The sequence below is a fragment of the Leptothoe sp. LEGE 181152 genome, from assembly GCF_032906605.1.
Classification (GTDB): domain Bacteria; phylum Cyanobacteriota; class Cyanobacteriia; order Phormidesmidales; family Phormidesmidaceae; genus Leptothoe; species Leptothoe turfae.
Map to the genome: position 1 here is coordinate 57,672 of NZ_JASATU010000001.1, position 57,181 is coordinate 114,852.

At 49.0% G+C, this 57,181-nt stretch carries 56 protein-coding genes and 1 pseudogene (2 of these 57 only partly in view); 21 read left to right on the forward strand and 36 right to left on the reverse strand.

Annotated elements, in window-relative coordinates; translation table 11 throughout:
• On the reverse strand, positions 1–8,637 hold the 5' portion of the coding sequence (locus tag QGP82_RS00260; RefSeq protein ID WP_499056586.1) for a LamG-like jellyroll fold domain-containing protein. The gene continues 2,424 nt to the left of window position 1, outside the view; only the first 8,637 of its 11,061 coding nucleotides appear in the window; the start codon lies at positions 8,635–8,637; its stop codon lies off the left edge, out of view.
• 384 nt (positions 8,638–9,021) lie between these two features.
• Between QGP82_RS00260 and QGP82_RS00265 the strand changes: the two genes are divergently transcribed.
• On the forward strand, positions 9,022–10,170 hold the full coding sequence (locus QGP82_RS00265; protein WP_499056587.1) for an MSMEG_0565 family glycosyltransferase: 1,149 nt from the start codon (positions 9,022–9,024) through the stop codon (positions 10,168–10,170).
• On the opposite strand, the gene QGP82_RS00270 is transcribed toward QGP82_RS00265, so the two are convergent.
• A complete protein-coding gene (locus QGP82_RS00270; protein WP_499056588.1) occupies positions 10,131–11,378 on the reverse strand; it encodes an amidohydrolase family protein in 1,248 nt (415 codons plus the stop codon). The two genes, QGP82_RS00265 and QGP82_RS00270, sit on opposite strands and share 40 nt — an antisense overlap.
• A gap of 136 nt (positions 11,379–11,514) precedes the next feature.
• Here QGP82_RS00270 and QGP82_RS00275 point away from each other — a divergent pair, with 136 nt between their 5' ends.
• The gene (locus tag QGP82_RS00275) at positions 11,515–11,799 is read left to right on the forward strand and encodes an MSMEG_0570 family nitrogen starvation response protein (protein ID WP_499056590.1); all 285 of its coding nucleotides are present in this window, start codon (positions 11,515–11,517) and stop codon (positions 11,797–11,799) included.
• 19 nt (positions 11,800–11,818) lie between these two features.
• On the opposite strand, the gene QGP82_RS00280 is transcribed toward QGP82_RS00275, so the two are convergent.
• The 4 genes from QGP82_RS00280 to QGP82_RS00295 form a co-directional block, all read right to left on the reverse strand.
• Complete coding sequence (locus QGP82_RS00280) at positions 11,819–12,142, reverse strand: ArsR/SmtB family transcription factor (protein WP_006514521.1); 324 nt, start codon at positions 12,140–12,142, stop codon at positions 11,819–11,821.
• 251 nt (positions 12,143–12,393) lie between these two features.
• The gene (locus tag QGP82_RS00285; protein ID WP_163663137.1) at positions 12,394–12,744 is read right to left on the reverse strand and encodes a DUF1257 domain-containing protein; all 351 of its coding nucleotides are present in this window, start codon (positions 12,742–12,744) and stop codon (positions 12,394–12,396) included.
• A 158-nt stretch (positions 12,745–12,902) separates the two neighbouring features.
• A complete protein-coding gene (ycf46, locus tag QGP82_RS00290; RefSeq protein WP_163663140.1) occupies positions 12,903–14,411 on the reverse strand; it encodes a stress-responsive protein Ycf46 in 1,509 nt (502 codons plus the stop codon).
• Between the two features lie 102 nt (positions 14,412–14,513).
• Positions 14,514–14,846 carry a slr0373 family blue light stress response protein gene (locus QGP82_RS00295; protein ID WP_163663144.1) on the reverse strand — a complete coding sequence of 111 codons (333 nt, stop codon included), beginning with the start codon at positions 14,844–14,846 and terminating at the stop codon, positions 14,514–14,516.
• Positions 14,847–15,232: 386 nt separating this feature from the next.
• On the opposite strand from QGP82_RS00295, the gene recQ reads away from it, so the two are divergent.
• The 4 genes and pseudogenes from recQ (at position 15,233) to QGP82_RS00315 (ending at position 19,794) form a co-directional block, all read left to right on the forward strand.
• On the forward strand, positions 15,233–17,443 hold the full coding sequence (gene recQ / locus QGP82_RS00300; RefSeq protein WP_499056592.1) for a DNA helicase RecQ: 2,211 nt from the start codon (positions 15,233–15,235) through the stop codon (positions 17,441–17,443).
• Between the two features lie 142 nt (positions 17,444–17,585).
• Positions 17,586–18,725 (forward strand): THUMP domain-containing class I SAM-dependent RNA methyltransferase, encoded by a 1,140-nt coding sequence (locus tag QGP82_RS00305; protein WP_499056593.1) that lies wholly within the window; start codon positions 17,586–17,588, stop codon positions 18,723–18,725.
• Positions 18,726–18,737: 12 nt separating this feature from the next.
• Positions 18,738–19,098 (forward strand): annotated as a pseudogene (locus QGP82_RS00310) (restriction endonuclease); the annotation flags it as partial.
• A 114-nt stretch (positions 19,099–19,212) separates the two neighbouring features.
• On the forward strand, positions 19,213–19,794 hold the full coding sequence (locus QGP82_RS00315) for a Uma2 family endonuclease (RefSeq protein ID WP_499056594.1): 582 nt from the start codon (positions 19,213–19,215) through the stop codon (positions 19,792–19,794).
• 293 nt (positions 19,795–20,087) lie between these two features.
• Here the strand turns inward: QGP82_RS00315 and QGP82_RS00320 are convergent, their stop codons facing one another.
• On the reverse strand, positions 20,088–20,960 hold the full coding sequence (locus tag QGP82_RS00320; protein ID WP_499056595.1) for a hypothetical protein: 873 nt from the start codon (positions 20,958–20,960) through the stop codon (positions 20,088–20,090).
• 269 nt (positions 20,961–21,229) lie between these two features.
• Here QGP82_RS00320 and QGP82_RS00325 point away from each other — a divergent pair, with 269 nt between their 5' ends.
• From QGP82_RS00325 to QGP82_RS00335, 3 genes are all read left to right on the forward strand, one after another.
• Entirely contained in the window at positions 21,230–22,099 is an 870-nt protein-coding gene (locus QGP82_RS00325; protein ID WP_163697176.1) for an alpha/beta fold hydrolase, read from the forward strand.
• Between the two features lie 531 nt (positions 22,100–22,630).
• Complete coding sequence (locus QGP82_RS00330) at positions 22,631–22,951, forward strand: DUF1830 domain-containing protein (protein WP_163663168.1); 321 nt, start codon at positions 22,631–22,633, stop codon at positions 22,949–22,951.
• Positions 22,948–23,166, forward strand: coding sequence for a DUF2949 domain-containing protein (locus QGP82_RS00335; RefSeq protein ID WP_163663170.1), 219 nt, complete (start codon positions 22,948–22,950; stop codon positions 23,164–23,166). The genes QGP82_RS00330 and QGP82_RS00335 overlap by 4 nt, the downstream gene beginning before the upstream one ends.
• A gap of 167 nt (positions 23,167–23,333) precedes the next feature.
• Here the strand turns inward: QGP82_RS00335 and QGP82_RS00340 are convergent, their stop codons facing one another.
• The 4 genes from QGP82_RS00340 to modA form a co-directional block, all read right to left on the reverse strand.
• Positions 23,334–24,713 (reverse strand): MATE family efflux transporter, encoded by a 1,380-nt coding sequence (locus QGP82_RS00340; RefSeq protein ID WP_499056597.1) that lies wholly within the window; start codon positions 24,711–24,713, stop codon positions 23,334–23,336.
• A 99-nt stretch (positions 24,714–24,812) separates the two neighbouring features.
• Positions 24,813–25,733, reverse strand: coding sequence for a helix-turn-helix domain-containing protein (locus tag QGP82_RS00345; RefSeq protein ID WP_499056598.1), 921 nt, complete (start codon positions 25,731–25,733; stop codon positions 24,813–24,815).
• Between the two features lie 311 nt (positions 25,734–26,044).
• Positions 26,045–27,934, reverse strand: a complete 1,890-nt coding sequence (gene modB, locus QGP82_RS00350; protein ID WP_499056599.1) for a molybdate ABC transporter permease subunit — start codon at positions 27,932–27,934, stop codon at positions 26,045–26,047.
• Positions 27,935–27,941: 7 nt separating this feature from the next.
• A complete protein-coding gene (modA, locus tag QGP82_RS00355) occupies positions 27,942–28,742 on the reverse strand; it encodes a molybdate ABC transporter substrate-binding protein (RefSeq protein WP_499056601.1) in 801 nt (266 codons plus the stop codon).
• Positions 28,743–28,923: 181 nt separating this feature from the next.
• Here modA and QGP82_RS00360 point away from each other — a divergent pair, with 181 nt between their 5' ends.
• Positions 28,924–29,085 (forward strand): hypothetical protein, encoded by a 162-nt coding sequence (locus QGP82_RS00360; protein WP_499056602.1) that lies wholly within the window; start codon positions 28,924–28,926, stop codon positions 29,083–29,085.
• 226 nt (positions 29,086–29,311) lie between these two features.
• On the opposite strand, the gene QGP82_RS00365 is transcribed toward QGP82_RS00360, so the two are convergent.
• The 16 genes from QGP82_RS00365 to QGP82_RS00440 all read right to left on the reverse strand — a co-directional run bounded on the left by QGP82_RS00365 (position 29,312) and on the right by QGP82_RS00440 (position 39,155).
• Positions 29,312–29,581, reverse strand: a complete 270-nt coding sequence (locus tag QGP82_RS00365) for a hypothetical protein (protein ID WP_458789485.1) — start codon at positions 29,579–29,581, stop codon at positions 29,312–29,314.
• Positions 29,582–29,593: 12 nt separating this feature from the next.
• Positions 29,594–30,598: a cysteine synthase A gene (cysK, locus tag QGP82_RS00370; protein WP_499056603.1), complete on the reverse strand. Its 1,005-nt coding sequence runs from the start codon at positions 30,596–30,598 to the stop codon at positions 29,594–29,596.
• Between the two features lie 106 nt (positions 30,599–30,704).
• Entirely contained in the window at positions 30,705–31,376 is a 672-nt protein-coding gene (locus tag QGP82_RS00375; RefSeq protein ID WP_250564636.1) for a class I SAM-dependent methyltransferase, read from the reverse strand.
• Between the two features lie 23 nt (positions 31,377–31,399).
• Positions 31,400–31,930, reverse strand: coding sequence for a flavodoxin (locus QGP82_RS00380; protein ID WP_006514499.1), 531 nt, complete (start codon positions 31,928–31,930; stop codon positions 31,400–31,402).
• Between the two features lie 66 nt (positions 31,931–31,996).
• Positions 31,997–32,248, reverse strand: a complete 252-nt coding sequence (locus QGP82_RS00385) for a ferrous iron transport protein A (protein WP_163697186.1) — start codon at positions 32,246–32,248, stop codon at positions 31,997–31,999.
• A 47-nt stretch (positions 32,249–32,295) separates the two neighbouring features.
• On the reverse strand, positions 32,296–32,595 hold the full coding sequence (locus QGP82_RS00390) for a 2Fe-2S iron-sulfur cluster-binding protein (protein WP_006514497.1): 300 nt from the start codon (positions 32,593–32,595) through the stop codon (positions 32,296–32,298).
• Between the two features lie 85 nt (positions 32,596–32,680).
• A complete protein-coding gene (locus QGP82_RS00395; RefSeq protein WP_006514496.1) occupies positions 32,681–33,046 on the reverse strand; it encodes a HesB/IscA family protein in 366 nt (121 codons plus the stop codon).
• A gap of 28 nt (positions 33,047–33,074) precedes the next feature.
• Positions 33,075–33,293 (reverse strand): hypothetical protein, encoded by a 219-nt coding sequence (locus QGP82_RS00400; RefSeq protein WP_163659261.1) that lies wholly within the window; start codon positions 33,291–33,293, stop codon positions 33,075–33,077.
• A gap of 17 nt (positions 33,294–33,310) precedes the next feature.
• Entirely contained in the window at positions 33,311–34,102 is a 792-nt protein-coding gene (locus QGP82_RS00405; RefSeq protein ID WP_163659260.1) for a HesA/MoeB/ThiF family protein, read from the reverse strand.
• Positions 34,103–34,149: 47 nt separating this feature from the next.
• On the reverse strand, positions 34,150–34,467 hold the full coding sequence (nifW, locus tag QGP82_RS00410) for a nitrogenase-stabilizing/protective protein NifW (protein ID WP_163659259.1): 318 nt from the start codon (positions 34,465–34,467) through the stop codon (positions 34,150–34,152).
• Complete coding sequence (locus tag QGP82_RS00415; protein WP_163700763.1) at positions 34,464–34,685, reverse strand: CCE_0567 family metalloprotein; 222 nt, start codon at positions 34,683–34,685, stop codon at positions 34,464–34,466. The genes nifW and QGP82_RS00415 overlap by 4 nt, the downstream gene beginning before the upstream one ends.
• Positions 34,686–34,747: 62 nt before the next feature.
• Positions 34,748–35,239, reverse strand: coding sequence for a NifX-associated nitrogen fixation protein (locus QGP82_RS00420; RefSeq protein ID WP_499056606.1), 492 nt, complete (start codon positions 35,237–35,239; stop codon positions 34,748–34,750).
• Positions 35,236–35,664 (reverse strand): nitrogen fixation protein NifX, encoded by a 429-nt coding sequence (nifX, locus tag QGP82_RS00425; RefSeq protein WP_163659257.1) that lies wholly within the window; start codon positions 35,662–35,664, stop codon positions 35,236–35,238. Before nifX ends, QGP82_RS00420 begins: the two co-directional genes overlap by 4 nt.
• Before the next feature lie 22 nt (positions 35,665–35,686).
• Positions 35,687–38,494, reverse strand: a complete 2,808-nt coding sequence (locus QGP82_RS00430) for a bifunctional nitrogenase iron-molybdenum cofactor biosynthesis protein NifEN (protein WP_499056608.1) — start codon at positions 38,492–38,494, stop codon at positions 35,687–35,689.
• A gap of 40 nt (positions 38,495–38,534) precedes the next feature.
• A complete protein-coding gene (locus tag QGP82_RS00435; protein ID WP_499056609.1) occupies positions 38,535–38,855 on the reverse strand; it encodes a Mo-dependent nitrogenase C-terminal domain-containing protein in 321 nt (106 codons plus the stop codon).
• A 6-nt stretch (positions 38,856–38,861) separates the two neighbouring features.
• Positions 38,862–39,155: a nitrogen fixation protein NifZ gene (locus tag QGP82_RS00440; protein WP_006514487.1), complete on the reverse strand. Its 294-nt coding sequence runs from the start codon at positions 39,153–39,155 to the stop codon at positions 38,862–38,864.
• 33 nt (positions 39,156–39,188) lie between these two features.
• Here QGP82_RS00440 and QGP82_RS00445 point away from each other — a divergent pair, with 33 nt between their 5' ends.
• The gene (locus tag QGP82_RS00445) at positions 39,189–39,347 is read left to right on the forward strand and encodes a hypothetical protein (RefSeq protein WP_499056610.1); all 159 of its coding nucleotides are present in this window, start codon (positions 39,189–39,191) and stop codon (positions 39,345–39,347) included.
• Positions 39,348–39,409: 62 nt separating this feature from the next.
• Here the strand turns inward: QGP82_RS00445 and nifK are convergent, their stop codons facing one another.
• The 7 genes from nifK to nifB form a co-directional block, all read right to left on the reverse strand.
• Complete coding sequence (gene nifK / locus QGP82_RS00450) at positions 39,410–40,981, reverse strand: nitrogenase molybdenum-iron protein subunit beta (protein ID WP_499056611.1); 1,572 nt, start codon at positions 40,979–40,981, stop codon at positions 39,410–39,412.
• A gap of 146 nt (positions 40,982–41,127) precedes the next feature.
• Positions 41,128–42,573: a nitrogenase molybdenum-iron protein alpha chain gene (gene nifD / locus QGP82_RS00455; RefSeq protein ID WP_499056612.1), complete on the reverse strand. Its 1,446-nt coding sequence runs from the start codon at positions 42,571–42,573 to the stop codon at positions 41,128–41,130.
• Positions 42,574–42,673: 100 nt separating this feature from the next.
• On the reverse strand, positions 42,674–43,552 hold the full coding sequence (gene nifH, locus QGP82_RS00460) for a nitrogenase iron protein (protein WP_163659252.1): 879 nt from the start codon (positions 43,550–43,552) through the stop codon (positions 42,674–42,676).
• 197 nt (positions 43,553–43,749) lie between these two features.
• Positions 43,750–44,622, reverse strand: a complete 873-nt coding sequence (gene nifU, locus QGP82_RS00465) for a Fe-S cluster assembly protein NifU (protein ID WP_163659251.1) — start codon at positions 44,620–44,622, stop codon at positions 43,750–43,752.
• Positions 44,623–44,684: 62 nt separating this feature from the next.
• Positions 44,685–45,878 carry a cysteine desulfurase NifS gene (gene nifS, locus QGP82_RS00470; protein WP_499056614.1) on the reverse strand — a complete coding sequence of 398 codons (1,194 nt, stop codon included), beginning with the start codon at positions 45,876–45,878 and terminating at the stop codon, positions 44,685–44,687.
• 58 nt (positions 45,879–45,936) lie between these two features.
• A complete protein-coding gene (locus QGP82_RS00475) occupies positions 45,937–46,329 on the reverse strand; it encodes a 4Fe-4S dicluster domain-containing protein (protein WP_163659249.1) in 393 nt (130 codons plus the stop codon).
• A 106-nt stretch (positions 46,330–46,435) separates the two neighbouring features.
• The gene (gene nifB, locus QGP82_RS00480) at positions 46,436–47,908 is read right to left on the reverse strand and encodes a nitrogenase cofactor biosynthesis protein NifB (RefSeq protein ID WP_163659248.1); all 1,473 of its coding nucleotides are present in this window, start codon (positions 47,906–47,908) and stop codon (positions 46,436–46,438) included.
• A gap of 1,306 nt (positions 47,909–49,214) precedes the next feature.
• Here nifB and cysE point away from each other — a divergent pair.
• The 8 genes from cysE (at position 49,215) to QGP82_RS00520 (ending at position 53,618) form a co-directional block, all read left to right on the forward strand.
• Complete coding sequence (gene cysE / locus QGP82_RS00485; protein ID WP_490796041.1) at positions 49,215–49,943, forward strand: serine O-acetyltransferase; 729 nt, start codon at positions 49,215–49,217, stop codon at positions 49,941–49,943.
• Complete coding sequence (locus QGP82_RS00490) at positions 49,936–50,205, forward strand: Asr1405/Asl0597 family protein (RefSeq protein ID WP_006514478.1); 270 nt, start codon at positions 49,936–49,938, stop codon at positions 50,203–50,205. Before cysE ends, QGP82_RS00490 begins: the two co-directional genes overlap by 8 nt.
• Before the next feature lie 44 nt (positions 50,206–50,249).
• Positions 50,250–50,789, forward strand: a complete 540-nt coding sequence (dpsA, locus tag QGP82_RS00495; RefSeq protein ID WP_006514477.1) for a DNA starvation/stress protection protein DpsA — start codon at positions 50,250–50,252, stop codon at positions 50,787–50,789.
• Between the two features lie 54 nt (positions 50,790–50,843).
• Positions 50,844–50,987 (forward strand): hypothetical protein, encoded by a 144-nt coding sequence (locus tag QGP82_RS00500; RefSeq protein ID WP_163659246.1) that lies wholly within the window; start codon positions 50,844–50,846, stop codon positions 50,985–50,987.
• Between the two features lie 170 nt (positions 50,988–51,157).
• Complete coding sequence (gene nifV / locus QGP82_RS00505; protein ID WP_163698939.1) at positions 51,158–52,300, forward strand: homocitrate synthase; 1,143 nt, start codon at positions 51,158–51,160, stop codon at positions 52,298–52,300.
• A gap of 100 nt (positions 52,301–52,400) precedes the next feature.
• Positions 52,401–52,604, forward strand: coding sequence for a putative nitrogen fixation protein NifT (nifT, locus tag QGP82_RS00510; RefSeq protein WP_006514474.1), 204 nt, complete (start codon positions 52,401–52,403; stop codon positions 52,602–52,604).
• Positions 52,605–52,809: 205 nt separating this feature from the next.
• On the forward strand, positions 52,810–53,457 hold the full coding sequence (locus QGP82_RS00515; RefSeq protein ID WP_163698941.1) for a (2Fe-2S) ferredoxin domain-containing protein: 648 nt from the start codon (positions 52,810–52,812) through the stop codon (positions 53,455–53,457).
• A gap of 2 nt (positions 53,458–53,459) precedes the next feature.
• A complete protein-coding gene (locus QGP82_RS00520) occupies positions 53,460–53,618 on the forward strand; it encodes a hypothetical protein (RefSeq protein ID WP_163659243.1) in 159 nt (52 codons plus the stop codon).
• A 27-nt stretch (positions 53,619–53,645) separates the two neighbouring features.
• Here the strand turns inward: QGP82_RS00520 and QGP82_RS00525 are convergent, their stop codons facing one another.
• Positions 53,646–53,993: a hypothetical protein gene (locus QGP82_RS00525; protein ID WP_163659242.1), complete on the reverse strand. Its 348-nt coding sequence runs from the start codon at positions 53,991–53,993 to the stop codon at positions 53,646–53,648.
• Positions 53,994–54,032: 39 nt separating this feature from the next.
• Positions 54,033–54,350, reverse strand: a complete 318-nt coding sequence (locus tag QGP82_RS00530) for a hypothetical protein (RefSeq protein WP_163659241.1) — start codon at positions 54,348–54,350, stop codon at positions 54,033–54,035.
• A gap of 816 nt (positions 54,351–55,166) precedes the next feature.
• Here QGP82_RS00530 and QGP82_RS00535 point away from each other — a divergent pair.
• Both QGP82_RS00535 and QGP82_RS00540 read left to right on the forward strand, forming a co-directional pair.
• Complete coding sequence (locus tag QGP82_RS00535; RefSeq protein ID WP_163659240.1) at positions 55,167–56,762, forward strand: helix-turn-helix domain-containing protein; 1,596 nt, start codon at positions 55,167–55,169, stop codon at positions 56,760–56,762.
• 100 nt (positions 56,763–56,862) lie between these two features.
• Positions 56,863–57,181: the start of a dinitrogenase iron-molybdenum cofactor biosynthesis protein gene (locus QGP82_RS00540; RefSeq protein ID WP_163659239.1), read on the forward strand. It continues 416 nt past the right edge of the window; the window shows 319 of its 735 coding nt (coding positions 1–319); it begins with the start codon at positions 56,863–56,865; the stop codon falls past the right edge of the window.

The following is a 57,181-nucleotide window of genomic DNA, read 5'->3' on the forward strand; positions in this document are numbered from 1 at the left end:
CAGGGCCTTATCGCTAGCGTTGGCATTGGTGGTACTGGTGCGTATGCCAACATGGATGCGATTGCCGGTTTGTCCCAGGATAACGTTGCGTTCAGTGGCTCCGTTGGACAGGGTGAATATGCGAGCGAGACCGATATGGTTTTCCACAGCAGGGGTAATCCAGGCTTCTAGGGTGAGGGCCTGACTGGCTTGCATAGCGGCTACTAAACGACGGGTATTAGTTGCCTGAAGCTGGCTGGGGGCCTGTAGCTGCAGTGAACCGGTACCCCAAGTGACCGCGGTGGGGGTGGCAATGGTGAGATTGAGGGGGTCAGCCTCGATTTGAACATCTCTTACCTGGGTACCTACACCTTCATCAAAGGTGTAAAGCACCTGCAGCTGTTGCGACACTCTCTCCGCCACTGAAACTGTAATGTCAGCACTGGAGAAAAGGGAACTGTTATCGGCGGTCAGCCGGAGCATATAGCTGCCGCTGCGCTCAAAGCTGGCGGTGGTGCGTAGTGCTTGGGGGTTGCTGAAGGTGACTGGCCCCGGTCCATTTTCCAGGGTCCACTGGACGCGGACTTCCCCTTGTGCTGGATCGCCCAGACCATCGCTAAGGAGTTCGCCCAGCAGCTCCACCGAACCGCCGGGGCCAACCTCCAGATCATCGCCGACGTTTAGCACGGGCGCTTCATTTACCAAAACGGTGAGATCGTCACTGGAGGTCAGTAGACCGTCGCTGGCGGTTAAGCGCAGTCGATAGAAACCACGCTGGCTAAATTGGGCAGTGGTATTAATGGCGTGGATATCGTCAAATTGAACGTTGCCAGGGCCATCAATCTGGGTCCAGGTGACAAAAAGGGCACTGTTGTCTAAACGATCATCTGCGATCGCACCCCGCAATTCCACCGTCTCACTTAGGGCAATCACCTGATTTACCCCAGCATCCACCACCGGAGCCCGGTTTGGAACCCGACCATCCGGCAACTCGGGCAGCTCACCACTGGGGATAATGCTGTCCTCCTCGGTGATGCCGTAGTAAAGCTGCATAAACTGCACAATGGCATCGGTATGGGGTTGCAGGTCTGGGAAGTAGGTGGCCACCGCCGTGCGCACAGCCCGTATAAAGGCCGGGAAGTTGTTAATCTGGTCGATTACATAGGGCTCTAACCGGCGGATCAGCTCATAGTTACTGTCAATGTTGAGGGCGGGCAGAGTCTGCTCCAGCGGTGGCATATTGGGGTCGCTAAAGCGGGGCAAAATGCGGCTGACATAGGTAATGCGGTGCATCATCCGCCAACAGGGGGGCTGTTCGGTTTGTTGGCTGGCCTGTCGCAGGGCCGCCGCATTGGCATCATTGCTTTGCTCTAGCCAAATGGGGTCTACCACCTGGTTAAAGAAGGTGTCAAAGTTGTTGCTGCTGGGTTCCAGGTAAAACGACAAGAAGCGATAGGCATCCACTTTACCAGCCTGCCGCACCGGGCGATTGGGATTAAAGGGGGCATTATTTTCGGTAATAATTCGGCCCGTTTCATCCCGCAAGAACAGATCGCCCTCCACACCGTCCAGATTAACATCCAGGGCAAAGGTGGATTCCGTTTCTTGGGATTTGGTAACCGTGAGATTTAGATGTCCACCAAATAGAGCCTGGAGGGTAAATCGAGTGGCTACTTTACTGATGGCAAACGCTGCTGAAACATCGACACCGGCCAGCCCCCGGAAAGAATAGTCTCCTCCTGTGGTTTCTTGAACAATGTCTAAAGTCTCCTGGGATTCAACAAAGGTGCCACCATCAGCGGTCCAGACATAGTTATTGACGATATTACGTTTTTGCACGCGCGGCAGTTGTTCTACTGTGCGTCCGGTGGCCAGGTCACCACTGGTAAAGTTGAGGGCATTTTGACGACGACCAATAGCTCCGGCATCATACTGTTGATAAAATGCCGCGATTTGTTCTTCTTCTCGCTGGATGCGATCGCGCAGATTATAGGCCTCAATTGGTTTGAAATAGCTGCTGTCTGAGCTATAGGTGAGGGCATTAGGATAGTGGGTGTCGGCCTCTAACCCGACTTTTCCATCCAAGGTTCCCTGCTTAGTGTAAGTAGGGTTAATCGGGAAGGTGATAATGTTGCGATCCGGTGGAATATCGGGATTGGGACGCATCTGGAGAGAGACCAGGGCGTTGTTATGCTGCAGCCGCAGGGCAAACACATCCGCAGTTTCTGACTGAACCAGGGCAAACCCTACATTCTCTGGCACAAACCGACGACCGATACTATGGGCCACCTCATCCACATTTTCCACCCGACCCCGTAGCTCTAAACGACTGATGCGACCGGTGGTACGACCACTGCCCGTGGTTGCACTTTCCAGCCAGCTTAGGGAGTTTTCAAACTTGGCCCGCACCCCCACTAAAACCCGCGTATTCTCAACACTAGAGAGGAAAAAGGGTGTACCCGCCTGCGACTGGGAGATAGAACCAAAGGATGCGGAGGTTTCAATTTCTGTATCAAAGCCCCGATCCTTAGAGGCTGCATAGGTGAAGATTGTGCTATCCACATCCGTAATCTCAACGGCGGTGGCGCTGTTATAGTCGGCAAACTCTCCTAAAACGGTGCCAGTACTGGTCAGGTTCTCACTGGGAACAGGAGGAGCCCCCTCAATATAGCCAATCAGCTGGGGATCAAACTGCACCTGGCCAATCCATTCCGTAATCAGATCACCCACAGCAAAGCCAGTAATTAGCTGCCATTCATGATTGCGAATGGTGGTGTAGCATCGCTTGAAAACACCAATCTGATTGTTGTCGGAGTCGTACTGCAGATCACCATATTCGGCAATACCGGGCTGACTTTGAATGATGCCATGGAAGGTGGTGCGAATACCTGCTAAAGCACTGCGTACCTGGGGCGTTTCATCGCTGATGGGGGCGGTTGACAGCACATAGGTACTGTTGCTAACCGCTAACGTGTTGGCCTGTAGCGATCGGTCCGACAGCTGTAGCGATTGGGCCGTTTCACCCCGCTCAGGGTCAAAGGTATAGTAAGCCACCAGCCGTTCGCGATCGCCCTGTAGTCGACGGAACAGATTATCCTGAATCTGTTCAACCGTTCTCACCTGTCGCCAGATTCGCACTTCTTCCATCTCTCCTTGGAAGAAGTCTCTTAGGCCACTGCGACGCATTGCCCCCAGGTTAAATTGAGTTTCTGGGCTCACCCAGTTAGATTGGTCAACAGGGGTTGTCTCTACACTCACACCATCACGGTAGACAGTTAAGGTAGAGCCCTGAGGATCGGGGTTGGCAACCCATTCAATTTGTCCCCGTAGCTGAGCGTGGTTGTTGCTTCTGGAGTCAAATGCTACGTTGCCATCGTTTTCTTCTAAACGCCACCAGGAAACCAAACCCGATTCATTACCCTGAATAGTAACACCCACGTTATCCCCAGCGCGGGCGACATTCCAAATTCGTATCTCACTGATGCGACCGGCCATGGGAAATACAGAAAACCCGGTCGCAGCTAGCTGTCGTATCCGCTGAATACTACCAGCATTGGGATTAGTAGGAATGTTATCGGGAAGACCGAGCAACCGTGCTGCACGCCTTAATTTATCACGCTCTTCCAACAGCAAGGTATCGTTATCATCGTCCGGCAGCCCTGGCTCATTGTCGGAGTTGACGGTCAGCTGGCGAAATCGATTGGTATCAAAGAAATATCCGGAGCCAATTTCTGTTGACTGGCTGTTGGAACCAATGTCACGGGGCTGACTGCTGCCACTGCGATAGCTGTGACTGCCCACAACTCGACCATCAATGTAAAAGGTGACATCGTATTGAGTATTAACATCCACAGTCGGCAAGCCAGCGTCATCTTCTCCTTCCTCTGTTGTCGTCTGTCGTTGGCGAGTGACCGCTAACCGATAAAACTGGTTTGCCCTGACCGTTTCGTTTGAGAAAAACGCATGTTTGATTTGCCCAGAATCCTCAAATACAAAGATCAGTCGGCCCTGAGTATTCACATAAAACGTATAGGGAACCGCCTCATCTTCAGTTACACCATCGAGCCTGCCCTTAGTGATCAGGCTGTAGGGCTGGTTCAGGTTATCTAGCTGTACAAATGTCTCTAAGGTTAAATCTTGGGTCAGGTCTAACGTGGAATTGTTGCCACAGTCTAGAAAAGAGTCGGAATTACCGCTAAATTCCAGACCGTAGGACTGATTGTAGACTGTGGCCCAATGGGTCCAGTTACCGCCAGGGACGACCTGATTAACCTGGACCACCTGATTCCCAGTGCCGGTAACCAGGCGATACCCTGGAATTGGTGACGATGTTTGAGCAGGCTCACCCAGAATAGTGCCGTGATTTTCATGGCGAGAGAAGTCAATGGCAGCAGCGCCATCAAAGTGCCAGTAGCCAGCTAACCCGCGCTCTTGTCCCCCAAGCCGACGGTTCATATCCTGCCGAATATCGGCTGCCGTCCGCACTCGCTGCCAGATGCGTACTTCATCAATATCGCCGTCAAACTGTCGTTGATTGTTAGTAGGATGTCCACCAATGGCCCAGTCGGCATTGACTGGAATCGCACCGACTTCTTCTTCTGTGCTGCCGATTTCTTCCCCGTTGCGATAGAGACGCCAGGTGGTGCCATCATACACTCCCGCTAAATGCACCCAGGTGAGGCCATTGGCATCTCCCTCAGGAATATCAGCCGCCGTAAAGTGATCAGTACCATCAAATGAACCCACCTGATATTGGCCCTGGTTAATCCGTAGATAGACCTCAGCATTGGCGCTAATGCCATGGACCACTAGATTACGAATGCCGTTGGTGGCGTTGGCACTGGTCCTTACCCAGGCTTCCAACGTAATCTCTCCAACAAAATTTAGATGATCTTGGTTGGGAATTCTAACTTTGTCGTTGGTGCCATCAAGATTTAACGCAGATTGCAATTCAGCCGATTCTAGGCCCATCAGATAGCGGCTGTTGGTCGACCGGTGATGGATCACGTGGGCCCGCTCATCCACCTGATTGGGCTGAATCCAGGCTTCCAGGGTTAAATCTCCTTCTACGGCAAACTGTTCGGGTTGGGCCGAAGTAGCCACGCTGGTGCTGCCGTTAAAGGCCAGGGTACGTCCCGGTGCTGCGGCAACCCAGCGAGACGAGAGGGTGGGAGCGGGTTGCACTGACTGACTAACCCGCAGCCTATCTCCATCGTCGGTATTGACAGCGGCCAATAGTAACGATCCGTCTAGCAAACTGGCACTTTCCTGGGTGGTGCTGGCGTTAACTTCGTAATCGTAGGGCAGATAGAAAACAGGACGATTCTCCTGGGGGGGATTGATTACATTGCTGTCGATCAGCAGCTCAATTGTTTCGGAAGGGACGGCTGTCCTCAGGGTGACTCGAATGTCCCCCACAATCAGGGTGGCACCCTCCGGCAGAGACTGTTGAATACCGCCCTCCACAATCAAACTGTCGGCACGTCCGGCTGTTACCTGAAGCGAACCTGAACCCACGAAGATTCTGTCGCCAGCAAACCCATTGAGCACATCGGCAAACTGTTGTGGCTGACGGGGGACGGATCGCCAGGTTTCCACCGGCTGTAGTTCTTCCACACCTGTATTCTCGTTAAGCACCATAAAGCCAATTTCAACGGTGCAGGTGTCAGGGGTAGATTCTTCGCTGAGATGAATGGCCAAACGGTCAAATTCTGCTTCTACCGACCGACTGGCACAGATAACCGTAGTGATGGCTTGATCGTCGCTGAGCTCAAACCGGGGGCGCTGGGTCAGGGTATCGTAGTAGGTAACAAAAAACTGGTCATCTGCACCGCGAAAATAGAGGGCCAACCGACCTACGGCACTGTCGTACAGTAGCGGTGTATCGACAGTCCAGGCAAACCCTAAAATGCCACCAGACACCGACAGCCCAGTGCGGTCTGTGTGGAGCAACGGCATCGGTACAGAAACACCGTTATCTAGCAGATCGCGAATGCTGTTTTGTTCTTGTTGGAGACTGGCCAGCGCCTGCTGTGCCTCGTTATGACGCTGCTGGCGCTGATTGCGGGTGCCCAGTAAAGCCTGACGGATAGTATTAAGGTCAAATTCAAGATTTGCGATCGCATCCTGCAATTCACTAATCTGCTGCTCAATTTCCTGGAGTCGAATTGTAAAAGCAGAGCTGGTCTGCACCAGTATGTTAGAAATCCGGTCGTTCCAATCTCTACCAACATTGGAGACACTGCTGGCAATCAATCGAGAGCGGCCACCCCGATTAACATGCTCATAAACAATTACCTGAAGCGGTGATGGTTCTCCCGGTAGGGCAGACGGTAGGCTAATGGCGGTAATTTCGTCATGCAACCCCCTGGAATTTAGGTCATTGTAGCCAACGTCACCCAGGCCAAAGCTGGCCCGTCTGCCCCGAAACCCGCTGTGTTGATATACGGTGATGCGGGCGGAGTTGCGATTGTTGATCAGAACTGATTGGGTTTGCTGTAAGTCGCTGAGGGTGTTGCGATCGCTAATCAGCTGCTCAAACGCCTCCAGCAGTGTCAGGTTGCTGTGGGGGCTGCGCAAATTGGCACTTAGATCCTGCAGGCGCGCCTGGTCCAGGTTCTCATTCCCTGCTGGAATCGGGAAAGTACTTCGATTCTGGGGGCTAACTACGCGCTGAATGCTGTTAGCCGCTTGATTGAGTTCATCAATGGAGTCTCCCAGATTGGTAATCTCCTCCTGCAGACCAATGATTCGCTGTTCGCGATCGCTAATCAGATCCAGCTGTTCATTAACAGATAGCTCGCCTTCCTCGGTGGCATTGATGACGGGCAAGCGCAGATTGTCGGGTATCTGGCTAAGCATCCCGCTGGCAGAGATACCAAAGTCCAGGGTGGCAATCTCATTACGAGTTGGGTCATCTCCCTGGGTGGCCACAGCCAGCATTACTCGGGCGCTCTGCTGGAGAGGTTTCTCTTCCTGGTCATAGCCAGTAGCCGCATTCTCCTGATAGTAGTAAAGCAGGGCTGATAGACCCGACTGCACCGTACGCTGAATAAATTGTTCTTCTGGGCCATTATCGGTCGTAACAACCCGCCGTTCTTCTAGCTGGAAGCTGCTGCGATTAATGCTGGAGTTGTTGCCGATGGGGGCCGTGGAAATCACCCAGTCAGGACCGCTGATGCTGCCAGGCTGGGCATTGCCAGTTTGGTCATAGACCCGATCGCCTGAGCCCTCATCCAAACGCCAATAGTGCAGCAAATCAGACTCTTGCCCTGTGAGCCGCTGGTGCATATCCCGCTCAATTTCAATGATGGTGCGGGCTCGATTCCACAGACGCACCTCGTCAATGAGACCGTGGAAGGCAGCCGTGGGAGACCCAATAAAGCTGAGGGGGGTAGCACTTGGATTAGCGCCGCTAAAGGTATCGGCAGTGGTGCGGAACCGCAGCTGCCCGTTGACATACACCCGATAGACCACACCATCAAAGGAGACGGCCAGATGATTCCAGCGTTGGGGAATCAAAATACCGCCGGTAACGACAGTGTGAAATGCTTGCCCGTCACCAAAGCCCGCACGGACGCGGGTATTGCCCTGAATCCATACGGAGGGCGGCGCGTTGACAGCATCGGGCTCACTGCCGCTGAGTAGAGCCTGACCCAGCTGATTATCAGGGGCAGAAACCGTTTCCTGGGGAAAGATCCAGGCTTCTTGGGTGAAGGTGGGGGTTTGGATAATGCTGGCGGGCAGGGCGATGCGATCGCTATTTTGGTCAAACCGCAGCGCCGACTCCGCAAAGCCTGAATCGGTGCCTGCCTGGGTACCACGGGTGTTAAACAACCCTTCTGCGGAGCGCTCCACATTATAAGCATCGATTTGCCCAGTGCGACCGTTATAGGCAAAAATCTGCCACCGCTCCACACGCACCACCTGGGTCGGCAACAACAATACCGAGAAGCGCCCTGCCTGCAGATGCCGAACAAAGGTCAGTTCCTGGGTGGGTTCTATAAAGGGCCGTTCTTCCATATCCACTGCCCCTAGAGTGTCTTTATTACTCTGGGGTCGGGTGCGGCTGCGGCTGCGGCGAAACCGTACCTCTCTCCGGGGCTGGAGTTGATTGCCAGCTAGCACAAATCGATCTAACAACAGAGTGTTATCAACAATGGGAACTGGTTCGCCCTCTAAATCCGTGACCAGATTCCCCTCTTGATCCAGACGATTAACACTATCAGGATGCTTGGCGGCCACGGCCTGTCTAAATACGTAAACATGACGCCCATCTGAAAGCACCTGAAATGGAGCCTCTGCCGTTAAACGAGCCGTTGATGATAAAAATGTATCGACTTCCTCAGGGGGCACTCGCACCTCAGGGGGCACTGGCGTCCGATTCCCCTGTTGAACCGTGGGTAGCGCATACTGATCCGCGATCCCAAACCCAACTTTAGAAATTTCAGTGGGGAATCTCAGCTCCACTGGGTTTTCTGACCAGAACTCCACATCTAAGGTGCTATCAATCTCGGAATTCTCTAAATCTAGGACTGAGTAATAGATACGACGCTCCGCATCCATTGCAAAAGCAATCACGTTACCCTCGTGCCGCAACATCGTAGTGTGAAGGTAGGTGCGGTTGGCGTTATAGGTTCTGATAAAGGTATCTAACATAGTGAGAAAAGAGAGAATAGAATTTATGAATTCGGAATAAGCTTAGACATTGAGCCAGCTCAGTCAAGCCACCAGCAGTAACCGACCCGAACGTGATTCTTTAGCAGCATTGAAGCGTTGGTTATGGGAGTCTATGCAGGCTACAGAGCGCCAGATGAAGATTCCCTAAAACAAGCTTTGGGCCTTAGCTAAGAAAATCCTGAGAAGAGAATGAGAGTTTTCTAAAACCCTGCCCTAGTAAAAGTTTTAAGCGTAAACGAATAACGTCCAACAGTCTCTTGCAACGCTGAGTTCAAATAACATGGTAAAAAATGTAAAGAAATATCTAAAGATACCTAACCGTGTCTAATGGCCGGTCCTAACATCATCGGGTGAACAAAAACTATGGCTCTCCGCATTGCACTCCTCACCTACTCCACCAAGCCCCGTGGCAGCGTCATTCACACCTTAGAGCTGGCTCAGGCATTGGCTGACCTCGGTCACCATCCCTGCGTTTTTGCCCTGGACAAAGATGGACAAGGGTTCCATCGGCCAACCGCATTCCCAACCTGCTCTGTACCGGCTGCCCCCTGTGATGCTGGTATCGATCAGCTGATCCAACAACGCATTGATGAGTTCGTAACATTTTTCCAAAGCCATCCCCAGCAATATGACATCTACCATGCCCAAGACTGCCTCAGCGCCAATGCCCTAGCCATCCTTCAACAACAGGCTCGTATTCCCCATTTTGTCCGCACCGTTCACCACATCGAAGACTTCCAAAGTCCCTACTTACAAAATTGTCAGGAGAAATCCATCCATCAGCCCGCCCGCTGTCTGTGTGTCAGCGATGTGTGGCAGCAGGTGCTTGCAGAAGACTACAATATCCAGGCCCATCGAGTGATTAACGGTGTGAGTAGGCGGTTCTCGGCGAATCCTGATGGGTCTGAAACGGCCTTGGCTAATAGCTATGGCATCCGCAGTGGCCCCGTATACCTGACGGTGGGGGGCATTGAACCTCGCAAAAACTCAATTAATTTACTTAAAGCATTTCATCAGGTGAGGCAGGTGCAACCCCAGGCACAGCTGGTTATTGCTGGTGGGGCAACGCTGTTTGACTATCAGGCCTACCGACAGGCGTTTATGGCTCTGGTGGAGGCCTATGACCTGGCCGATGGCCTGGTGCTGCCCGGAGTAGTGCCTGACAAGGACTTACCAACGCTCTATCGTTTAGCCAATGTTTTTGTATTTCCCTCTGTGCAGGAAGGCTGGGGCCTGGTGGTGCTAGAGGCGATCGCATCTGGATTGCCGGTACTCACCTCTAATCAAGCGCCGTTTACTGAGTTTTTGTCACCCCAGGAGGCCAGGCTAGTAGCGCCCGAAGAGGTGGGTGCGATCGCAACAGCCATGCTTAATCTTCTTAACCCTACTATTGCCCAACCACTCATCCACCACAGCCAGCCTATTATCAGCCATTACAGCTGGCAGCAGTCCGCTAAAATGCATCTGGAACTTTACAACGAGTTGGTCTCAGGGCCTAACAATATACGCTGAGTATGGGTCTCAGCAACAATCTTCCCGCGTTTAATCACACGACGTTCTATGGGGGCAGTGCCAATGACCTCAGAAGCGGAATTTGCACCGATTAATACCAGGTCTGCCATATTCCCAGGAGCAATACCGTAGTTACTAACACCAATGGCCTTAGCCGCAGAAGTCGTCGCCATCTCTAAACATTGGATATGACTCTCAGCCGTGCCCAGCTGCAGCGTTTGGGCCAGCAGGGTGCAAATCTTTAACACATCCCCATCCCCAAAAGGAGTAAACAGATTTTGGATATTGTTAGTGGCGATCCCGACGGTCACCCCATCATTCATCAGCTGATCAATAGGGGCCACGCCACGCCGCACATTATGACTATCTTTTCGCCCCATCATATAAAGATCAGTGGCAGGCAGGGCCAAAACCGAGATACCCGCATCTCGTAACATCGCAGCCATTTCTCGCAAAATCTCGGGTGTGAGTCCGGCTAGCTTTGTCATATGCCCTAAACACACCCGACCTTGCCAACCACGCCTTAGGGTTTCTTCAACAACTGTGGGCAACAACAACGGCGAGTCATCATCCAAAAAGTCCAGGTGAAAATCAACATCACAGTCAAACTCCTGGGCCAGATCAAAAATGATGCGAATATTTTGCTCTGGATCTGGATCAACATAAGGGGCCGAACCAATCACGTCCCCCCCCATGGTCATGGCCTGTCGCAATAAATCCACCGTGCCCGGCTGATGGGTAATGCCCTCCTGGGCAAATACAGCCAGCTGCAGCGTCAGTCCCCAGGCATACTCCTGCTTCAACGGGAGCAATGCCTCCATCGCCGTTAGCTGTAGTATTGGATCAACCTCGACATGACTGCGCATGAGGGTTGTGCCAAAGTTAATCTCGCGTTTGATCACATCGCGAGCCCGCGATTGGATATCCTCAATGGTGAAACGCTGTTTAAGATTCCCCGTTTCCGCCAACGCTTCTTGAAATGTGCCAGTTTGGGCAGGGCGTTGAGTCAGCAACAGAGCCTTATCCAAATGTAAATGTCCGTCCACCAAACCTGGGATTACTAACCTACCCTTAGCCTTTAAGGTGAGCTGGGCATAGGTATCGATCCGAGGTGCAACCTCAGTTATGACACACCCTTGCATGGCGATTGACCAGCGCCCCTCTCGTCCCGGCAATGTGGCATCGACAATTTTTAGCGTTATGACCATCTGCTATCCCCTGCCTGAGCACAACTCAAATGTCTGTTACAGATGATAGAAAACAGTTCCCGTTATCGTGGTTATATGAATATATATGCCAATTTAGGCAGTTCTATACTCTACTCCCCCATCTGTTATAAGCATCATGCCTGAGATCCGATTTCATATCCAGTGGCCAGACGGTCAGCAGGAAAGCTGTTATTCTCCTTCACTGGTAGTACAAGAATACTTTCAAGTAGGTAAATCTTATACCATCACTGAATTTCTACAGCGCTCTCGAGACTCTCTTCAGACTGCTAGCGATCGAGTTAAGGCTAAATATGGTTTCCCCTGTGGCCTAGCCATGGGACAGTTACAAAAAATTGAAGACACTGCTCAGCGGTACTTAGAACAGCCTGACAGTAAAGTCACCGTTCTCAAGTTTCAATAATGATTTATTCAACCATGGTTTAACTTGGACAATTGCGTGCAGGAAGAATTGGACTCAAGCGTCGAAACTCTGATACATACTGCTCCAGTACCACAAACTGGGGTAAGTTTAATCGATAGTAAATCCAACGTCCTTCCTGCCGACCCTGGATTAGACCTGCTTCGCGCAGCGTTTTGAGGTGAAACGAGAGCTTAGAGGCGCTAATACCTAAATGATTCGCGATATCGCAGGCACATAGTTCGCGTTCGCGCAATAACTCAATTACTTGTAAACGGTAGGGTTCTGAAAATGCTTGAAAAAGTGGCAGAACGTCATTAGAAATAGTCGCGGCAGTCGTCTTCATGATCCTTTGTATATCTATTTGAAATCATAGCGCTTAAGAGAGAAAGCAAGAACTTAAAACTATTGAATTTTGCCATCAAATTGATAAGCATGAGAGACTTCTCATTAGCTGATATCTCACAGTATTTTATTCTCTAATAATTCTCATTATTTTTTCACTCATCACCACACCAACAAAAAAGCTGACTCTCAATGAGCCAGCTTAACACTGCGCGGGAACGCGTATAGGAAGCAGCAGTAGTAGTAGTCTTGCTACTGAAGTACTAGCTTCACGTTCGCATTCTGCAACCCAGGGCGCTTAACCTCAGCTAAAGTGCGGTTAACGGCATACTTCTGGTTAATGGAGTTGATTAGCTCAGTTTGATTATGCTTCTTAGCAACACCCCAAAGGTCAGCAATTAGATCAAAGGAGCCGTCAGTATTGCGGGACCAGCCTAGATCATACTCACCTTCTAGAACAGCTACGATGTCGGCACGTACGCGCTGACCGTTGTAGCCACGAACATCCGCATCAGTCTTAACAGAGATGCCGAGGTCCTTCAGAGAAGACGTGAGAATTTCAGCTTCAGTGATCTTAGTGCGTAGAGTACTAAAATGAGACATTGGTGTTTCCTCCAGTAGGAAAATGAGAGATACAGAACTAAAAACGCAAAGCCAATAGATTAACAAATTAAAGATGGTTATTTGCTAAGCCATTGCTTCAAAAACTGCTAACCCTTAAGGTTAGCCCTTTGCCAGGGGGAACCCCTAACAAAAGCCTGTTAAAACTCCATCCGCTGATATTCAGCGACGGATGAAGCTGCGGGGCGAGCACGTTGTCGTGCCCAATCGCGAAGCGCCGTTACCTGTTCATTCATGGTCTTAGATAACGGTAAGGTCGCCCGAATAGCGGCAATAATATCGAGTTGATTAAACTCACGACCTTGGGCAAACGCTTCATACATTGCAGAGATTAAACCCTGTTCAATCTCCGCCCCCGAAAAACCTTCACATACCTTAGTAAGCTGATCGAAATCAAATCGTTCGATATCGCGGCGGCGCTTACTGAGGTGAATTCTAAATATTTCCTTACGTTCTTCTTCATTGGGTAGATCTACAAAGAAGATTTCGTCAAAACGACCTTTACGCAAGAACTCACTGGGTAACCGTTCTACCCGGTTAGCCGTTGCCATGACAAACACTGGCGAATTCTTTTCTTGCATCCAGGTCAGAAAGCTACCAAAAATACGGCTAGAGGTACCACCGTCAGAATCAGCAGAACCGGCACCACCGGCAAAGGCTTTATCGATCTCATCAATAAAGAGAATTGCTGGCGAAATTGATTCAGCTGTACGTAACGCACTGCGCAAGTTGGCCTCAGAACGACCCACCATGGAACCGTCATACACTCGGCCAATATCTAACCGCAACAGGGGCAGGCCCCACAGGCGAGCCGTTGTCTTGGCAATTAGAGACTTACCACAGCCGGGAACACCCAGAATCAACATTCCTTTTGGCTGGGGCAAACCATACTCACGCGCCCGCTCAGTAAATGCATTGGAACGTTGCCTCAACCAGCGCTTCAGCTCTTCTAAACCACCGACCGAATCAAGGGTCTCATCCTCTTCTATATATTCCAGGATACCGTTGCGACGAATCAGCTGCTTTTTCTCAGACAAAACAATGTCTACCTCTGATTCAGTCAGCTTTCCTGAAACGACTCGGGATTTACGAAATACTTTCTCCGCTTCATCTTCCGTCAGGCCTAGGGCTGCTTTCAACAGCTTTTCCCGTACGTCAGTTGTAATGTTGGCACTGTGGGCCTTAGTCAATTCCGCAGTCAGTACCTGATTCAATTCACCCATGGTGGGCATAGAAAAGTCCAGGACTACCACTTCTTTTTCTAGCTCTACCGGAATCTCCTGCACTGGAGACATCAGCATAATTGTCTTATTGGTGCCTTTGAAACTTGCGATCGCATCCCTCAAACATCGCGTCACCGCTGGCGAGTCCATAAATGGGTGCAGATCTTTAAATATATAAATACCCGGATCTTTCTGACGGATCACCCAATCAATGGCAGCCTCAGGAGAAACGGTGTTGCCATTTTGAGACCCCCGAGTTTGACCGTATTCAACAATACCGTGGGTCACTGTCCACGTATACATACGCCTCTGGGGCTGCTGCTTAGTAATCGCCGCAATTGTCCGCTCCGCTCTTTCTTCCTCGAACGTGAGCAAGTAAATCAGAGGATACTGAGCCTTAATTAGGACCTGGAGCTCTTCTTTCATAATTTTTATCCTCTCAACGCCGACCGATACCAACAGACTAACTAAACCCAATAGAAATACGGTTACAACTTAAAACCGCAACTCAAGGGCTACAGATTTCACTTAACAGGGCACCAACTCCCCTTCGTCAGAACGCACCGAGCTAGGCACAACGTCAGGCACCTCAGTCAAAGATTCTGCATGCAAGTCGGCGTGAGCATCAACCGCCATCAGGTCACCATCTCTCAGCACCACAGAAGTCGTACAAGCGGGGCATTCGTACACCAAGTGGGCGGAACCCTGAACCCCTTCGACAACATCGGAGTGATTCAGATAAAACCCAATTGCCCGCTCAGCCAAGGTAGACATGGGTTCTCCATCTACCGCAGCGCGAATCTTGAGCTGACGGTGCAGGTCATCGTGCATATAAAGAGTGACCTTCTGCTTACCTTGCATATCAACCTTAATAAATAGAAGTTAATTCGTGGGGCATCTTACCCATGGAGTAAACATACCGACCTTATTTGATGCCGTCAAGCCGTCAAGCCGTTTTGACGTCAAAACGTTCACATTACTTTACAAAGTAATGGCAAAAATGAAGGGTAAATATAGGGAAATCCCTTAGATATCAAGGTATTTTGCTGGAAATGTAGGGAGCAGGGGGTAGGTAATGGGGAATGGGGAGTGGGAGAAATCCCTTAGATATCGACTCACTTCGGCAAAAGCACTGACTTTTAGAATGCAGACGTGAACCAGTATCAAGTTCTAATTTTAGTCAACATCCCCCGTTGGCATTTACCCCACGGCGACTAAAATAAATAGCCGATGAATTCTATGCATCTATGGCTAGCGCACCGACCATCGCATCGTTTCCGTCTTTAGAGGCTGCTCTTAAACACTTCTTTGGCTATGACGACTTTCGCCATTACCAACGCGTCATCATTGAGCAAGTCCTAAAAAATCAGGATGTGTTGGTAATTATGCCCACAGGTGGAGGTAAGTCTCTGTGTTATCAGCTACCGGCCCTACTGCGTTTAGGGGTAACGATTGTGGTCTCTCCCCTGATTGCCTTGATGCAGGATCAGGTGCGTAGCCTGGCGGACAATGGCATTGCCGCTACGTTTCTCAACAGTAGTTTGACCTTCAACGAGGTGCGCGATCGCGAGCAGGCGCTACTCAGGGGCGACATCAAGCTGCTTTACCTTGCCCCTGAGCGCCTGATGAATCCCAGTTTTTGGCCATTGTTGGAACAAATACAGCAAACCGTTGGCCTCAGTGCTTTTGCCATTGATGAAGCCCACTGTGTTTCGGAATGGGGGCACGATTTTCGACCGGAGTATCGCCAGCTTTTTCAGCTGAAGCAGCAGTTCCCCCAAGTGCCTGTCATGGCATTAACAGCCACCGCCACTGAGCGCGTTCGGCAAGACATTATTCAACAGCTACGCCTCAACGACCCTCAGGTATTTGTCTCAGGGTTTAACCGACAAAATCTGTATTACGAGGTAACGCCAAAGACAAAACAGAGTTATGACCATTTATTGAAGCTGGCCAAACAGCAGTCGGGGGCCGGTATCATCTATTGCCTGAGCCGAAAACGGGTTAATGAAATTGCGTTTCGTCTGAAGCAAGATGGGATCTCTGCCCTGCCATATCACGCTGGTCTGAGTGCGAAGGAACGCCAGGGAAATCAAGAGCAGTTTATTCGAGATGATGTGCGCATTATTGTGGCCACCATTGCCTTTGGCATGGGCATTAACAAACCCGATGTGCGATTTGTCATTCACTACGACCTGCCACGTACCATTGAAAGCTACTACCAAGAATCGGGGCGAGCCGGGCGTGATGGCGATCCGGCCAACTGTACCGTTTTCTTTAGCTACGCTGATGTGGCTACCGTTGAGTATCTAATTAGTCAAAAGCCTGATGAGCAAGAACAGCGGATTGCTCGTCAGCAGTTGCGCCATGTGATTAACTATGCTGAGAGTGCGGTCTGCCGCCGTAAAATTCAGCTCAGCTACTTTGGTGAGAGTTTTCCTGGAGACTGCCAGAACTGTGACAACTGCCTGAATCCTGTACCGCTAGAAGATTGGACCATTGAAGCCCAGAAGTTTCTCTCCTGTGTCGCTCGCTGCCAAGAGAGATTTGGCATGAATCACATTATCGATGTGCTGCGCGGTTCTCGCAAAAAGAGATTGGTGGAGCTGGGGCACGATCGGCTTTCTACCTATGGCATTGGTCAAGACCATAGTGTGGATGACTGGCGACAGCTATGTCGGTCTCTTTTACACCAGGAACTAGTATCAGAAACAACCGATGGCTATTCTGTTCTTAAGCTGAACTCAGGTAGCTGGCAAGTATTAAAAAAAGAGATCCCGGTCAATATTCACGTCTTTAAACGAGCTGAATCTACCAAGGCCACTAAGGCCACCGACGAAGTCCAGCTTAACGCTGACGAAACTCTGTTGTTGGAGCAACTACGCGGTCTACGTAAACGGCTAGCTGATGAACAATCGGTGCCCCCCTACATTGTCTTTGCCGATGCCAGCCTCAGACAAATGGCCCAGCAGCGACCCGTTACAACCGATGCATTCGCCACCATCTCCGGTGTGGGCAGACGTAAGCTTGAGCAATATGGTCAGGTGTTTACCCAGGAGATCCAGCACTTTTGCCAGTCCCATAATCTGACACCCAATAACAACATTACTGGCTCCTCTGCCATACCAGAGACACGCCGATCGTCTAGCGAATTAACATCCACCTATATCATCACCCATCAGCTCCACCAGCAGGGGCTATCTCCATCCGAAATTGCCCTGGATCGAGGGTTACGCTTGGGCACAATTATCGAACATCTAAATCAGCTAATTGAAATGGGCCAAGATGTCGATCTCAACGCCCTAGTATCACCAGAACGCCAGGTGCCAATCTTTGAAGCCATTGAAAAAGTAGGCTCCCATTCCTTAAGAACTATCCGTGATGAACTTGGCGAAACCTTTGACTATAATGAAATTCGTCTAGTTAGGGCTGCATGGGAAAGCCAGCATGGGACTTAAATTAGAACCTGTTGAGATATTGGCTATGACGAAGGTCCCTGATTGTAAGCAAAGGGCAAAATTCATATAAAACCTCCACGATCCTAAGGCATGATTGATAGGCTTCACCTATTATTTGGCGCGTTAAGACGCCTGTGCCGCTATGTTGTTCAACTGTTTTGCTACCGTAGCCCGTGGTCTAGAAGAGCTGGCTGCCCAAGAACTTGAGCTACTGGGCGCTGAAGGGGTAGAGCCTGGATTTTGTGGGGTAGCTTTTCGGTGCGATCGCAAACGTCTCTACAGCATTAATCTATGGACCCGATTATCCTTTCGGATTTTGGTCACCGTTGCCCATGTGCCCTGCCGCGACAGCGATGCCCTTTATCGCGGTATCCAACGTATCGACTGGGAGCAGTACCTATCACCTGACCAAACCTTGGCCGTAAAAGCCACCGGTAAAAACGATCGTCTGAACCATAGCCACTTCACGGCACTACAGGTAAAAAACGCCATCGTCGATCAGCAGCAGGACCGCCATGGAGAGCGTTCCGATGTGGATACTGAAATTCCTGACGTGCAGATCAATGTTCACATCAAAGATGATAAAGCCACCGTTAGTTTAGATAGTTCTGGCAGTAGTCTCCATCGCCGTGGCTACCGACCTGCCATGGGTACAGCACCTCTAAAAGAGTCTCTTGCAGCTGCTCTAGTGCAGTTAACAGAATGGTCTGGTAATGTAGCATTTCTTGACCCCATGTGTGGTTCGGGGACATTGCCCATTGAGGCGACGTTACAGGCCATGGGGATTGCGCCGGGGTTGTTTCGTGATCAGACAAGCCAGGGGTTTGGGTTTCAAACCTGGCCTGATTATGATCAGCCGCTCTGGCAGAGGGTGGTGGAAGAAGCGAAGAAACGGCGGAAGACAGAACTGGGGGTACCCGTAGTGGGATGCGATCGCGACCTGGATATTCTCACCGATGCCCGCACCAATGCTGATTTCAGCGGTGTGGCTGAGCATATTGAATTTAACTACACTGACTTTGCCGATATTGAAGCGCCTGCCGACAGCGGTATCCTGATCTGCAATCCCCCCTATGGAGAACGTCTGGGCCAAGCTGAAAATCTGGCCCCATTTTATAAACTCATGGGGGATATTCTCAAACAGCGTTTTAAGGGTTGGACCGCTTATATTCTCAGTGGCAATAAAGCACTAACCAAGTGTATTGGTCTCAGAACAGCCCGAAAAATCCCCATCTATAACGGTTCTATTCCCTGTCAGTTTTTGAAATACGAAATGTATTAAAAGACGCTGTACCAAACGGTGCATGTGAAAGCGGTCCGACCCGATCGCGATCATCTAGAAAATCAATTTCCCCGAGTGGAAGGCTACCGGGTAGAGCTGCCAGATACTCGACTAACCGCTACGTTCAGTCCGAACTCAGTGCTGGAGCTAATCCCTGACATGGTAGGCCCTTCAGTCACTCGTAATGAAGGCATTCGGTGAAGGAGCGGACTTGACTGTAAAGCACCTGGACGATATCAGAGAGTCTACGATTTTATTCCATCTGACAAAGCAGCTGACAGGCAACACCCGAACAGCCCAGCTGATGTATCAAGATATTGCGAATAAGGTTTGTGAGTTAATTAAACGAGCCATTAAGATGGGCATTTGCGGAGTTTACAGAAGTTTTTGAAATTGAGGCGGATTTTAGTCGTTTGATCGAGACTAAGTTTGGGCGTTTGATTAAGACGACGCTAAAGCAGGTGACCGATGTAGGAGGAATTAAGCTATGACCGTTGCAACTGTGGCTAAAACCTATACGGCTGAAGAATATCTGGCCCTAGAAGTCGACGCGGATACGCGCAGTGAATTTCGTGATGGGGAAATTGTTGAAATGACAGGGGGCACACCGGAGCATAACGAAATTACTGGCATGTTCATTTTTTTGCTCAAGGCTAGTTTGCGTAAACAGCCCTACAGTATCTTTGTGACCGATCAGCGACTGTGGATACCGGCGCTGAAACTCTACACCTATCCGGATGTGATGGTTGTCCCCAAGCCACTAGAACTACATCCTGGTCGCAAGGATACGGTGATGAACCCTATTTTGATTGCGGAGACGCTCTCAAAATCTACTCAAAATTATGATCGGGGTGACAAGTTTGAAGCCTATCGCACTATCGAAAGTTTTGAGGAATATGTGCTGATCGATCAGTATCGGCCCCAGGTGGATCACTATGTCAAGCAGTCGGCAAACCAATGGTTATTGACTAAGTATCGAGGGTTAGAGGCTAGCTTTCGGTTGGAATCTGTTGGCGTGGAGATAGCCCTGGCGGAACTTTATGAGGCGGTGGAATTTGATGAACAATAATGCAGTCCGCCACCGACAGTCTCTAATCCCTCCCTTTTTAAGGGGGACTTTGAGTTAGCAAACACTCTCAACTAGGAGAAAAACAAGGCGAAAACAAACCTCCACAACAAAAACCTCTCCTTTATGGCGAAGTTCCCGATGATGACTTACTCGCCTATGGCGTCCCCACCGACTGGCTAGATGACGTCCGCCTCGCGATCAGTTACTCATTACAGGTGTTGATCCAACATCAGAATTCCTAGATGACCTAGATGCATAGTGTCCTTTATGAGCCAAAATATTAAGGATTTTCGTTATTTGCAAAGCTCATGAAATACAAAATTTATGAATGTATCGGGTTGGGAACGCCGCCAGCTGTTAGCTTGCTCCATTGCCCTTAAAATTCGATGTTTCCATTGACTGCCAAAGGTTTTAATGTGATAGAGCCAGCCTGATTTTTTCATCACACATTTTTGATGCACAGGGAGCCAGCATCGATGTCTTGAAGGGTGGGGTTTGTTTAGCTTTACCTTGATGGCTTCGTAGTTTGGATGTCTGCCATGAATAATTTTGACCGACTGATTTAGGGTGAAGAAGAACGGTGTTCTCGCATTCCAGGCATGGGAAAGAACATAGATTTTAGAGGTTGATTTTAACCAGGCCTCCATGAAGGATGTTTGGTCGTTTTCTTTGCCCAGGGTCGATTGCTTTAACTTCGTCTGGTAAGTTTTTAGCCAATGGTCAAATAGGTGATCATTACGCTCATTTTTTGTATAAAGAATCACTCCGGTATTGTACAGATCCGAAGCTTTTAAGCGCTGTAGGGATTGGGGAGATTTGGCTCGATTTACATCTGTTGGATCTTGTGCGATCGCAACATCAAAAAAATCTAACAGATCAAATATATGGCTAATATTTTCACAAATATAGGTATCACTATCGATAAACAGAGTTTCAGTGTAGGGAGACGAATGGTAGAGATGCTGAACTTTGTACAACAATCCATGATTGTAGGTTTCAGTGGTGGTGGGCCGTACAATCACCTGATCAAAGGCATCACTCTCAATCGGCTGGTCTGTCACCAAGGCAATCTGAGCATTTTCATCGACATGCCTTAAACTTCGGGCGGAACCTATGGCTTCGCGAACAAATCGCTCACCCGCTGCTACGTACAAATACCCTTTCATCAATTCCAATTCCCTAGAGATGTTGTCAAACTAAAAATATCCACAAAGTAGTGGGCCTCGGCACATCACAGTTTACCCTCAGCAGAAGGTCGTAGTTTCTCCACGGTTCCATAGGCATAGGTCAAGCATGGGGTTGGGGACAATTCTAAGACGTTAAACAGCTTATTTGCATTTGACAAAAGAGTACACTGACCTACTTACTACTGACCTTCGATGCCCTTTAACATACGGTCGCCCCAATATAATGGAGGAGGTTGACGGTTATTCCCATGACATTTTGGACTACCTGGCAAGACTACAAGAATACTCAGAAAGAAGTCGAATTGCCTACCAACACCGCAGCTCACATTCCAGTAAAGATTCGCTATGTGGATGTGGGCACCGATCAAACCGGCACCATTCTGTTGATGCATGGGATTCCCACGTGGGGCTATCTTTACCATGAGGTGATTCCACCTTTGGTCGAGGCTGGCTATCGAGTGATCGCTCCCGATTTTTTAGGCCATGGGTGGTCAGATAGACGCGATCGCTTTGACCGCTCATTTCAAGATCAGGCCAGAATGATCCTTGAATTATTAAAAATACTGGCACTGTCTCAAGTCCATGTCGTTGGTCACGATACGGGGGGAGCCGTTGCGCTAATTCTGGCGATCGAACATCCCCAGGTAGTCAACCAACTGGTGATTAGCAACTCCGTCTGCTATGACCGTTTTGATGACGACATGCTCGATTTTGGTCATCCGCTGCGATGGAAACCACGCCCCATTGACGACTTAATCGCTGCGCTAGAAGAAAGTCTGGCCATGGGCCTTTCTCACCCTGACCGATTAACCGCTGACTTTAGAGAAGGCATCATTGCCCCTTGGGCTAGCCCAGAGGGAAAACTTAGTCTGCTGCGCAATGCCTCAGCCTTGAATGCTAATCAGACGATGGCCCTTGTTGATCGTCACGAAAACATTGCCGCACCGACCATGCTTCTTTGGGGAATGGATGACCCCTGGCAAAAAGCAGAGGATGGTCAGCAGTTAGCAACAGAGATTCCAGGTGCCGTCTTTAAACCGATCGAAAATGCATCCCATTGGATACAGCAGGATGCTCCCGAAGAATTCACCTCAGCCCTACTAAAATTTCTGTGGTAAAGGTCATACTGTCGCATTTTATTTTTGGATCTGGGATACGGGGGATTACCGTCGGACTATACAAACAATATCTTTACAAAAGTTTACAAATATTGCTCATGTTAAGCAATATTTTTGTTGTTAAAGTAGTGACTATTACTTTAAACAAAGGTCATGTTGTTTAAAGTGAGGTACCAGGCTCAATAGTTACGCCTGTCACTCGACAGGTGTGGATTGTTAGAGTACTATCCCCAAATGGTGTGAGACGTTTTGTGATCGCAGCAAAAGTAGAAACATTTTGTTCGATCAATCGATCAGATTATTGTTTTTCAGTTATTGCAAAGTTAGTTGTCAAAATCCATCAACACCCAATCCATACATTTTGACTTAGGGTTAACCCATTGGTAGTCAACGGTTCTACCATATCCTTCCCCTAGTCAGCGTGCAAAAACCACCTCACTGAAATTGCTTGTTCCATGTCTTCTTAACGCAGAAAACCGCTGACCTATGTTTTCTTGCTCGCAAGACTGGACCAGCAACTGAGAGAACATTATGAAAGTAATTCAAAAAAAGCGATTTAATCCAACCATTGCCCAATCGTCCTGCCAAGGAAAACCACCATTAAACTACTCTCAGGCAAGCGAACAGATTCAATGTTGTTACATCAACAGCACCACACAATTTCAGATTGTTCGGGTGGCAAATGTCTCTAGTAATTTTCTCGAACGAATGGTCATGCCTCAGACCAGGCTTATCTTTGAAGCCGATCGAAATGATCACTTAGAAATTCATACGGGCTCTCCGATTAGCTCAATTTTGTCTGACAAGATTCCTTGTCACCGTCTAGCATATCAAGGGGACCACAACCGATGAAGATATTTCCGAATACCCGGTTGCTCAAATTTTTACGGGAAGAGCTTGCTGTTCCAGAGAAATCTATCGCATCAGCGTTACAACAAAGCGATCAAGATACCAGTCTCTTTCCCATAGTCCTATGGCAGTATGGGTTGATTAGCCTGGAGCAGCTTGATCAAACCTTTGATCTGCTGGCCTCTACCTATGGCGCTGGTAATAGGGCCCAGTTTTAGGAACGTTTTCTGGGTGATATTGCGGGTCGTCCTGCATTAGGTGTACTCATGCATCTAATGCAGATGGCTGGTGGCTAGTCGACGTACACTTGTGGATGAGTCGATGGGTGGATGCAATCGCTGCTAAATTTTTGCCATTGGGTGCTTGGCTCTTTAATGTTGTTTTCTTAAGCAACAGTTGTCTTATCAGCTTTTTTAGTAACTAATCGCTTAAAGCGCCAGATATAGATCGCAGCAGCCGTGATACTACCCAAGTAATAGCCGCTCCATAGCCCCACACCACCAAAGCCGACAATAAAGCCCAACATATAGCCGCTCAGTAAGCCGACGCCTAAAAACGCAGCGATACCGACTATTGCTGGAATATGAGTATCTTGAAGACCATAGAGCGCACCTAATGTGGTCTTTTGCACGGCGTCAAAGATGTGACCAATGGCCACTACGATGAGCATCGGCACCGCTAGTTGTAGAACTTCTCTGTTCTCAGGCTCGCTAACGTCTATGTAGAGTCCGATGATCGGTTCGCGAAAGATTATTAAGGCACTGGCCACTAAGACTGCTGTGACAAAGATAATGCCAATGCTAGTGCGCTCTGCTCGCTCAGTTCCCTTTAGATCGCGGCGACCAAACCACTGACCGACTCGGGCAGTTGTGGCAAATGACATACCCAACGGAATCATGAAAACCATCAGCCCCGTCTGCAGCGCAATCTGATGGGCGGCTAAAACATCCGTACCTAGAATTCCCATCAGGTAAGTTATTGCTAGAACTAGACCATACTCAAAGAAAATAGAGACACCAATGGGTGCCCCAACCACGAGCAGCACTTTCAACAGATCTATTCTCAGGCGATACCACGTTTGAAATAAACGGTAGGCTTTTAGTTCTGGATGCTTGAGTAAATAGATGATCAGCGCAGCGAACATGCCCCACCAGGAGAGCGCACTCGCTAGGGCTAATCCTGCTAGCTCCATCCGTGGAAAGCCGAACTTACCAAAGCCTAGAACATAGTTGGCCATAATGTTGAAGAGTGTCCCGCCGATCACGATCACCATAATCATGCGAGCTTGGGACAGTCCGGATACTACGCCTCTGAGCATCGCAAAACCAACGGCAGGAAACAGACCCCACAAAATAAAGTCGAGGTAGCTACTCGCTAAGGTGACTGTCTCTGGTGTTTGCCTTAGCCATAGCATAAGGGTGTTGGCCTGGGAGAGTGCCCACATCGCTAAAACCGATACGCCTACTGTCAACCAAAGCCCCTGTCTCGTTACCTGCTCTATGCGAGCTTTGCAACCTGCACCATAGGCTTCAGCCACTAGCGGGCTTACCCCCATGACCACGCCGCTGATTGTGTTGAGAACCACTTGGAAGGTGAAAGAGGCAAGGCCGCCCGCTGCTAAAACTTTCCATCCCAAATGGCCCATCATAACAGTATCGACGAAGCCAGTCGCAGCCTGGGCCATTTGGGCACTCACGAGGGGAATGGCCAGCTTGAATAGCGATCGCACTTCAGTTCGAACCGAAGAAGATAAAATAATAGCCACGATGTCTCTAAAGTTTGTATCTAAGTATGGTGTGTCTTTAAGATACGAACCTTAAAAAGACGGGTATATCAGCTCTTCGCGCTTTTTATCAGGTTCTTGCTATTGCTTGAGAAACCGCTTCGGTGTAGTGCCAACGTGACGTCTAAAGTGCTGTGTCAAGTGACTCTGGCTGGAGAACCCAACTGTCAGTGCAACGTCTGCGATGCTTAGCTTCCTTTGGAGTAACAGCCGCTTGGCCCACTCAACGCGACACCTTAAAACGTACTGATAAGGGGAGTACCCCAAGGACTGCTTAAACAGTCTAGAGAAATGGTGCATGCTCATACCGACCATTTGAGACAGCTCGCCGAGAGAGAGATCTGTCGCTAGGTTTGTATAAATATAGTCGACCGCGAGCTGCAGCTTGTGTTTGGGCAACCCATCTGAATAGTCTCGGATCACTGGCAGTTGTGATGAGTATGTCTTGATCAAGTGAATGGCCAGTACTGAGGATATGGACTCAGCTAACAGGCGAGTCTTGTTAGCTTCTATTGCTGATGTATCAACGTGCCTACTTTCTAGTTCCGTCTTGAGCGAGAGACCAAGCTGTTGAATTAGCGGATCTCGGATATTAGGTTGAGGCAGAATTTCTAAACGATCTGCATCAAGCGATTCATGGGCAATTTGCGAAAATAGTGTAGGGGTGAGGTAAATCTCAACATATTCTGCATCTGCGTTCCAAGTCTCTTTGAGTGAGTGAGTTGTTGGATAGATGCTAACGCTACCATAGGTTTGAAATTCGTTAGTAGCGAGTCCGTTTTTCCAGGTCTGCTGTAGGGTCAGTGGCTGACCGAGATGGATGCTGATCAAACACTGCTTTGGCCGATACTCTGGCGTCTCGTGAGGTGGTTGACAATAGTAGCCAAGATGAATTCCTTGCCAAGATAAGTCTTTGCTAGAAAGCAGGGGTTTATCAGGATAGACATCAAGTACAGATGTCTCTTGAGTAAAGTCAATGGCTAGCGTTCGGCGGTCAGTCACAGGATCTAGCAGGTTACAAGATTCATGATGCCCTACAGGATACAGCGATTTAGCGTCTAATACCTAGACTTAAAGAGGTAGTCTCACGTTAACAGGTCTTCAGGTTAGGAGTTGTTAAGAAACAATTTTATGGTTTGAAGAGTTTAACCTTTCCCCTAACTTTGCCGTAACCCATACCACGCCAATATCTCTAAGGTAATCGACATCTTAGGAAAACTAGCCATAATCAAACGATGAGCTTAATTTTCAACAAGTCCTTACCTATTATCCATATAGTACGCTTGAGCTTACAATAACCCGCTTTGCTAATCTCAATTTTCCCCTTCCAAGAGAATCAACCGCAGAGGGTCTAAATGAACTGTCCAGGGCATGGGCTGATCTTTAAGCACCGCCCATTTTTCTTTAAATACTTCAGCCTGTAAATGATAATCTTGCTTCCCTGTTGAAGGATGATGGAGTTTTAAGTATAGGGTCATCCGATGGGGAGTTTCACTGGTGGCAGCCAGCCAGCAGGGGAACGTGTTGGCATGGGGTGTGGGGCTGTCTACAGGTTCTCTGCCAAATCCCTGGGCAAGAAAATCGATTTGGTGAGCGCGGATACCAATTTGGGTGAGATTTGCAGACAGCGGTTCAACGGTTTCGAGAATACACTGCCAGTGACGGGCTTCAACATGATGTGTGCCGTGGGCAATGGCGGGTGAGAAGTTTTTGCAGCCTGTGAGCTGAGCGACACCAACGGTGCGCGGCTGCTCAAAAATGAGATGTTTGGGGCCATGGGCAATGGCATTTCCTCCATTTAATACCAGCAGCCGATGACACATGCGATAGGCTTCTTCTAAATTATGGGTCACCAGTAGGGTAATGCCGCGATAGCTCTGTAGTCGGTCGATGAGCTGATGTTCAATCTGGTCACGTAGATGGGTGTCGAGGGCAGAAAAGGGTTCATCCAGCAGGAGGACTTCAGGTTGACTGGCCAGGGCACGGGCTAGGGCCACTCGCTGCTGTTGTCCACCTGATAGTTCATGGGGATAGCGGTTTGCCAATGTCCCTAGATGAACGGCTGCTAGCTGCTGGGCAACAACGGTTTGAATTTGATCCGGTGGCAGCTTGCGATGTAGACCAAAGGCCACATTTTGCCCAATGGTCAGGTGGGGAAACAGGGCATAGTTTTGGAATAGAATACCGATTTTGCGATCGCAAATAGGTACATTAATGCCGTTTTCTGAATCAAACAATACCCGACCGTTTAACACAATTCGACCAGCATCGGGGGTCTCAATACCTGCAAGACAGCGCAAAATCAAACTTTTGCCCGCCCCCGATGGTCCCAATAGCCCTAACGGCTGATCGTCCGTTGTGAACGAAACATTGAGGGTAAAGTTTGGCAAGTGTTTTGTGAGGTTGACAGAAAGCGTTGGTGCATCGGCAGATGAATAGGTAGATGGATACATCAGCGGACTGGGAGATGTCCGATCTGTTGTCTTCCCTGTATCGTCTACTTCGTTACTTTTGAGCTTTACACTCTCTTCTCTCTTTTTTCCTTTTTTACTTAGCCCTGGCTGCCATTGATTGACTAACACCAACGCCCCTAATGCCACAATCAAGATCACTCCGGTCCAAATCGCCGCTTCATAAAAGTCTCCCCCCTCAACCGCAAAATAGATGGCCATGGGTAGGGTTTGGGTTCGCCCTGGAATGTTGCCCGCCAGCATCAGTGTGGCCCCAAATTCTCCGAGCGCGCGGGCAAAGGCGAGGGTGGCCCCGGCAATCAGCCCCGGCAGTGCCAGGGGTAGAGTGATGCGCCAAAACACAGTTAGCTCCGAAGCACCCAGGGTGCGAGCCGCCTGTTGTAGATTACTATCAATTTGCTCAAACGCCCCCAACGTTGTTTTATACATCAGGGGTAGCGCCACCACCGTTGCGGTTATAATCGCCGCATACCAGGTAAAAACAACGCTAATGCCAGCATTGGTCAACAGCATCCCCAGTGGACCCCTTTTGCCCAGCAATATGAGTAGTAAAAACCCGAGCACAGTGGGCGGTAGCACCATGGGCGCTAGTAAAATGCTGTCTAGCAAGGCGCGACCGCGACCGCGATAGTGGTGCATAAAGTTGGCCGCAGCAATGCCCACAAAAAATGTGACAGCAGTGGCAATCGTCGCAATGCGCAACGATATCCAAAGGGGAGAGAGATCCAGCATGGGATTGTTATAAACGAATTGCGTTAAAGCCAAACTCTGTAAACATTGTCTGAGCGGTCTCGGTTGTTAAAAAGTCAATAAACCGTTGGGCGGCGGCAGGCTGAGTGCTATTGCTGACAATGGCAATTGGATACACAATCGGCAGATGAAATTCTTCGGGTACCGTGGCTAATACTTGAACCTGACGGGATAGCGCAGCATCGGTGGCGTACACAATGCCGAGTTCAACATTGCCGCTTTCCACAGCTGCTAAAACATTGCGGACACTGTTGCTAAAGACAAACTTAGATTGCAATGTGTCTAACAGCTCTAGCTGTTGAAATGCCTGCTGCGCATATTGACCCGCTGGCACACTGCGAAATTCTCCGACGGCAATGCTGTTTATATCCGTGGTCTTAAGCTCAGCGATATCGGTAATGTCTAGGGCTGAGTCAATGGCAGTCACTAAGGCTAAACGATTGGTTACCAATTCTTGACGAGAATCAGGCAAAATTAGCCCTTTATCTGAAAGCGCATCCATTTGTTGAGAGGCGGCGGCAAAAAAGATATCAGCCGGAGCCCCCTGTTCTATTTGGCGCTGAAGTGCTCCTGAGGAGGCAAAATTGTAGTCTATGGCGATATCGGGATGGGCTTCAGTAAATGGGGCTATAATCTTCTCTAGGGCATCTTGTAAACTGGCCGCAGCAGAGACCGTAAGGGTTATGGTGCTACCAGAGCCGACGGTTTGATCTTCACGACTACAGCCCACGGCAACTGACCCAGAGACTAGACCCGTGAGAAAGAGGGTGAGACATTTACGGCGTTGCATGGGGAGGGCGCTGGGTTATGGGAATAAGAACGTGGACTACGGTCATTATTAAGGGCTTGTTAAAAATTAAGCTCATAGTTTAATTATGATCGTTTTGTCTAACAAAGAATGGAATGATGTCTCCTTTTAGAATTTTGTCGCAGCGCGCAAAATTCTAAATCACCTCGCCGGATACTCAACTATGCGATTAGGGATATCGCTGATGTTTTTCCGTTGGGTTCTAGGGCGGCGGAACGCCCTAGCCATGGGGGTGTGGGGAACTCGGCGGGACCCCACGCAGCCGGTTTTGCTAAGTGCCGACCCTCCCACAATACATCGATTAAGCATGGGTCAACCGCGATAGGGGTTGCTCAGGGCTTTCCTCCCTGAAACCCTCCTGTTCGTGGGGGCCTCAACTCCCCCCCACCCCCCGAAAGGGGGATGTCGCTCATTACCAAGATTCAGGTTTGGCAGGAGTTACGGCAAGGTCAGGGTAAATGTTGTTGTGTCCAATGTTTATCAAAACTCAACGCCCTGAGCTAAGCCTAAGACTCAGCTCAGGTTCAGGCTTAGCTCAGGCTCAAAGTCTCTTATGCCTGGGGTTGGGTCTGTGGATAGAGACCTAGCTGGTGAGCCAACTCACGGGCAATAAAAACGAGAAACTTAGCGGCATCAGGATTGTCTTGGTGGGCAAAATAGCTGGCAGTCTGCATTAGAGCCTGTACAAATCCGGCATCTAACAGGTCAGGGTCAGCATTAAGAATCTCGGGTTCTTCTCCGTTAGGGCAGGTGAGCAGTCGGTCAATTAATCCCAAGTACATTGCCTGACGCGGCTCGGGTGGATTGGGTGGAGTGTTCATAGGTTCTCTGGTTTAGGCAACAGGAGTAGGGGCTTGGTACGCGGCTGACAGACTGTCAGGTATCAGGGCCGGGTAGGCCGGAGCGAGCTCTTTAAATAAAACAGTACTTAGATACCGTTCGCCAAAGCTGGGTTGAATGATGACAATGAGCTTGTCTTTATTTTCAGGACGCTGTCCGACTTGAACAGCTGCAGCCAGGGCAGCACCGGCAGAAATTCCAGACAGTAGTCCTTCTTCTCGAGCAAGACGGCGGCTAAAGTCAATAGCGGCTGCATCGGTGACGGTGACAGTCTCGTCGATTAAATCAACCCGCAGCACCGGGGGGATAAACCCAGCGCCAATGCCTTGAATTTTGTGGGGACCGGCACTGCCACCCGATAGTACAGGACTGTTAGTCGGTTCTACGGCAATGGCTCGAAAACTCTCTTTTTTAAGTTTTAGTGCCTGGGCAACACCGGTAATTGTGCCGCCGGTACCAACACCGGCCACTACCATATCCACCTGGCCATCGGTATCATTCCAGATTTCTTCCGCTGTGGTTTCGCGATGGATTTGTGGGTTGGCTGGATTTTCAAACTGTTGGGGCATAAAGGCATTGGGCAGCTGAGCCGTAATCTCCTGGGCCTTTGCGATCGCACCGTTCATGCCCTGACTACCCGGCGTTAACACCAGCTCTGCCCCATAGGCGTTGAGCATGGCCCGACGCTCCAGGCTCATGGTATCTGGCATTGTTAGGATGAGGCGATAGCCCTTGGCCGCAGCCACCATGGCCAGGGCAATGCCAGTGTTGCCGGAGGTGGGCTCTACTAGAACAGTCCGATCAGGTGCGATCGCACCTGATACCTCAGCCGCATGGATCATATTGGCACCAATGCGGTCTTTAACCGATGCTGCCGGATTCATGCCCTCTAGCTTCAGTAAAATCTTGGCAACACAGCCCTCGGCTTGAGGAATTCGATTCAGCTGTACCAGGGGGGTTTGGCCAATCAGCTGGGTTACATCTTTAGCAACCTTCATAAGGGGGGTCTCCTATTCGTTGGGACAATCCCTTGATAATAGTCTCTTATAGGCTACATCAGTGTTGGTGAAACAACTGTACACCTCTAACTTTTTTCAGAAAACCCTATCGTTTGCGGGCAACAATATTGTACAAATGCCAGTGCTTTTCCTCGCCCAGTGCGGTTTTGCCAGGATGTTCCTCTTCATCTAAAAGCTCCACATTGAAATAACTTAGCAATTCTTCAATCTGGGAGCGCGTGTGAAAATTTATATCGCCATAGATGGTCCAAGAGTCGCGATCGCCAAACAAATGTCCGCAAAATCGACCGCCTGGTCTTAATGCCATGACAATTTCTTCCCAAAGCGTTGGGAAACAGTCTGGTTTACACATGGGTAAACAAAAGCTAGCGTTGATCAAATCCACGTCCGGTGGTAGCGTTAGCTCTTCAAATTGCTGTACGCGAGTTTCTAAATACGTTCGATTAATATCCGAACGCCGCCGTAGTCGAATAATCGCTTCAGATTCTCCGTCAATGGCAATCACTCGCCAATTCTGTCGCAGCAGTTCCACCGTGTCACGCCCGTCACCACAGCCTAAATCCACCGCAGTCCTACGCGCATTAGCCAACGGCTCAGCCGAGAAACGTTCAAGGGCCGTTAACAATGTTTCACGGGGAGGGCGACCGGCAACGGCCTGATAATAATCGGCCCATCTACGGTGAAACTGGGTTGAATTAGTGGTGGCTGATGGCCCAGGGTTTATGGGCCATCGATTCAAAAAGTCAGACATGATCATAGGTGTGCCCACGGGAGCATCAGTTAAGCAGCCAAGACTGGAAAGTCAGCTTTTAATAATTCTAGCCAATCGGCAATTCGTTGTTCTGTTTTATCGCTCTCATTGATTTCATCGAGGGGCAAGCCAACAAACTGACCGTCTCGAATGGCAGTGGACTTCTCAAATGAGTAGCCTTCAGTAGAAACAGCCCCCACCAGCTTTGCTCCCAAGGCCTTAAACTGATCATAGAGAATTCCTAGGGCACCTACAAAGTGCTTACTGTGGCCTTCACAATCACCTGGGCCAAAGAGCGCAATAGTTTTTCCAGAGAAGTTGGGCTTGTCGACTTCCATATCAAACAGGGGTTCACGCCAATCGTTTTGCACTTCTCCAGCCCCCCATGTAGAGCAGCCGAGCAGCAGGTAATCATATTTCAGCAGGTCATCCACATCATCAAAGTCTTCTTCCATATTGTACAAATCGCAGATATCTTCGCCAATTTCTTCCTGAAGTTTTTCTGCAATTTCTTCGGTGGTACCCGAGGTACTACCATAAAAGATGCCAATCTTTGTCATGGTTTCAACTCCTAAAATTTGCAAAGTATTTAAAATAAACTAGACCAAAGTCAGGTATCAGACCTCTTAGGAGACTTTTGTCCGTACGTAAACCGACTGAATCATAGCCTGGGTCAGCGGTACTGTACCCTGGCGAGTGCGAACCACAAATCGGGGAGAGCGCTGCTCTAAACTTAAGGAGGTGCCCGGAGACAATCCTGATTTTCTGAGCTGGTCGGCAACGGCTGGGTTAATGCCCCTAATCCGGGAAATAACGCCACGTTCACCAACTTTTAATGCCTTAAGAGAAGCCCCAGATACAGTAAACCTAGTAAACATGGCCAATCTCTAGTCTCCTAAATAAGTTAATCGTCAGCTAACCGTTACTAAACTAAATACGCCTCCATGTGGGTTTTAATCGTGCAGTCCGAACGGGGATAAGCAACACAAAGTAAAACAAAGCCTTTATCGATTTGTTCATCCTCTAAAAACGACTGGTCTTCTTGATCAATTTCGCCTTCGACAATTTTCCCGACACAGCTAGAACAGGCTCCGGACTTGCAGGAAAACGGTAGCTCAATATCGTTCTCCTCTGCTGCATCTAGAATATATGTATCGTCATCGACAGGAATTGTAATATCAATTTTGCGCTTTTTGTTGATGAGGTGAACCTGATACGTTGTCATAACAAGTCTCCTTAATAAGTGAGGGTGAGAATTGGATAAGATGAGAGGTAGATGCGAGAAAAATCAATTGTCCTTCTCTGCTTTTCTAGGAACAGGGAGTCCCAGCGGGGCCACAGTCTGCCGCTTGGAAGGACTTACCGCAGCCACAGGTATCAGTAGCATTGGGGTTGGTGAACTTAAAGCCGCTTTCCAATAAACTGTCAATGTAGTCCACCACCACCCCATCTAATAGGGGAGCACTTTTCGGATCAACAAAAACTTTGAGGCTGCCTGATTCTGTAATCTCATCATCAGGATTTGGAGCATCAGCTATTTTAATAGCGTATTCGTAGCCATTACAGCCGCCGTCTTTCACCGCCAGACGAACACCTCGCGTGGGGGTATAGTCAGGAGTGCCACGAACAAACGTACGAAGACGAAGTTCGGCGAGTTCGGTAAGGGTAACAGTCATGGTGGTGAGTAAAAGTGAGTGGACAGGTCTAGCTGAAATTACGATTTTGAGCACCCATGGGGGGCGTCAGCAGCAAAACTAGAAGAATTAAACTTTTTAAGAGAATCGGGGCAATGGCTAAACCGACTACGAGACAAGCTACAGCAACAAGACTAGCGATAAACCGAATAGCTTCGTCAGAGACAAACTTTAGGAGCTGCCAGAAGATGAAAGTAAGGCCCAAAAAGATGAGAGCAGTCCAGGGCATGGTTCAAGATAACAAGTTCAACAGGATGAAATGGGAGTAGCCGTAAGTGAATCAGCTACCTGCGTCATCTGGCCACAGGTAGGGCAGTTGGGATCGTGATAAGAGCGACGTTTAGCAAATTCGGCACGGGCCAAATCCATAGTTAGCAATTGCCCTAGCAAAGGTTCGCCCAAGCCAGTGATCAGTTTAATTGCCTCCAGTGCGGCCAGACAAGCAAGGGTCCCTGACACCGCGCCCAATACTCCAAACCCCCAGCGATCCCAGTCTGGCTTTTCAGGGAAGAGACAGGTAAGACAGGGTGTGTGTCCCGGCACGATGGTGGTGAGATAGGCTTCCATGCTGTTCATGGCAGCTTCCACCATGGGCTTTTGCCATCGCACACAGGCACTATTGAGCAAGTCTCGTTCTTTAAAATCAAAAGCGCAGTCTAGGGCGATATCGGCTTGCTGGACGAGTACGCCAATGTTGTTGTCACTAACGTATTCGCACACAGCCTCAATCTCGATGTCAGGGTTGAGATTGTGCAATGTTTCCTGGGCTTTAAAGACACGAGGCTTACCTACCCAATCATCGGTCATGAGAATTTGTCGATTGAGATCCTCCCGTTGCAGGTTGCCACCGCGTACCAAGATCAGCTTACCAACTCCGGCTACGGCCAGATAGAGAGCGGCTGTTCCCCCTAAGCCACCCACCCCCGTAACCAGGGCCGTAGTGTTTTTTAGCTGGCGTTGTCCAGCTTCACCCAGTCCAGGCAACATCATTTGGCGGCGGTAGCGTTCGAGTTCGGTGGGGGAGAGGGAGAGGAGCATGGTGGCAGTGGGCGGTGGGCAGTGGGCAGTGGGCAGTGGGCAGTGGATTACTCCACAGTAATATCGGAGAGCATGACTACGTTCTTCGGTCTGTCTTGGAAGACTTTGAAGAGTTTTTGTTCCACGGAAGAGGAGGTTAAAAACAAATCGTAGGCGGTTTGCAGGGCCTGGCGATAGGCTTTCAGCTTTTGTTCTTCGGGTTGGGCTTTATCTTCGTCTTTGACAAGCTGGGCAAATTTCCGCAAGATATGCAAACGATTGACATTGACCACCTGCGGGTCATAGGCCAAGCCAAAAAACTGAAAATAGTCTTCAGCGTCTTTGAGCTGGTTAAACTGAGCTAAGGTACGAGTTAACGTTGTCATTGATCGGCCTCCAAGGTTTTGAGTTGCTCTTTGAGTTCACGCAATTGACAATAGATGTCATAGGTGCGAGCAGCAGCGGTGGGCAATTCTTCTAAATCAGTAGGTAAGCCTTCGGCAATGTCATGCAGGTCCATTTTCATCTGGCCCGCTTTGCTATTTAGCCTTCTGATTTGTTTTTTCAGATCGTCAAGGGTGGTCGGTGTCGTAGTTTCGGGCATGGGACAAACGAATGATAAAGGAAAGGTAGGGGAGAGCGGCCCCTACCCGGCTGCAGGCTTGACTAAAGGTTACAAACGGCGGGAAACCGCTGGGCTAGATCAATACCTTTTTGGACTAATTTTTCTCCTTCGGCGTTCATCTTTTCTAGGGTGTCAAAGCCGAAGCGTTGGGCATCTCGTAGGGTTTTGGACACTAGAATTAGGCGGCCAGAAAAGATCAGTGCCCAGCCGAAGCCTTCGTGGCTGAGGTCGACTACCACTTGAGAAAGCTGACCGGTTTCTTGCTCAATACAAGCTGCGATCGCACGATAGAATGCCATAATCCGCGCCATGGTAATCGGATCAACGTCCCCTTCCACCGGAATTGTCCGACGCTTTTTCTTAGGAATGATATAGGGCTTCAGTAAAATCTCATCGGCCCAGTTCCGATAGGTGCCATAGGCATCGTTAGCACGAATCTGCTGAACAATTGCCTTGAGGAATAGGGAACTATCAATCACTAATGCGGCATCTAATTCAGTCGTTTTTGGGTCAGTGGCAGCAACAGGACTCATACAATTACTTCCTCTTCAATGGTTTCAAAGTCATCATCAAACGTTAAAGCAGGTTTGTTTTTACTCAAAGCCTTACGTAGCCATGGTGGCGGGCTATGCTTGAGAGATTGCACCAGACGGGCCAGTACATCCCCAATTTCATCGTTGCCAGAGCCGGTCTTGATCGGAGTAATATTTTTGCAAATCAGACGGGCCGCAGCACTACCCCCAATCGCAGAAACATAGACAATGGTGCAGTTTTGCAAAGCTTTAACCTTGGGCTCTAGCTTATCTTCGTTACCGTCTTCCTTGAGATCACCCTCAAATTTCAGCGCTTCTAGAAAAGTGTAGCCAGTGGTATCCACCTCATAAACATCGATCTGTCGGGCCCAACCAAAGTGGGCATTGATGTGTAACGAATCTTGGGTAGCAAAGGCAATTCTCATCGTTAAATCTCCTTGTGCATACTTACACGTAACCTTCTCGCCAGGCATGAACCTGGGCATGGGCATCAGTTTCATCGACCTCCATAAAAATGTTGCCGATATCAAACAAAAGCTGAGTAGTGCCGTCATAACCGACGGTGTAGCGTTGACCGTTACCAAGCCGATCAAATACTGGGAAGCCAAGGCGATAGAGGGGAATACCCAGGCGCTTTGAAATCGCTTTGGCATTGGAGTTGGCAATTAACAGGTCCGCACCCTGGGCGAGATCTTCAAAGTCTTCCAAATCGCCAATAGTAACCGTATCAGCTGGCAAGGTTTTGAGTAGTTTGGATGTAGTTGTCGTCACAGCCGCATGAATTTCAGCCCCCGTGGTTGTCAGCCACCAGGCAATCCTATGCAGCAGGTCAGGCTCCAGCGCCAGGGCAACTCGCTTACGACCAAAGAAAAAGTGGGTATCGAGGATGGCATCCTGTAACTGCCGACGCTGGTGACGGAATTTTTCAGGCACAGGGCGACCACTTAGCTCTGAAAGCTCTTGTAAAAAGCTGTCCACAGCACCCAGACCGGTGAGACTATTAAAGAGTCTGAACTCAGTACCAAAACGCTGTTGCAAAATTTCAGCCGCCAGCTTCATACTGTTGCCAATCGCCAGGGTGAATGAAGAATAGGCCAACGACTTCAGCTGATTAAGCGTGGTACCTCCATTGGTGAGACCGGAGTAACTATCGGCTAAATGGCCGTCAAGAGACTTAGACAGATCAGGAACAAACACTGGATTGAGCCCAAAGGCCGTCACCATGTCTTTAACCGCCTGTACATCGCCAGGAGCTAGAGATGAACCGGCCAGGACCGTTACCTGGGAAGGCATACCAGGTACAGCGTAGGTATAGAATGAATCGCTACCCTGTTGTCGCAGTTCGTCTTGCCCACTATCCGGAATATCCCGTACCAATGCCTCTACAGCGGCGGCATAGCCATCCTGTAACGCTCCTTTAAAGTCTGGCGTCGATGCAAATGCAATGGGCAGTGAGGACAGCTCGGGGTGACGCTGCCGGAATTCCTTTAAGATTCCCTGCATATCATCGCCTCGGGTTTCCGTCAGTCCGGTTGTACACAAGCCGATAATGGCTGGCTTGGTTTTCTCCAATAGCGTTAAGATTGCTGTCTCCACATTGCCTTCGCCGCCTAGAATTGTGGTGACCTCTGTCATAGCAGTCGTAGACATAGGGACCGCTTCTCGGAAATGGCGTACTAACATGACCTTGGCAAATGCGGTACACCCCTGGGAGCCATGGAAGAGCGGCATCATGCCTTTGATGCCTAAGTAGGCCAGAGCTGCACCTAGAGGCTGGCTTTGCTTGAGGGGATTAACAGTGACGGATTTTCTACGGGAGAGAACTTTTGTGGAAGCCTGGGCAGGATGAGCCAGAGAAGCTCCAGGCTGATCCCAGGCTCCGCCAACGCTATCCCATGGGGCTTCACGTCGCACCTGTTCCCAAATGGGGCTATGCAGAGCTTCATCCAGCTCTTTTGCCATCTCAATCATCCCCAGATAGCCCGCATAGGGATGGTGGCGTTCCTGGTTGATATCAAGGAAGGGGATTCTCGCTTTTAGAGCCGTGTACTGATTACGACCACCGGCAATCAACATGTCAGCTTTAGTTTTGGCAACCACCCTCAGGAGTTCCTGAGCATTGCCTTTGTTCATCATGATGCCGTCTTTACCCAGCAGATTTTTGATCCGGGCCTTATCTTCTTCGGTACTCTTTTTGGTACTCGTGGCCACGACATCAATGCCTAGATCCTTAGCAGCCGAGATAATCGACCAGCTTTTAACACCCCCTGTATAGAGAACAACTCGCTTGCCTTTGAGACGTTGACGATAGGGAGCCAGAGCAATGTCCAGTTTACTGGTCTCTTCTTTTATTAAAGTCTCAACACGGGCCTGCAGGTCAGAGTCGCCTAGTTTAGCCGCGATCTCTCGCAGCAAACGATTCATATCTTCAATGCCATAAATTGACTCTTCGATGTAAGGAATCCCATAGTGTTCCTCCATCGTATGGGCCATATTGATCAAGGCTTTAGAACAAATCATCACGTTGAGTTTGGCCCGGTGGGCACAGGCCACTTCGTTATATCGGGCATCACCGGTAATCTTAGCCAGCACTCGAATTCCTAGCTTTTCCAACAGCGGTAACAGGCCCCACATTTCTCCGGCAATGTTATACTCGCCGATTAAATTTATGTCATAGGGTGTGGTATATTCAGGTTCCCGAGTACCGACAACATGCTCTAGCAGTGCTTCACCCCCAATCCGGTTACCAAGATTCTTACTACCCACAAAGCCAGGAGAACTGACCGGCACGACAGGAATGTCAAAATTTTTGCTAGCCGCCTGACAGACAGCATCCAGGTCATCGCCAATCAGCGCTGTCACACAGGTGAGATAAACAAAGATTGCGGCGGGGCTGTAGCGTTCTTTAACGTCATGAATTGCCTTGTAGAGCTTATTTTCACCACCAAAGATAATGTCGTTTTCACTCAGATCAGTGGTGAATCCCATTTGGTAGATCCTGGGACCAGAGGAAAGACTGCCACGACTACCCCAGGAATTACCTGAACAAGCAATGGGTCCATGGACCAAATGGGCCACATCGGTGATCGGCACCAGGGCAATACTGGCCCCGTCAAAGGCACATCCTCCTTGGGCAGCACCAGGCTGTGCCTGCTGTTGACAGGCTTTTTTCTGGCCCTTACCATCTTTCTTATGGTTGTGCTCACAGCCAGGCTGGGTCAGGAGTTCATTGATTTTGCCAGAGGTCATTTTCATGGCGATAAAGAAGGAGGAGGTTACAGTGTTTTGTTATCCCTTAGCGAATATAGGTGGAGATATTTTCGCCACAGGCATCCATCAGGTAGGTCAATGCTCGTAGTCGCAGATCGACAATTTCCTCGTAAACTGGGTTAAGTCTACAGAGGGCCGGGATATGAACGGTGTACCCAAAAAGAGAAATATCTCGTTCAAACGGACAATGACTGGGAATGACTCGACAAATTAAATGGGCAGTTCGGGAATTGGTAACCTGAATCTGATTAATCCAGCGACGTAGTGGGCCAAGGAGACTGGTGCGTTGAGACGTTTTCTCCAGGACGGGGGTGGGTTGTTGGGGGTGAGATGTGAGGATAGCCATTGGTTCTTACCAATCTGGTTGTTCAATCAGGGGCGGGCGCTCTTCTGCTAGATCGAGTTCTTTTTTAAGACAGCCGACGACATAGTTGGTTTCTAGAAAATGCACAGAATAAATATAAGCCCGTTGTAAATAGGTGCCGATGCCAACGATATAGCCGATATCGCCTTTTTTAGCGAGATGAAAACCGATATCTTTGCCAGGAAAGGTGCCGTCGTTGCGGATAAGCTTGCGAACACGGACACGATCGCCCATGTCAAAGTAGGGGGGAGAGTCGATTTCGATTTCTTCGCTGAGTTTCATGGGGAGGGGAGGGGGGGAGTAGGGGCTGGTCTTGTGCCTGCCCTTGGTCGTAGGGAGGAGCGAAAAAAGAGGAGGGAAGAGGGAAGAGGGAAGAGGGAAGAGGGAAGAGGGAAGAGGGAAGAGGGAAGAGGGAAGAGGGAAGAGGGAAGAGGGAAGAGGGAAGAGGGAAGAGGGAAGAGGGAAGAGGGTTAGGGGTTGTGGGCTCACCCATCGACTCATCCACTCCTTCTGTCTTCCCATCCACCCATTCGCCTTTAACGAATCAGATCAAAGGAGATATCCGTCTTGGCGGGCACATTGGTCTTGTGGTCCAGGTCATCTAGAACCGTGTTGATGATCCAGTTGAACTGGTTGATGGCACCCTGGTAGCCAAGGGTGGCATAGCGGTGCATGTGGTGACGATCAAAGATGGGATAGCCGATGCGCACTAGGGGAGTGCCGGTGTCGCGCCACAGGTACTTGCCGTAGGAGTTGCCGATCAGTAGGTCAACGGGCTCGGTGAACATTAGCGATCGCAAGTGCCACAGGTCCTTCTTACCCCAGATAGTTGCCTCCTGGCCGTAGGGACTGTTGGTCAGCACCTCACGCAGTTCCGCCTCAAAATCATTGTTGGAGTTGGTAACCACGATATGCTTAGGCTCAGCTCCCATTTCCAACAGAAACTGGGTAATGCCAAATACATGGTCCGGATCGCCGTAGAGAGCAATGCTCTTACCGTGAATCCAGGCTTGAGAGTCGGTGAGGGCATCCACAGCGCGACCCCGCTCCTGCTGCAGTTCCAGGGGAATGGCTTTGCCCGTAATCGCAGAAAGGGCCATCAGGAATTCATCAGTGCCCTTGATACCAAAAGGACGGAAGTTATAGGTTTTTTGATCCCATGCTTCGGCAAGGTATTCCTGAGTCTTGGGGGTGGTGTACTTCTGGAAGAAGAACGTACCCTCAGCATTGAGAGAGTCTGCTGTCTCTTCTAACGTAGTTAACCCGTTATACATCTTAAACTCACCCGTATTCGGGGAATCAAAGGTGTCCGAATTATCCGAGAGAATGGTGTAGTCGATGCCAAACAGGCCCAAAATCCGCTTCAGTTCACGGATATTGCCAATATAGGGATCAAAGCCCAGGTTAAAGTTAAATTTACCGTTACTGGTCTCGGTCTTCTCTTTACCGGCGGTTAAGTTGGCCAATATGCTCTTAAGCATATTGTCATAGCCAGTAATATGAGAGCCCACGAAGCTAGGAGTATGGGCATAGGGTACCGGCAATTCCTCTGGAATATAGCCCTCTTGCTTAGCGGTGGTGATAAACGCCCCCAAGTCATCGCCGATTACCTCTGCCATACAGGTGGTACAGAGGGCAATCATTTTGGGCTTATAGAGTTCGAAAGAATTCTGTAAACCCTGCTTCAGGTTGTTCAGCCCTCCAAATACTGCTGCATCTTCTGTCATAGAAGACGACACGGCCTGGAAGGGTTCCTTATAGTTACGGGTGAGGTGGGTGCGGAAGTAAGCCACACAGCCTTGGGACCCATGGCTATAGGGTAATGTCCCTTCAAAACCAGATGCTACAAAGAGTGCACCCAAGGGCTGACACGCTTTAGCCGGGTTAATGGTGAGAGCTTCGCGCTCAAAGTTCTTTTCACGATAGTCCCAGGTCTTGGTCCATTCAGCTACCTCAGCCACTTTTTCACGGCTGTGGGCACCTTCAAATTGGCGCTTATATTCAAAAATGTCCTGGTAGGTATCTTCTTGAAATAGATCAAAATGGTCTTTGATTTTGCCGGGGTCTGGAGCGGTTTCCGGCACTTGGGGTGTATTATTCTCAGTCATGGTGGTCTCCTTCTTGGAGAGTGGATGGGTGGATGAGAGTAGGAGGGGTAGTAGATGAAAAACAGGGTAGATGGGTGAGAGGTAAAGTCGGTGAATACTAGGCGTGATCGGAAATGGCACGCATACCCATCCCCCCATCTACTTATCTACTCAGCCCAGGGAGCTTTGATTAAACCCCAGGTAGGATTGTTAATGGCCAAATCCATGTCGCGGGCAAAGACTTCAAAGCCTTCATAGCCGTGGTAAGGACCGGAATAATCCCAGGAGTGCATCTGCCGGAAGGGAAGGGCCATCTTCTGGAAGACATACTTCTCTTTAATGCCAGCCGCAATTAAGTCTGGCTGTAGCTCTTTGGCAAGTTCTTCAAACTCGTAGCCGCTGACGTCGTCATAGATGACCGTGCCTTCTTTCACATAGTCGGCGGTGCGCTTGTAGTCATCACCATGGCCAAACTCATAGCCAGTACCGATCACGTTCATACCCAGGTCTTCAAAAGCAGGGATCACGTGACGAGGCCGTAAACCACCCACCATCATCATCACTGTCTTGCCTTCTAACCGGGGGCGATACTTGGCAACAATGGCATCCATGCGCTTCTGATGCTCGGCAATCACCGCTTCAGCTTTGGTCTGGATGGTCTCATCAAACTGTTCGGCAATCTTACGCAGAGACTTGGCAATCTGGGTGGGGCCAAAGAAATTGTATTCCATCCAGCCAATACCATACTTCTCTTCCATAAACCGGCAGATGTAGTTCATCGACCGATAGCAGTGGATCAGATTCATCTTGGCCAGGGGCGTCATCACCACTTCGTTAAAGGTGCCATCCCCTGAGAATTGGCAAATAACACGGAGACCAATGGCTTCTAGCAGTCGGCGGCTGGGCCAAGCGTCTCCACCGATGTTATAGTCGCCAATGATGTTGACATCATAGTCACCCACTTCATACCCTTCGGGCAGTTTGCGATACTCGTCGGCCTTGGGCAGTACCCAGTCGCGCACGGTGTCGTTAGCAATGTGGTGACCTAAGGATTGAGAAACCCCTCGGAATCCTTCACAGCGGACAGGAACAACCGGTTTGCCAGTCTCTTTAGCTTTCTGTCTGGCAACGGCTTCAATATCGTCTCCAATCAACCCTACGGGACATTCCGATTCAATGGTGGTGCCCTGGCTTAGGGGAAACAGTTCTTCTAGTTCATCGACGATTTTGGCCAGTTTCTTATCACCGCCAAAGACAATATCCCGTTCTTGGAAATCGGAGGTGAACTGCATGGTACCAAAGGTGTCCACCCCGGTGGTGCCCACATAGTAGTTACGGCGACCAGACCAGGAATAGTAGCCACAGCCCACTGGCCCATGACTCAGGTGAATCATATCTTTGACAGGTCCCCAGACCACCCCTTTGGCTCCTGCGTAAGCGCAGCCACGAGTTGTCATGACGCCGGGAACAGATTTCTTGTTAGATTTAACGCCGCAGTCAGAAGCGCCTTCTTCTTTGACATTCAGGTGCTTGGAGCGTCTCTTTTGGGCTTTCTCAGGGTAGGCTTTCAGCACCTCCTGGATCAGCTCTTTTCGATCTTCTACGGTGGCCATGGTGTCCTCTCATTTAGGCTAGAGAATAGGATGAAGCGGATGGGCCGCACGCTAGGGGTAAATCTCACGGGTTGGAGACTCACCCACCAGCGGCTAGCCTTTAGACAGCAGCGACAGCAGCAGTATCAGAGGCTAGCGCTTCTTGATACTTTTCATCACTATCTAGGATGCCGAATTCAATCAGGAGTTCTTCCAGTTCGTCCATGCTAATGGGCGTCGGAATCGTCAGTTTGGTGTTGTTGATGATCTTATCGGCGAGTTGAGCATACTCATTGGCTTGGTTGCACTCTGGGGCATACTCATTTACAGTCATCCGGCGGAGTTCAGCATGCTGTACCACGTTGTCACGGGGAACAAAGTGAATCATTTGAGTATTGAGCTTGTCGGCTAGGGCTTCAATGAGCTCAATTTCCCGGTCTGTATTCCGGCTGTTGCAAATCAAGCCGCCCAGCCGCACACCGCCAGATTGGGCATACTTCAGAACGCCTCGGGCGATGTTATTGGCCGCATACATGGCCATCATTTCACCGGAGACAACAATGTAGATTTCTTGGGCTTTGCCTTCCCGAATGGGCATGGCAAAACCGCCGCAAACTACGTCACCGAGTACGTCGTAGGAGACGAAATCAAGATCTTCGTAAGCCCCTTCTTCTTCTAGGAAGTTGATGGCGGTGATGATGCCACGACCGGCACAGCCGACGCCGGGTTCAGGACCACCGGACTCGACGCATTTAACGCCGCGATAGCCTTCTTGCAGCACCTGGTCAAGTTCGACATCTTCAACGGCACCGAGTTCGGCAGCCAGTTGTAGCACGGAGGTTTGGGCTTTGCTGTGGAGCATCAGGCGAGTGGAATCAGCCTTCGGGTCACAGCCCACAATCATGATGCGTTGGCCTTGCTCAGCCATGGCGGCTAGGGTGTTCTGGGAGGTGGTGGATTTACCGATACCGCCTTTTCCGTAAAATGCAATTTGTCTCATGAATTGGATTCTCCTTAGGATGTTAGTAAACGCTAGGTCTAGATGTAGCGATACAGAGCGGTGCGGTTTGTCGAGGGTCCGTCAGAGGCTCTGCTCTCTGGTAATTGACGGGGGGAGGTGAACGCTCGACCATAAGGGTCTGATGGAGGGGTTTCATAAGACACGTAAGAGATAAGGTGAGAGAATGGAGGTGAGTTTTATACAGCGATAACGGTTAATTCAGGTGAAACCTGGGACTGTAGCCGAGTTTCAATTGCACCTTTGAGGGTGGCCGTGCTGCTATCACAAGAGCCACAGGCACCCTTGAGCTGCACTTGCACCACATCGCCGCTGACATCGTAGAGTTCAACATCACCGCCATCAGCTATCAGCATGGGGCGCACGTCTTCGGTCAGGACTTGTTGAATCAGATTAATTTTTTGGATGGGGGAGAGGGGGGCCGCAGTCACTTCTGCTTCTACCCTGGCGGCTGTTGTTGCTCTGTCTCGCTGCACTTCGATTAAAATATCTTCAATGCCGGCCAGACAAGAGCCACAGCCGCCACCCGCTTTGACATAGTTGGTGACTTGTTCAACGGTAGTCAGATCGTTTTCGATAATCACACGTCGGACGCGAGGCTCGGTGATACCAAAGCAGGAACAGATTAATGTGCCTTCGTCATCGTCGTGGTGCTCCACTTCAATACCACGGTATTTGTAGATGGCGGCTTCCAGGGCTTCTTGCCCCATCACAGAGCAGTGCATTTTGGCTTCGGGTAAACCACCCAGAAAGTCAGCAATGTCTTTATTGGTAATCTTCAGGGCCTGATCAAGGGTTTTGCCTTTGATAATTTCAGTGAGAGCAGAGGAGGATGCGATCGCACTGGTACAGCCAAATGTCTGAAACTGTGAATCCAGAATGGTCTCGGTCGATTCCTGAATCTTCAGGTGAAGTCTCAGAGCGTCACCGCAGGCAATGCTACCCACTTCACCATAGACAACGGCCATATCGGGTTCGTTGGCATCTGCGATCGCACCCTGATTGATCGGGTTATAAAACAGTTCAAGTACCTTTTCGGAATAGTCCCACATGGTAGTTTCTGGAGGTAAAGGAGCAAGAAGAGAGAGAGGTAGGGGCTGGTCCTGTACCGGCCCTATGCGCTATGGACCAAATCGCGGCCCTGTAACCAATCCGCTTCGTCATTGTTAAAGGGTGAAATCGCCCGCAATTTTTCCACAATGCCAGGCATGACATTGACAACCTGTTGGATATCTTCTGCAGTGGTGAATCGCGATAAGCTAAAGCGAATTGAGCCGTGGAGAATGGTGTAGGGAAGTCCCATGGCGGTGAGAACATGGGAGGGGTCTAGAGAACCGGAGGTGCAGGCAGACCCCGAGGAAGCGCAGATACCATGCTGATTCAGCATAAACAGAATGGCTTCGCCTTCAATATATTTGAAACCAATGTTGGTGGTGTTAGGCAGACGTGGGGTGCCGCCGCCATTCACGTCACAATCGGGGATTAACTCCAGCAGTTGGCGCTCTAGCTGGTCCCGTAGCTGACACTCCCGATGGACAGCAGCGAGATGCTCACGGGCCACTGCGGCGGCTTTACCTAGGGCAATAATACCAGGCACATTGTGGGTGCCCGCCCGCCGTCCGCGCTCCTGGTGTCCGCCCAGAAGAAAGGGACGGAAGCGGAAACCGCGTCGAACATATAGAGCACCCACCCCTTTAGGGGCATGGAGCTTGTGTCCAGAGAGGGTGAGCAGGTCAATGGTGCTGTTTTTTAGATCAATGGGTAATTTACCAACGGCCTGGACGGCATCCACATGGAAAGTGGCACCGCATTCTTTTGCGATCGCGCCAACCTGTTCTATCGGGAAAATCACACCGGTCTCATTGTTGGCATACATGGTGGTGACCAGCGCCGTGCCGCCAGTCATGGCGGCTTCCACTTCCATCAGATCAAGCTGACCGCGTCGGTCCACGGATAAATAGGTAACGGTATAGCCTTTTTTCTCCAGATGCTTGCACACATTGAGAATGGCCGGATGTTCAACAGCAGTGGTGACAATATGACGTTTCTCGGGTTGGGCCGCCAGGGCCGCATGGATGGCCGTATTGTTGCCCTCACTGCCGCAGCTAGTAAAGATAATCTCAGTATCTTCTGCCCCTAGGAGTTCAGCCACCTGGACTCTGGCATCCTGAATGGCAGCACCGACCTGTCCTCCAAAGCTATGCATCGACGATGGATTACCGTAGAGGTCGCTCAAATAGGGCAGCATTGCATCCAAAACATCGGGGTCAACCCGCGTGGTCGCATTGTTATCTAAATAAATGACCATTACCTCATCTCCGCGATCAATAAACAATAAAGGACAGTAGAAAGAATCAGAGCAGGCACTACGGCATTAACGGGACATTTGTGTCAGCCTGGGCTCTCAAGGTTTGTAGGGATTGGGAATACCGGTCAAACCACTGTCGCCAGTATCCAGGCTGCTGTGAGGATTTAAGCCGCGCGATCATGTGGCTATAGTTGGTAAACCAAACATGCCAGTAATCTGTTGTTGTCTCAGCATTCAGAGCGACAGCTGTAGTGGCGGTGGATAACGGCACACAGCCTTCATTCGTTGGGCACACAGACCAGCATTGAGCGACGCCATGGGAGCCTTGACACTGGTTACAGCGATTCACATCTATCCAGAATGTGGACCCATCGGTCTCAATGGCCTTGGTTGGGCAGCTAGAGAGACAGCGTTGACAGGAGATACAGTCATTAGTGATGGTGTAAGTCATGGTATGGGCCTCGCTGTTAGGGTTAGGACAGAGAGAGCAAAAGAGAGGGGAGAGTTAGGGGCAGAAATTCTGATAAATCTCCCTTTTTCCTGTATCCTTTCTTCTTTTATCTCTCTAAAACGTGTTCGTCATAAAACCGCCGTGCAACAGTTTCAATCACGTCATAGGCTTCAATGACGGTCAGCCCGGCTTTTTGTAAGGCCTTTTGGGGGCAGGGGCCTACTTTGGCCGTCAGTAGAGCCTGACAGTCAATAATTGTATTGATGATGCCTTTCAGGGCTGCCTCTTCGCCGTAACCGCCCTGGCAGTAATCGGCAACTTTACGATGACCAACAAACTTGGCTTCCGTTGCATCTACTTCATAAATCATGAATTCTTTGGCATGGCCAAAGTGTTGATTGACAAGTCCTCCCCCCTTAGTTGCAACCGCAACCAGGACTTTAGTCGACTCCGTTCGACGCTTATTGACAGATGCTTGTTTTTTCTCCGCTACAGCGGCTTTGGTTTGCTCAATGCCCAGATGAACTGCCTGACGTTTTTCCAAACTGTAGTCCGCCGACATATCCATAAACTTCTCCTTGGTGAATTCCTGACTACGGTCTTCACCCAGCAGACCGACAGCATCGGCTCGACACTGACGACAGTGGCGCATCATTTTCATGTTGCCAGAGCAATTATCTTGAACGCGCTTAAGTTCTTTGGGATTTGGACCCCGCTGACCATTGAGACCAAAGTACGTGCCATGCTCTGGGGCCGAGATCAGGGGCATAATATTATGGAGAAATGCACCGCGATCTCGAATCGCCTTATTCACCTCTGGCAGGTGCTCATCGTTGATGCCAGGAATCAGCACCGAGTTTACCTTGCAGAGGATATCAGCTTCCTGAAGCGCCTGTAGACCTTCCATCTGCCGCTCGTGCAGGATCTTCACCCCCTCAATGCCACGGTAGCGACGACGACGGTAGTGAACCCAGGGATAAATTTTCTCCCCTATTTTTGGGTCCACCATATTAATAGTGATCGTGACATGATCCACATTCAGCTGCTTAATCCGATCAACATGCTCAGGCAACATCAGACCATTAGTTGAGAGACAGAGTTTGATGTCAGGAGCTTTGTCGGCAATGAGCTCAAAGGTGCGGAAGGTTTTCTCTGGGTTAGCCAGGGGGTCGCCGGGACCCGCAATCCCCAAAACTGTCATTTGTGGAATTTTACCGGCCACCACCAAAACTTTGTGGGCAGCTTCTTCAGGTGTGAGCAGTTCGCTAACAACACCAGGACGGCTTTCATTGGCACAGTCATATTTACGGTTGCAATAGTTGCACTGAATGTTGCAGGCTGGAGCCACCGCAACGTGCATACGGGCATAATGGTGGTGAGCTTCTTCGCTGTAGCAAGGATGTTTTTCAATGCGAGCCTTTAAAGACTCACTCATACCACTAGGAGCATCATTTTTAGTGCTACAGCCACAGCCGCCGCCAGACTTCTTGACTGTAGTTTTTGTTTTAGTCAACGTTATGTCCAGCTCAGGCGTCGTCGTGGGCGCGGAGACAAGGGCAGTAGGAGGCGGAGGCGTCATTGGTTTAAGGAGTTAGGGAATAAAGTATCGATATGAAATAGCGGCACTGCATTGGCTGAGTCTGTAAACACAGTTGGTTGTTCTGCACGATAAAATCGGAGAATCGGACTGGAGGGTAGACAATGCAGTGCCAGAGAGCGTGCGAGCCTCAGAACTCAGTCAGGTGATCAGCAACTTCTAGGGTGTGTGGATGGAGATGTGCTTGTTTGTCTGGGTAAGATAACGAGGACATCTCAATAGGGTGAATACGCCTGAAATTGGTCTGTCACCTACCGCCCAATGGTGAACCTCTAACCAACAAAGGCTTAGCAAGATACGTGAGATCTAGCTGGACCTTGTTGCTTGAGTTCACCAACGTGTGTTAACTGAGTGTTTGGCGATGCAAGAGTTATATCAACGGCTCTAGAAGTTCACTAGAACAACGCCCCCATAGGATTTATTAGATAATTAACGCTGTACTCATCGACTACAGCCCTTGATAATTCAAGAAAAAATATTTTTTCTAGGTTAGGGTACGGGCATTCCCCAGGGTACGGACTAGTATTTTGTCACCCCCGCTCGATGATTACTGTACTCAGTCGCATCCATTATCATAAAAGGGATGGACTCGACTTTGATGGGTTCTAGATGACAAGTTTTTGAGTACTCAATAACAGATATTTTGCTAAATTAGATACACAATTTACCGCTGTGCTACATAGGCCAAAAAGGTGTCTGTATCATTGTTTTCAGTTTAAACCTAATTTCGGTAACGGATTTTACTATTTCACATTAAATAATGTTAAACAATAGGAGAGTTTTAAGCTGGAACACTATCTTGCTTTTGATGATCCAGATGACGCTGATGCTCACTTTGAGGTGGGCTCATTAAACTGGATGTTCCGTAACAGTGCACCGCTAGGATCGACCTATTGGCGAGTTGTTAAGGATTGCTGAAATTAGTCGAGGCAGTTCTGCATCAGTTGTTACAGTTTCTGTTGCTAAGCTGTGGGTTCGCCGATCAAAAACCCAGTTTTGAGTACATCAAACAAGTTTTTATAAGACTGTCTAAAATCCAGGTCTAAACACTATATATAAAGGCTTTGACGTGAGTACAGAATACCTGCACCCACCCTTAGAAATACCTAACCCTGGGTATCAAAATACTTGTACCCTGTCCCTAGAAAAATTCTAAATGCTTTACCAATAAAGGTTTTAGCATTTGAGTGTAAAGGTAATAGTTATAGTAAATCTGGATTGGGCCGTTGCGATCACCCCCCCTCAGTTGTAACTGCTATAAGCAGGAAAACAACGCCCCACCAGACCCATGTCCCTATCTCTGCAACACTTTTCTGTTCGGCATTTGTTTTCGTCTGCTGAACTGCACCGGCTTTTTCCCTGTGTGGCCGATTTCACAATCATTTTTGAACGGGACCCGGCGGCTCGCAGTTGGTTAGAGGTGTTGTGCTGTTACCCTGGTTTACATGCGATCGCAGCCCATCGCCTCGCCCACTGGCTACAAAATCACAAGATTTCCTTTCTCCCTCGCTTTATTTCTCACCTGGCTCGCCTCTTTACGGGAATTGAAATTCATCCCGGGGCCACCCTCGGTAAAGGGGTTTTTATCGATCACGGTATGGGTGTTGTAATTGGGGAAACTGCTGTGGTCGGAGACTACACCCTGATCTATCAGGGGGTGACTCTAGGGGGGACAGGTAAAGAAACGGGTAAGCGCCATCCTACGGTTGGCAGCCAAGTGGTGATTGGCAGTGGTGCCAAGGTGCTTGGCAGTATTACTATTGGGGACCATGCCCGCATTGGAGCGGGTGCTGTTGTATTGAACAGTGTACCGACCAACTGCACGGCTGTTGGGATTCCCAGCCGTAATGTTTGCGAATGCAACACCCTAACAACTCCTTTGGAACATGGTCAGCTTCCCGATGTTGAAGCCACTACCCTACGTCATCTTTTGGCTCGCATTGACGCGCTAGAAACCCAAGTACAAAGTCTCACTTGTTCATCCCTTTCAACGTTGGAGTATCAATCCTATGGATAACCCCACACCCACTGTTCCCGGTTGGGGGCAAGTTGTCGCAGTGCCTCGCGGCGAACGTTGGTCGATTAATCGTCGCTTGCAAGAACTTCATATCTCGTGTAGCTGTCCCACCGATGGCACACTACGAGTTGATGTCAACGATGCATTAGAGCTGATGTTAGTTTGCAGCGTCATCAGACAATTCACATCACCTCGCCAGTCTAGTATTGGCTGGCTAGAACGGTGTTGGCAAACTCAGGTGAGCTGTACTACAAATCATTAGCCGCTTACTTTCTGTTCATCCTACCTATTGATTGGAGAAATTATATGACTACTCAAACCCTTGTCCGTGCTTTTGGTGAAGTAGGTGATAATCCTGTCGGTCTTGAGAAGGAGATTACTATCACCGTATGCGAAGGGCTGAATTTGGTTTACGCCAGTTTTCAAGCCCTTTATATGCAATATCAAAAGCATCATTTTGTAATTGAAGGTGCAGAATTTTACGCTATTCATGAATTCTTCCAAGAAAGCTATGGGGCTGTTCAGGGAGATGCCCATGATGTTGCTGAGCGTTTAAATGGTCTAGGCGGCATTCCCGCAGGCACCTTTGCCACCCTGGCCGAACAATGCTGTTTCACTCCAGAATCAGAGGGTGCCTATAACTGTCAACAGATGATTGCCAATGATCTTACTGCTGAGCAGTCGATGATCACTCTACTTCGCCGACTAGCCACTCAAGCCGAAAGTGTGGGAGATCGAGCCACTCGATATCTCTATGAGCAAATTCTCTTAAAGACAGAAGAGCGGGCTTTTCATCTTGAACACTTTTTGTCTGAAGATAGTCTTACTTTTACCTTTTTGAAGTAGGGCTATGCAGTTCAAAATTTCGTCTATTGCTCAAATAGTCAGGAGGCGCTTGCTATGTTGACCACCCTTATGATGATTGGTCCTTTTATTGTCTTTGCTTGGGTTCTACAGTATTTTCTCAATCAAATCATTGCAGAAGATATTGAATCCTTCAACGGAGACCAGTCTCAGTCAATGGACGATGCTTCGTTGACTTAAGACAGCTGTTCGTCAAGTCTAATCCAGTAGGCAAATTTTGAGGGTGAGACTATACACGGCCCTCAGCTCACCCTCTTCCCTCTTCTCTCTTCCCTCTTCTCTCTTCCCTCTTCCCTCTTCTCTCTTCCCTTTTCTCTCTTCCCTCTTCCACGTTTACGGAGGCCGCTACGATGACACCACCCCCCCAAATATATATTAACGATACGACCCTCAGAGATGGTGAACAAGCTGCAGGTATTGCCTTCAGTTTGGACGAGAAGGTTGCGATCGCAACGTTTCTCGACACCATTGGCATTCAGGAAATGGAAGTTGGCATTCCCGCCATGGGGAGAGATGAAGCTCAGGCCATCCACACAATTGCCAATCTGGGCCTAAATGCTCAACTCCTAGGGTGGAATCGCGCTGTGTTGTCTGATATTCAGGCGTCGATTAATTGTGGCCTAAAGCGCATTCACATTTCGGTGCCAGTTTCAGATATACAGATTCAAGTAAAGTTTCAAGGCCAGTGGGCCAAAATGTTTAAGCAGCTACAAGAGACTATTACCTTTGCCCGCGATCACGGTCTAGACGTAAGTGTTGGAGGTGAAGATAGTTCTCGGGCTGATGAAACATTTTTACTCGAAGCTGCCCAGTTTGCCCAAGAAAACGGCGCATTTCGTTTTCGTTTTTGTGACACTGTGGGCATTCTGGACCCGTTTACCACCTTTGAAAAAGTTCGAAAACTGGTTGCCGTCTTAGCCATTCCAGTGGAAATGCACACCCATAACGACCTGGGGTTAGCAACAGCCAATGCCCTGGCCGGTATCCGAGCTGGTGCTGTCTCTATTAATACTACTGTTAATGGGCTAGGAGAAAGGGCTGGCAATGCGGCTCTTGAAGAAGTTGTCATGGCCCTACGGCAAATCTATGGTCTCAAAACCAATATTCAAACCGAGCGTCTGTTAGAATTGTCTCGCTTTGTTGCTAAAACCGTCAATTGCCCAGTCCCTCCCTGGAAGGCTATTGTTGGAGCCAATACCTTTGCCCATGAGTCCGGTATCCATGCCCATGGAGTGCTGCATAATCCCAGCACTTACGAACCGTTTGATCCCAAAGATGTGGGTTGGCAACGGCGTTTTGTTGTCGGCAAACACTCTGGTCGTCACCTGTTGAGTCAAGTTCTACAGAACTATGACATACATCTGGATGCCAGCAACAGTCAGTTACTGCTCAATGCCGTCCGCGATCTGTCCACTCAGCTAAAACGTAGCCTTACCGTTGATGAATTGCTCACCTTAGCCTCGCAGGAGGGGTTAGGTGTGGCGATTATATAATTCGCACAGGGGGCAGGCACAAGGTTAGCCCCAATAGACTTTTCCCATGGAACAGGTACAAGGCCAGCCCCTACAATGCTCTTTATCTTAAGGAAACACTATGAAAGTCATGCTGCATACGGATCGTGCTGGAAAGCTAATGGTCTATGTTGCCAAAAAGGATCTAGAAGAAGTTGTTGTTAAACAAACCACAGTCGATGATGCCCAAGTTCTGACCCTAGCCAATGGCTGGGAGCTATCAGTGACCGGATTGGATAATCCCATCAAAACGCCTCAAACCGTTAAAGCTAAACGCTTGAATTAAATTCTATTTAAGCCGGGAAAGCTTGAGTAGATGGAAAATTAGGCGGTAGGAGGCAGAAGTCAGTGAGATCCTGTATGCTGATTTCTGCCTCCTGAATTATATCCTTGGGAGAACGTTTCGCTCTGAATTCATACCCCACAAAACGGTAAATTATTTGCTGGCATATCCCTAAATACTGTTGCCTCACTTCACAGGAGATTTTTCCATGTCACCGCTTAAACAACTACCTCCATATATGTTTATCCTAGAGGGAATCTTTCTAGGGTATCTCAGCAAGAAAAAGAGAAAGATCAAAGCTCTTGCCCTTGAAGTCGAGCAGGAGCAAGTGGTAATTAAGCTGCCTAAAGAGGTGCGAGATTCTATACAAGATTATCAATTCCAGCCCGGAGACAAAATTCGCTGCATTGGTCGCAGTCAGGTTGATTTTACCACAGGTACCATTAAGCTCAGAGCCTATCAGGTTTTGCCACTACTTCCCCCTAACGAAGAGGTACCTTTCACAACTGCACCTCAGGCTCCAATGTCAACAACGGCTGAGGCTTCTCAGGTGCCAACGTATCCTACGGTTGCTGTTGCACAAAAACCACCTAAGATCTTGATTTGTCGCAAGTCAGGCTGCCAGAAGCGAGGTGGCCATCAACTGATCTCAAAATTAGAGAGTATCTTGCAAGAATATCAGCTCCATGACCAGGTAGAAATTCAATATACAGGCTGTCAAAAACGCTGTTCAAAGGCACCAACTCTGACGATTATGCCGGGCAAACATCGGTACGATCGGCTCAGCCTTCAAAGTTTATCTAACGTTGTAGAGAAACACTTTTTCCCCTCTAAACCATGTTCACTTGAAAGCTAATCATGAAAATAAAATATCGCCAACTGGTGCTTAAGCTATTTGCTTGGTTCATCGCTGAAATTACACTCACCTATGTCGGTCTAGATAATCTGGCCGATTACAGCGAATACCTGAAGGAACAAAGCACTATCTCGATAGCTATGGCCTATTCCCAGAGTTAAGGGTACTAAAGTGTTAGAACGATTTGGCTAAACAGAACGTTCATCAACTCGCATGTCAAACGGTGCTTCCATTTGTGATGGGGGATGGACTCTGATTTTGGCACGGGGACTCAATTGAGACAGATATTCAGCTAGCCTGGTCATACGGTCCAACACTCGCCAGTTTTTTTCCTGATCAGAGCAGTAAATATGTAAGATTACGACCTCAGTAATATTGATGGTCCATCTACAGAGCATCAACAGGGATTGAGTAGATCCATCACAGGTTTCGAAAAAGTGCCGACAGATAGCTACTTCTAATTGCCTTTTCAATGCTGCGTCCAAGTCTGTTATTAACTCTGGTGGGAGATCTTCCGGCGAGAGTGAATGAACCATTATCAATCCTCAAAGCTAGCCACTAAGGACTGGACTCAATCATACGCTATGCCCAGCTCGCTCCATCGTAATGACTTGAGCAATACGCTCAGGAAACTCTTCTAAATCAGCATCTTCTTCCTTAGGCATTGGGGACAGAAAGGTATAGCAGGGATCACACTGCCCCGTATCAAATACTTGTAACACCCACTTGTCGGGAAGTCCTTCTACTCCTATTTCTACGACATACCATTCACTACCCGTCTCACGGGTAGCCAGAATGGAGAAGAAATCTTGATCAATATCTGGAATTTCCAAATCTTGCATCAAAAAATCCCTCGCGACCATACTAGCATCAGTCATCGATAAACTTAGCATTGTCAAAGGTCTCCTTTATATCTACCAGTTGAAGATATTGCTCAGAGACTGCAATATCTTTCCAAGTCTGGACCGCCGCCACTAGCAGCAGCATCTACAGAGAACACGGCGGCCCTATTTTTGGAGTCATTACTCAGTGTGCCAATAGTTACAAGGGGACTGTTCCTGTGAACCAATCCATATCATTCAAAACCAACTATGCTTCAGTCCATCAAGATAGAACTGGCGTTGCAGAGTCTCGGGAGGATTTAATCTAAAAAATAACGATCCGGGACAATTCAGCCCGATCAATTCATTCCCTAAATCAACAACAGCATAGAACTAAAGCTGTAGGGCTAATCAAAAAAGCTGGAGTCGCACACTCTCTATACCCTATTACCAAAGATCAACACAAAATATTCTGTATCGCTCAACACCAAACCTCCATTAGCAACAGTCTTTAACATTTTAAGAGATTGACCATATTTTTCTGAGTAAACCGTTATTGTAGAAACAAAAAAACGGCCTCAATAGTTCATTCTGAACATAATGTCTTGTCAATTAGGAAGAAAACATTAAACCGTATCAGGTGACATAGAATACAAAATTTTGGATTGTTATGTCTAAGGGCATGACTTTCCAATAAATTGTCCACTCTCCATCTCTGTAATCTAGTCCTGATGGATTCGTCATTCCTCTTTCTCTGTATAAATCTTCTGTTTATTCGGAAATCTACTCATTTATGACTTTTATAGAAGGTTTGAGAAAATCAGGTTCGTTTTTTTCAGTCGCCAATTTTTCCTCACCTATCGCTCTATTGATAGGCCTGCATTGTCTATGGCTTACACTATCAAAGACGGTTGTATCTCTTGCGATAGCTGTCGGCCCCAGTGTCCAACGGGAGCCATTAAACCTCAAGCAAAATGGGAAGGCTATTGGATTGACCCTACCCTGTGCGATGACTGTCAAGATTTAGAGACACCTCTCTGCTTAAATGCTTGCAATATTGGCTCCCTATCCCCTCTAGTTCCCAAAAAAGGACGCCGTAAAAGCACCCTCCTGCCAGCAGCAATTGCTGACATTTTTCTCAGTGGTAAGACGACTCCTTTTGCATCTTCCATGGTGATTTGGGAAGCCTGTAACGTTTTAGCTCAGCGTCAGCATCTGCCTTGGCAAATCGATGCTGACGGAAAATTTTGTTACCATCGACCGGTCCATCGTGGTCGAGGAGAAGTTCGCCTTCGATTAGCCACAAGTCCCGAAAGGGATATCCCCATAGCAATGCCTGCAGATGAAGCAATGGAGGTCATGGCTCAATTTGATATTCGTGCCACCTGTCTTCATCTGATTTTTGCGGCCTATGCCATCACCCTCAATTCTCCGTGGGAAGAAGCATTTGTAATCAATGACCAGCACATTGAACAATATTTAGATCTCAATAAGCGAAAAGATCTGAGCAAGCTAGACAAACTCACGTTGATCAAGCATTTAGTATACCAAGTCTGTCAGTTACTGGTTGCTTTGGACTGGCCACGTCAGGGAAAGGTTAAAGCCTTTTCCTTTGATGAGCAGCCGATTTGGCATCTAGTCAACACTGAGTATTATTTTGAAAAAGATCACCAGGGAGGTCGTCACTTAATTGGGTTAAGCTTTACTATCCGCCCTGGGATTTGGGCCAAACACTTTCTTAACAAACAAGACTATCGTAATCAAACGGCTTTTTATCAATACGGTACCCTACCTAAGTCATTATTAACTGAAGTGATGAGCAACTGGCAACAGCATGAGGGTGCTGTTCGTCTACTGTTGTGGCTATTATTCAAGCTGAGGTTGGGGGGTGACCATCGGCTGACTGTGCGCACCCTACTACGTATTGCCTATGGAGAAGATCGATTAATAGAGGCTACCACTGTCCGGGGGGCACACAAACGTCTGCTGAAAACGTTTGAGAGCGATCTGGAAACAATTTATTACTATGGCCTCAAACCGTTGTTTGATCCAGAGACCTATCCCGCCGATATACAGCCACTATGGGCTAAAGTCATTGATATCCCCAACGATGTTGACGATGCTCTTGAATTTTGGGTGAATGATGCCAATCAGAGCCGGAGCTTAACGGACACGGCCCCCCGAGACAAATGGCAGCGACTGATCAATGCTCGATTGGCCGGCTTTGAACTATCGGAAGAATGGCAACAAACAGTGCGTCGTCGAGCCCCTAAGCGGCGGCGTAAACAATCTCAAACAACTCAATTAGGCTCACTCTCTGGTGATGTTATCAAGGCAGCACGCCAACGTCAAAACTTGACTCAACGCGCCTTAGCCAAACATTTAGGGAAAAGCCAGAGTTGGGTGCGAGATGTGGAAAAAGGTCGATTTCGCATCAGTACCGAAGACTACCCCCGTTTACAACAAACACTGGGGCTTAAATAGATAATATATGCAAGATTTTGTCTATTATCCCCAAACAAACATTCCGCATTAAGTTGTCCCCCAAAAAAGATTTCCATCAGATACCTTTAGGAGAATACCCATGACAGAACAACAACCCATTTCCAATGAAGTTGCTTTGAGAATTGCCTTGGCAGCTAAGGCTTTACCCAATGTCTCTATAAGAGAGTTAATCGATGCATTACAAACCAATCTCGACGATAACATTACGGAAGAATCGCTAAGTACCCTAACCGTCACCCAGCTCAAACGTGCCTTTGGCAATATTTACGATGTGGATGAGGGCGAATGGGAAGGCGAAGATGCCAATAATCAGGAGATTGCTGCCGTTAAAGAAGCGGTGCGGATTCTCTGGGGAGAACAGACAGAGTACGATCATCCCTTACCTATCGAGCCTGATC

What these genes read in the sequence shown, in the direction of transcription:
- QGP82_RS00265 (WP_499056587.1), top strand. Translation starts at nt 9,022, where the DNA reads ATGGCTCTCCGCATTGCACTCCTCACCTACTCCACCAAGCCCCGTGGC.
- QGP82_RS00270 (WP_499056588.1), bottom strand. Translation starts at nt 11,378, where the DNA reads ATGGTCATAACGCTAAAAATTGTCGATGCCACATTGCCGGGACGAGAG.
- QGP82_RS00275 (WP_499056590.1), top strand. Translation starts at nt 11,515, where the DNA reads ATGCCTGAGATCCGATTTCATATCCAGTGGCCAGACGGTCAGCAGGAA.
- QGP82_RS00280 (WP_006514521.1), bottom strand. Translation starts at nt 12,142, where the DNA reads ATGAAGACGACTGCCGCGACTATTTCTAATGACGTTCTGCCACTTTTT.
- QGP82_RS00285 (WP_163663137.1), bottom strand. Translation starts at nt 12,744, where the DNA reads ATGTCTCATTTTAGTACTCTACGCACTAAGATCACTGAAGCTGAAATT.
- ycf46 (WP_163663140.1), bottom strand. Translation starts at nt 14,411, where the DNA reads ATGAAAGAAGAGCTCCAGGTCCTAATTAAGGCTCAGTATCCTCTGATT.
- QGP82_RS00295 (WP_163663144.1), bottom strand. Translation starts at nt 14,846, where the DNA reads ATGCAAGGTAAGCAGAAGGTCACTCTTTATATGCACGATGACCTGCAC.
- recQ (WP_499056592.1), top strand. Translation starts at nt 15,233, where the DNA reads ATGGCTAGCGCACCGACCATCGCATCGTTTCCGTCTTTAGAGGCTGCT.
- QGP82_RS00305 (WP_499056593.1), top strand. Translation starts at nt 17,586, where the DNA reads ATGTTGTTCAACTGTTTTGCTACCGTAGCCCGTGGTCTAGAAGAGCTG.
- QGP82_RS00315 (WP_499056594.1), top strand. Translation starts at nt 19,213, where the DNA reads ATGACCGTTGCAACTGTGGCTAAAACCTATACGGCTGAAGAATATCTG.
- QGP82_RS00320 (WP_499056595.1), bottom strand. Translation starts at nt 20,960, where the DNA reads ATGAAAGGGTATTTGTACGTAGCAGCGGGTGAGCGATTTGTTCGCGAA.
- QGP82_RS00325 (WP_163697176.1), top strand. Translation starts at nt 21,230, where the DNA reads ATGACATTTTGGACTACCTGGCAAGACTACAAGAATACTCAGAAAGAA.
- QGP82_RS00330 (WP_163663168.1), top strand. Translation starts at nt 22,631, where the DNA reads ATGAAAGTAATTCAAAAAAAGCGATTTAATCCAACCATTGCCCAATCG.
- QGP82_RS00335 (WP_163663170.1), top strand. Translation starts at nt 22,948, where the DNA reads ATGAAGATATTTCCGAATACCCGGTTGCTCAAATTTTTACGGGAAGAG.
- modB (WP_499056599.1), bottom strand. Translation starts at nt 27,934, where the DNA reads ATGCTGGATCTCTCTCCCCTTTGGATATCGTTGCGCATTGCGACGATT.
- modA (WP_499056601.1), bottom strand. Translation starts at nt 28,742, where the DNA reads ATGCAACGCCGTAAATGTCTCACCCTCTTTCTCACGGGTCTAGTCTCT.
- QGP82_RS00360 (WP_499056602.1), top strand. Translation starts at nt 28,924, where the DNA reads ATGCGATTAGGGATATCGCTGATGTTTTTCCGTTGGGTTCTAGGGCGG.
- QGP82_RS00365 (WP_458789485.1), bottom strand. Translation starts at nt 29,581, where the DNA reads ATGAACACTCCACCCAATCCACCCGAGCCGCGTCAGGCAATGTACTTG.
- cysK (WP_499056603.1), bottom strand. Translation starts at nt 30,598, where the DNA reads ATGAAGGTTGCTAAAGATGTAACCCAGCTGATTGGCCAAACCCCCCTG.
- QGP82_RS00375 (WP_250564636.1), bottom strand. Translation starts at nt 31,376, where the DNA reads ATGATCATGTCTGACTTTTTGAATCGATGGCCCATAAACCCTGGGCCA.
- QGP82_RS00380 (WP_006514499.1), bottom strand. Translation starts at nt 31,930, where the DNA reads ATGACAAAGATTGGCATCTTTTATGGTAGTACCTCGGGTACCACCGAA.
- QGP82_RS00385 (WP_163697186.1), bottom strand. Translation starts at nt 32,248, where the DNA reads ATGTTTACTAGGTTTACTGTATCTGGGGCTTCTCTTAAGGCATTAAAA.
- QGP82_RS00390 (WP_006514497.1), bottom strand. Translation starts at nt 32,595, where the DNA reads ATGACAACGTATCAGGTTCACCTCATCAACAAAAAGCGCAAAATTGAT.
- QGP82_RS00395 (WP_006514496.1), bottom strand. Translation starts at nt 33,046, where the DNA reads ATGACTGTTACCCTTACCGAACTCGCCGAACTTCGTCTTCGTACGTTT.
- QGP82_RS00400 (WP_163659261.1), bottom strand. Translation starts at nt 33,293, where the DNA reads ATGCCCTGGACTGCTCTCATCTTTTTGGGCCTTACTTTCATCTTCTGG.
- QGP82_RS00405 (WP_163659260.1), bottom strand. Translation starts at nt 34,102, where the DNA reads ATGCTCCTCTCCCTCTCCCCCACCGAACTCGAACGCTACCGCCGCCAA.
- nifW (WP_163659259.1), bottom strand. Translation starts at nt 34,467, where the DNA reads ATGACAACGTTAACTCGTACCTTAGCTCAGTTTAACCAGCTCAAAGAC.
- QGP82_RS00415 (WP_163700763.1), bottom strand. Translation starts at nt 34,685, where the DNA reads ATGCCCGAAACTACGACACCGACCACCCTTGACGATCTGAAAAAACAA.
- QGP82_RS00420 (WP_499056606.1), bottom strand. Translation starts at nt 35,239, where the DNA reads ATGAGTCCTGTTGCTGCCACTGACCCAAAAACGACTGAATTAGATGCC.
- nifX (WP_163659257.1), bottom strand. Translation starts at nt 35,664, where the DNA reads ATGAGAATTGCCTTTGCTACCCAAGATTCGTTACACATCAATGCCCAC.
- QGP82_RS00430 (WP_499056608.1), bottom strand. Translation starts at nt 38,494, where the DNA reads ATGAAAATGACCTCTGGCAAAATCAATGAACTCCTGACCCAGCCTGGC.
- QGP82_RS00435 (WP_499056609.1), bottom strand. Translation starts at nt 38,855, where the DNA reads ATGGCTATCCTCACATCTCACCCCCAACAACCCACCCCCGTCCTGGAG.
- QGP82_RS00440 (WP_006514487.1), bottom strand. Translation starts at nt 39,155, where the DNA reads ATGAAACTCAGCGAAGAAATCGAAATCGACTCTCCCCCCTACTTTGAC.
- nifK (WP_499056611.1), bottom strand. Translation starts at nt 40,981, where the DNA reads ATGACTGAGAATAATACACCCCAAGTGCCGGAAACCGCTCCAGACCCC.
- nifD (WP_499056612.1), bottom strand. Translation starts at nt 42,573, where the DNA reads ATGGCCACCGTAGAAGATCGAAAAGAGCTGATCCAGGAGGTGCTGAAA.
- nifH (WP_163659252.1), bottom strand. Translation starts at nt 43,552, where the DNA reads ATGAGACAAATTGCATTTTACGGAAAAGGCGGTATCGGTAAATCCACC.
- nifU (WP_163659251.1), bottom strand. Translation starts at nt 44,622, where the DNA reads ATGTGGGACTATTCCGAAAAGGTACTTGAACTGTTTTATAACCCGATC.
- nifS (WP_499056614.1), bottom strand. Translation starts at nt 45,878, where the DNA reads ATGGTCATTTATTTAGATAACAATGCGACCACGCGGGTTGACCCCGAT.
- QGP82_RS00475 (WP_163659249.1), bottom strand. Translation starts at nt 46,329, where the DNA reads ATGACTTACACCATCACTAATGACTGTATCTCCTGTCAACGCTGTCTC.
- nifB (WP_163659248.1), bottom strand. Translation starts at nt 47,908, where the DNA reads ATGACGCCTCCGCCTCCTACTGCCCTTGTCTCCGCGCCCACGACGACG.
- cysE (WP_490796041.1), top strand. Translation starts at nt 49,215, where the DNA reads ATGTCCCTATCTCTGCAACACTTTTCTGTTCGGCATTTGTTTTCGTCT.
- QGP82_RS00490 (WP_006514478.1), top strand. Translation starts at nt 49,936, where the DNA reads ATGGATAACCCCACACCCACTGTTCCCGGTTGGGGGCAAGTTGTCGCA.
- dpsA (WP_006514477.1), top strand. Translation starts at nt 50,250, where the DNA reads ATGACTACTCAAACCCTTGTCCGTGCTTTTGGTGAAGTAGGTGATAAT.
- QGP82_RS00500 (WP_163659246.1), top strand. Translation starts at nt 50,844, where the DNA reads ATGTTGACCACCCTTATGATGATTGGTCCTTTTATTGTCTTTGCTTGG.
- nifV (WP_163698939.1), top strand. Translation starts at nt 51,158, where the DNA reads ATGACACCACCCCCCCAAATATATATTAACGATACGACCCTCAGAGAT.
- nifT (WP_006514474.1), top strand. Translation starts at nt 52,401, where the DNA reads ATGAAAGTCATGCTGCATACGGATCGTGCTGGAAAGCTAATGGTCTAT.
- QGP82_RS00515 (WP_163698941.1), top strand. Translation starts at nt 52,810, where the DNA reads ATGTCACCGCTTAAACAACTACCTCCATATATGTTTATCCTAGAGGGA.
- QGP82_RS00520 (WP_163659243.1), top strand. Translation starts at nt 53,460, where the DNA reads ATGAAAATAAAATATCGCCAACTGGTGCTTAAGCTATTTGCTTGGTTC.
- QGP82_RS00525 (WP_163659242.1), bottom strand. Translation starts at nt 53,993, where the DNA reads ATGGTTCATTCACTCTCGCCGGAAGATCTCCCACCAGAGTTAATAACA.
- QGP82_RS00530 (WP_163659241.1), bottom strand. Translation starts at nt 54,350, where the DNA reads ATGCTAAGTTTATCGATGACTGATGCTAGTATGGTCGCGAGGGATTTT.
- QGP82_RS00535 (WP_163659240.1), top strand. Translation starts at nt 55,167, where the DNA reads ATGGCTTACACTATCAAAGACGGTTGTATCTCTTGCGATAGCTGTCGG.